Below are 49,141 nucleotides of genomic sequence, written 5' to 3' on the forward strand. Positions count from 1 at the left end.
TATGTGGGTTACTTTGAATAAACTGTTCGAGCGTTTCCATTGTCTGAGAGGGTAGAGTTTGAGGCACACCCTCAGCCTACCATTTGTTCACATCCTATTTAGGCTGCCTGTATTACCGATTTTGTTTTGAAGATAACTAGCCATAATCCGAGTATCGAAGCGCGAAGCCTAGTCGTTAACCTGCCTCAACGCTACTTTGTAGTGTTGGTTGCTTCTAATTTGGGTTGCGATCGCCCTTCCTTGAACTTCACCGCAGCCATGCGATCGCTTGCGAATCGACACAGGCTTTCCAGACGCAAAATTGTGGGTGAACCGACCGTCGCAAATGCGGCAAGATTTGGCGACAAGTCGAGATAAGATGTTTAGTTGACTTCGCGCCCATTAAGTCAACCCTCTGTGCATGAATTCTGATTCTTCTGTTCCCACACCGATATCAGCAATTTCCCCGACTCCAGAGGGAAACCCGAATTTGCAAATTCGCCTCAAAAGCGAAGGCGGACGGCTGCTGCTGCTGCTGCCCGCTGAAACCGAAGTGAGCAGTTCAATGGGCTGGTCAGACTTGTGGATGCAGTTTCGGCAGCGACTCAGCGGCGGCGATCGCTTCTGGCAGCCGAACACCGCCGTTCATTTGATTGCTCGCGATCGCCTGCTCGATTCCCGTCAGCTTCAGGCGATTTCGGATGCTCTCGCGGAATATCAGCTTCAGCTCAAGCGCATCTACACCAGCCGCCGCCAAACCGCAGTTGCCGCTGCAACGGGCGGCTTTTCGGTCGAGCAGCATTCACCGCTGGCGCATCTGAATCAGCCAGCCGAAACAGGGCAAGCTCTAGCCGAACCGCTGTATATTCAAACGACGGTGCGATCGGGCATGGAAGTGCGGCATCCCGGCACGGTCGTCATTTTGGGCGACGTGAATCCGGGTAGCGCCGTGATTGCCGATGGAGATGTGCTAGTTTGGGGCAATCTGCGTGGCGTCGTTCAGGCAGGCGCAGCCGGAAACTCGCGCTGCTACATTGCTGCACTTCGCATGGAGCCAACTCAGCTTCGCATTGCTGATGCCGTTGCTCGCGCTCCCGAAAAGCCGCCGCAGCAGTATGTGCCAGAAGTGGCTTACGTTACGCCTGAAGGGATTCGCATCGCCAAAGTGGTTGATTTCCACAAACTTCGCTCCTAGTTTTTCGGCTGTTGACCTGTCTCGGCTGTTGACCTGTAAAGTTGTTCATCTGTAATCCCTAGCCATGAGTCGCATCATCGTTGTTACCTCCGGCAAAGGCGGCGTCGGCAAAACCACGACCACCGCGAATTTAGGCATGGCGCTGGCTCAGCGTGGCCGCAGCGTGGTTGTGATCGATGCGGACTTTGGCTTGCGGAATTTAGATTTGCTGCTCGGTCTGGAAAATCGCATCGTCTACACGGCTGTCGAAGTGCTCGCGGGCGAATGCCGCCTAGAGCAAGCCTTGGTGAAAGATAAGCGACAGCCGAATTTGTCGCTGCTGCCTGCTGCACAAAATCGCACCAAAGATGCCGTCACGCCCGAACAGATGAAGCAGCTCGTCACAACGCTTGCGCCGACTTACGATTTTGTTTTAATCGATAGTCCAGCCGGAATTGAGACGGGCTTTCAAAATGCGATGATTGCCGCTCAAGAAGCGCTGATCGTGACGACACCGGAGATTGCGGCTGTGCGCGATGCCGATCGCATTGTCGGCCTGCTGGAAGCCAACGGCATCAAAACCATGAGCTTGATCGTCAATCGACTTCGACCGCGCATGGTTGAAGATGAAAAAATGATGTCGGTGAAAGATGTGCAGGAAATTTTGGCGATTCCGCTGATTGGCGTGGTTCCCGACGATGAGCGCGTGATTGTTTCGACCAATCGCGGTGAACCTTTGGTTCTGGCTCCTGCCGGATCGCAAGCGGGCGAGGCGTTTGGCAACATTGCCCGCCGACTGGAAGGCGAAAAAGTGCCGTTCATCGATTTGTCGCCTGCACCAGAAGATTTGTTTTCGCGCCTTCGCCGGATGTTTCGCGGTTCACCCCGCAAGTAGGGGAACAAGATGAACTCACTGTTGGACGGATGGAGAGTCGATCGAAATTTCGCTATTGTGAGATGACTTGAGAGCAACGCTATGATTTCCGAACTGCTAGAACGACTTTTTCCTCGCCATACCGAGGCCACCAGCCGCGCCAAAGTCAAAGAGCGGCTGCAATTCGTCCTAGCACACGATCGCGCCGACCTCACTCCAGAAATGGTCGAAAAGATGCGTCAGGAAATTCTTGAAGTCGTCTCGCGCTATGTGGAAATCGATGCGGAAGGCACAGAATTCTCGCTAGAAAACGATCAGCGCATGACTGCTTTAATCGCCAATCTTCCGATCCGGCGCGTTAAGGCGAAACTGGAAGCGATCGCGCCGCCTCCAGTTTCCGAAGACCCGCCCAAATCCGAAGATCTGTCCAAATCCGAAGATCCGTCCAAATTGGAAGACCGACCAAAAGTGGAAGGCGCGATCGACCAAGTGGGCAATCTGAAAGAGTAGCGCTGCAAGCAAAGTTAAATTTGCGATCGCACCTTTTCGCGAACTGAGCAACCGTTCGTGATGCGCTCTCTTTTACTAGACAGCAATGAACGACTTGCAATCGCCTGATGTCCCTTTAATTTTGCTGATCGAAGACCAAGCTTCGATGCGGCTTCAGTTGCGAACTTACCTCGAAGCGGCAGGATATCGAGTTGAGGAAGCGATCGACGGTCAGGCTGGAATCGAAGCTTATATTCGCCTGCTGCCAGACATCGTGCTGCTCGATGCCGTCATGCCGATTATGGATGGCTTTACCTGCTGTTCGCAGCTTTTGGCACTGCCAATCGCTCATCCTGCGCCAATTTTGATGATTACAGGGTTGGAAGATACCACCTCAGTCGATCGCGCATTTGCGGCAGGAGCGATCGATTTCATCACCAAGCCCATTCACTGGCCTGTGCTGCATCAGCGCATCCGCCGTTTGCTGCAACAGGTGCAGCTTCACCGCCAGCTTGAAGCAATGAACGCTGCGCTTGCCCAAACCAATCAGGAACTCGAATCTGCGAATGCTGCGCTTGCCAAACTCGCCGCGATCGACAGTTTGACAAATCTGGCGAACCGCCGCATCTTTGACGATCGCCTCAACTGGGAATGGCGGCGACTGACGCGCAAGCAGCTACCGCTCTCGCTGATTTTGGCAGACATCGATTTTTTCAAGCGCTACAACGACACCTACGGACATCAAGCTGGAGATGCTTGCCTCCAGCAGGTTGCCGGAGTGCTGCAATCGAGCCTGATGCGGCCTGCGGATCTGGCGGCTCGCTATGGCGGCGAAGAATTTGCGATCGTGCTGCCAAACACCAATTTGGCGGGAGCCGCGCGAGTCGCAGAACGAATCCGCCAGCAAATTCGCGCTTTAGCAATTCCTCACGCTCAAACGGATGGCGGCTATGTCAGCCTCAGCACGGGTGTGGCCTGCTTGATTCCTCAGCCGACGCTGCAACCGATCGCCCTGCTCCAAGCGGCTGACCAAGCGCTGTATGCGGCCAAAGCTGCCGGACGCGATCGCATTGTTACGGTTTCGCCAACCCAAAGTGCGATGGGCGGGGCGATGCCTACGACTGACCCGGAGATTGTCCGGTAGACATGGCGGCGATCACAGCCTGCTGACTCGCTTGCAAAGTGATCGAGCGCAAATAGTCCATCACTGCTTGCGAAGCGGCCAAATTCAAAGGCGAATCCGGCTTAATCGGAAAATTGCCCAGCACATCCAGCACGGTTTCGGTACTTGGCGGCGCAATCACGACCAGCGACGATTCAAGCTGCTCGTCATACTGCCAAAACTCGTGCAGATCGATCGCATCGGAAACCTGTTCCGGCTCGGCTGTTGCCGTTTGCTCGTCAGGATTCGCGCTTCTAAGCTGCCGCAGTTCATTGATGATTTGCTCTTTGCTGCGACCGCGCAGTTGAAATAGAACAAACGGATCTTCGCTGAAGCGATCGCCCAGCAGATAATAAACCGCGCCGATATGTTTACAGGGATTCGCCGGATCGGGGCACGAACATTTGCTGTGAATATCAAATTTCGTAAACGGAAACAAACTTAATCCATTTGCCGTAAATACTTCTTCGATGTTCTGCGGCATTTCTCCCGCTAACAGTTTGGCGGAAAAAATCGCCCGCTCTGAGAGCGATTCGATCACATATTGCCACTGCTCATCGCTGAATCGATCGAGCGACAAAGACACTTTATAAGGCTCTGGCGCAGTTCCCTGCACCAATGCCGACACCTTTTCACCTTTGTACTCGATGTTGAGAACATTCCCCTGCCGCGCATAGTTGCGGGCGCGTTCCAGCCTGCGTCGCCAGCCAAACGATTCGAGGACATCGACCCAGCGCTGTGCCCACCATTCGCGATTTGGTTGTGTGTCGTAGTTGGTCATCTTCAGTCATCAATGACGGCAGTTCGATCGAGCAGCAGCAAGTCACGCAGTTGCTCAGTGTCAAAGTCGGTCAGCCAGCTTTCGCCCGTGCCGACAATTTGTTCAGACAGCGCTTTTTTGCTTTCGATTAGTTCATGAATGCGCTCTTCAAGAGTGCCTGTGCAAACGAATTTGTGTACCTGTACATTGCGCGTTTGGCCGATGCGAAAAACGCGATCGGTCGCTTGATTTTCCACCGCCGGATTCCACCAGCGATCGAAGTGAAAGACGTGATTTGCACGAGTCAGGTTGAGGCCAACGCCGCCCGCTTTCAGCGAGAGAATAAAAATTCTTGGCCCCTGTGGATCGTTTTGGAAGCGATCGATCATTTCTTCACGCTGCTTTTTCGACGTGCCGCCGTACAGAAATAGCACTTCGCGGCCAAACTGCTGCTCTAGAAAAGGTTTGAGCAGTTTTCCCCATTCGGCAAACTGGGTGAAGATCAAGGCGCGATCGCGCAAAGCTCCGGGTGCAGTGTCGCCTTCGGACAAGAGTTCTTCGAGCATTTCGGTTAAGCGCTGAAGCTTGCCAGACTGTTTGGCAAAATCGGCATCGATCGCCGCCGATTCCCCATTCAAAGCCGGATGGTTGCAAATTTGCTTCAGCTTGACGAGTAGAGCCAAAATCATGCCGTGTCGCTGAATGCCTTCTGCCGATTCGATTTCGCGCAAGGATCGATCGACCGCAGCCTGATACAGCGCAGCCTGCTCGGTGGAAAGTCCGCAAAAGACCGACATTTCCTGCTTGTCCGGCAAATCTTGAATGATCGATCGATCGGTTTTGAGTCGCCGCAAAATGAAGGGCTGGACGAGCGATCGCAGCGTTTGTAAGGAAGCCGTATCGCCGTATCGCTCGATCGGAATGGCGAACCGACGCTGAAAGAAATTGCGCGGTCCTAGATAGCCCGGATTGAGAAAATCCAGAATTGACCAGAGTTCCGACAAGCGGTTTTCGACGGGCGTTCCGGTCAGGGCGATGCGAAACTGTGGCTGAAGCTGCCGGACGGCCTGAGACTGCTTCGACTCGGAATTTTTGATGTTCTGCGCTTCATCGAGAACGACGCCTTGCCAGTTGACGCTCTCAAAATCTTTGCTGTCTCGATAGGTAAGCGCGTAGCTCGTCACGACCAGATGATGTGCTTTGGCGGCTTTGGCGAAGGCTTTGCCCTGCGATCGCTTGTCGCCGTGATGCACCAGCACTTTGAGGCTCGGCGCAAACCGCTTCACCTCGCGCTCCCAGTTGCCCAAAACGGAAGTTGGACAAACCAGCAAGATCGGTTGCTCCAATGCGCCTTGCTCTTGCAAATGCAGCATTAGTGTGATGAACTGCACGGATTTCCCCAAGCCCATATCGTCCGCGAGACATGCGCCCAAGCCCCAGCGTTCCAGAAAGGCCAGCCAGGAAGCACCCCGAAGCTGATAGGGTCGCAGTTGACCCCGGAGATTTTTGGGGACGGGGATTGTCTCGATCGATTGATTGCCAGTTGTGAGCGCCTGAATCAATTCTTCCAAGGAACCGGATGCTTCAAAGTGAACGACCGGCAATTTTTCGATCGTCTGCGTATCTCCGGTACTCATCCGCAAGGCATCTTCCAGCGACAGCGAAAGCTGGTCTTTGCGGCTGGTGAAAAAGGCTTGCGCGGCGCGGACATCTTGCGATCGCAACTCTACCCATTCACCGTTTACCTGCACCAGCGGCGTATTTTGGGCAACGAGGCGATCGAACTCGCTTTTTGACAAGCGCTGGCCGCCGATCGTCAGTTCCCAGCGGAAATTCAACAGGCTTTGCAGTCCCAATCGCTGTTTGCCTGAAGGTGGCTCGGCACGGACGCTCAGCCCTAAGCGGCTTGCCCAGCCTTGTTCCGGCGAGAGTCCGGGGGGCAGAACTACGCCGAAACCACTGTCTTTTAAGCGCCAAGCGATCGTTTTGATGAAGTCATACACCAAACTCGGATTAAGCTGGCAAGACTGCGGCTGCGAAACTTGCAGGCTCGGCTCGATCACCGGATAGAGGCGCGAGGCGAGGCCAAGTCCGGCGAGTAAGGTTTCTTGCGGATGCTCGATCGATCGCCCCATATACGTGAAGCGATCGACCGGATTTTGCCAGATGGTGCGAGCGCTCACCAGAAAATCCGGGTCGTGCGTCGCTTGCAGAAAATATTCCAGTATCCAGTTTTGACCGTCTGCGGGCGGCGGCTGAAGGTAGAAACACGTGCGAAATAACGCGATCTGCTGGTTGAGCTGTGACTGAATGGGAGCCGTCCAGCTTGTCCAGCTTGAGCGGAGGCGATCGATCTTGCCACTTTCTGTCGCCACCGCATCTGTTCCCAGACTTTGCAGCCATTCACGCAGGGCAATTTCTTTCGGAAATTTGGCGGTTGGGACGGGGACAGTGGCCGCAACTGCTTTGACTTGGGCATCGGTGAGGCAGTTGAGGAAGTCAAGCAAAAGCGATCGCGCCATCACAAACTCATCCGCAGATGAAGCGTAGGTGCGGCAGGCAGGCGGCATGTGGCGAGCAAACTGCTCTAATCTTGCTTGGTCGTCTGCACTGTCGATTAAGGCTTGCCAAGTGGTTTGCACGGCGTCGCCTTCTTTAAGCATCGGCAGAAATTTCGATCGCGCCTGCAAGTCGAGATGCCAGCGGGCAATGTGCGACCAGAAGCGCAAATCGCTTCCCCAAAACGGTTCGCCCTCGGTGACAGAACTTAAGGGCAGCGAGTTCAACAGCGCGATCGCTTCAAGGGGCTTGAGAAAAAATCCTTCGACGCGCCAAGGCTGAAGCGAAATTTGATCGCTGGGTGGCTCGATCGCGGCAGTGGCCGATAGCTGTGGCAGCCAGCCGATCGAGCGCAGTTCGTAAGTCGGTTGCCAGTAGATTTGCGCTTGCCAGCGTTCTGCCACAATCGGGGATTTTTCAATCGTGGCAGTGGCTTTGCGGGTGCGCTTGGGTTCTTCCAGCCCGATCGCCAGCGGCCAGTGCATCTGCTGCGTTTGGTGGAGCGGACGCAAAAACGCGACAAGTTCGTCTGCGGTCAGCGCATACGGATGATTTTCTCCAGGAGTGACGGGCGGCGAGTCGATGCGTCGCCAGGTTTCGCCCCAGATGAAAAAACCGTGTCCAAGCTGCGCTTGGTTTTGCGCCTGCGACGGCTCAACGCACCAACTACCGTGTAAAATTGCCATGCGCGTAAGGGAGTTCTACAGTCTGCTGCAAGATGAAATTTGCTGTGTGCAAGTGCAGTGGTTTAGTGGCGATCGCAAAAGCAACCAAGTAAATCCACGATGCAGTTACCCGTTTTCAAGACACTAAAGAATGGCATGACGATCGCACTAGACGAGATGCTGCCCTCTGAACGTGAAATCGTCAGGTCGCTCTTGAATACTGTAGTAATGGAAGGGCAAACATATCCACACTTGCAGCCGCTAAGTGAAGCGGAATTTGCTGCATATTGGCTAGTTCAAGATGCGTTTGTGGTGCGGAAAGTGGAAGCATCGGATCGATCGCAAAGCATGACAGGTGAAATTCTGGGTGCTTTCTATCTCAAGCCAAATTTCCCAGGTCGGTGCAGTCATATCTGCAACGCTGGCTTTATTGTACAACCTGCCGCTAGGGGTCTGGGAATTGGGCGATTCATGGGCGAAGCGATGCTGGCGATCGCGCCGACGCGCAGCTACACAGCCGTAATGTTTAACTTGGTGTTTGCCAGCAATACAGCGTCTTTGAAGCTGTGGGAATCATTGGGGTTTACCGCGATCGGTCGCATTCCAAATGCAGTGCGGCTAGAAGGCGATCGCCATGTGGATGCCTGTATGCTCTATCGCTGTTTGGAGTCGCGATCGAATAATCTTGAGAAAACCTAAAGACTGACTTAAATTTAAGAGTTTCTTAACAAAATAAGCAGAGCTTCAATTTTGATTCCTGTGAGTGATTTGACAATTGTGAGTGTGGAAAAACGGGGGCGATTGAGCGATCGCTTTTTGCTTAGAAACGCCTGAAAACAAGTCAGCACAAGTGTATCAGTGCTACGATCGCAGAAGAAAGAGAAGAAGAAAGAAAGGAAAACCCGCTACATGGTGAGTGAAGTAGACAAGTCAATATCCTTTGATGGACGGGATATTCGACTTAAAGTAGGCTTGCTTGCACCGCAAGCAGGCGGTTCGGTGTTGGTGCAGTCGGAAGAAACAGCGGTTTTGGTGACGGCGACGCGCAACAACGCCAGAGAAGGCATCGACTTTTTGCCGCTAACGGTTGACTACGAAGAACGACTGTATGCCGCCGGACGCATTCCCGGCGGATTTTTACGGCGTGAAGGTCGCCCGCCCGAAAAAGCGATTTTGACCGGACGTTTGATCGATCGCCCGATGCGCCCTCTATTTCCATCCTGGCTGCGCGACGATCTGCAAATTGTCGCCACGACCATGTCGCTTGATGAGCGCGTGCCGCCAGACGTGTTGGCTGTGACGGGTGCATCGATCGCCACGCTCCTCGCGGGAATTCCGTTTAATGGCCCAATGGCCGCTGTGCGCGTCGGCTTGATTGGCGACGACTTCATCATCAACCCGACCTACCAGGAAATTGAAGCCGGAGATCTTGATTTGGTCGTGGCCGGATCGCCCGAAGGCGTGATCATGGTCGAAGCCGGAGCCAATCAGCTTCCGGAACAAGACATTATTGAAGCGATCGATTTTGGCTACGAAGTCGTGCGCGATCTGATTCAGGCGCAGCTTGATCTGCTGGCCGAACTCGGCATCGAGCGTCCGCAAATCACGCCGCCCGAAACCGATTCGACGCTGGAGAACTTCATTAGCGATCGCGCCAAAGAATCGATCCGCGAAATTCTTCACCACTTCGAGTACAGCAAAACCGAGCGCGATGCCGCTTTGGACGAAGTGAAAGAATCGGTGAACGCCGCGATTGCCGAACTGCCGGAAGAAGATGCGGTGCGCGTCGCGATCGCTGCCGACTCCAAAGCCTTTGGCAACACGTTCAAAAGCTTGACCAAAAAAATGATGCGCCAGCAGATCCTCAATGATGGCGTGCGCGTTGATGGTCGCAAGCTCGATGAAGTCCGCCCGATCTCGTGCCGAACCGGAGTGTTGCCCAATCGCGTTCACGGCAACGGCTTGTTTCAGCGCGGGCTGACGCAGGTGCTGTCGATCGCCACTTTGGGAACGCCCGGAGACGCGCAGGAAATGGACGACCTCCATCCCGACGAGCAAAAGCGCTACATGCACCACTACAACTTCCCGCCCTACTCGGTCGGAGAAACCAAGCCGATGCGATCGCCCGGTCGTCGCGAAATCGGTCACGGCGCTTTGGCCGAACGTGCGATCGTGCCCGTTTTGCCGCCGAAAGAACAGTTTCCCTACGTTCTGCGCGTCGTCTCGGAAGTCCTTTCTTCCAACGGCTCCACCTCAATGGGTTCGGTTTGCGGCTCAACCCTTGCCCTGATGGATGCAGGCGTCCCAATCACCAAGCCCGTCAGCGGTGCGGCAATGGGATTGATCAAAGAAGGCGATGAAGTTCGTATTCTCACGGATATTCAGGGCATCGAAGACTTCCTGGGCGATATGGACTTCAAGGTCGCCGGAACTGCGGACGGCATCACCGCCCTGCAAATGGACATGAAGCTGAACGGCTTACCGATCGCCGTGATTGCCGATGCCATTCGCCAAGCCAAGCCTGCCCGCATCCACATTTTGGAAAAAATGCTGGAAGCGATCGACAAGCCCCGTGAAGATCTTTCGCCCCACGCTCCGCGCCTGCTCACCATCAAGATTGACCCGGAATTCATCGGCATGGTGATCGGTCCCGGTGGAAAGAACATCAAGGGCATCACCGAGCAAACCGGAGCCAAAGTCGATATCGAAGACGATGGCACGGTGACGATCTCGGCGATCGAAGGCGAAAAGGCCAAGCAAGCCCGCGCCATCATCTTGGGCATGACGCGCAGGCTTGGAGTCGGCGATGTGTTTGCAGGCAAGGTGACGCGGATCATTCCGATCGGCGCGTTTGTCGAATTCCTGCCGGGCAAGGAAGGCATGATTCACATTTCGCAGCTTGCCGACTATCGCGTTGGTAAGGTGGAAGACGAAGTGGCCGTCGGTGACGAGGTAATCGTCAAGGTGCGCGAAATCGACGGACGCGGACGCATCAACCTGACGCGCTTGGGCATTCATCCCGACGAAGCAGCGGCGGCACGAGCAGCAGCGTCTGAATAGTTCGGCGCTGAAAGCTTCTGTTGAATGGTTCAGGGTGTGGCGAAAGCTTCACCCTGTTTTTTGCTGGATAAGACGAGGGAAAAGCTCATCTTATCCAGATGCTTCACCAGTCGCCAGCCAAGATTGAAGAATGTTAAAATTCGACTGACCAGACTCGGAAATAATCGCTATTTTTGGGGTATCCACCTGGCGTTTTGGCCGCATCGAAGCGCCGCCTTGTGTGGGGATTCTGCCTGATTCTCAGCATCCATTCATCTTTTTGCCGCTGCTTGTGCACCCTCAAAAACCTCACAAGATCGACTTAAATGGCGATTACCCCTGCCCCTGCCGCCGTCGGGGTCGCCTCGTTCCGATCGCGCTGACCGAAGCGTTCGGCTGTAACCGCTGTCAGCAAATCTTTGTTGTGCAAGAGAGCGGGCAGGCGATCGAGCAGCTATCCACCCACTATCCGTATAAACGCGCATGGCGATGGACAGGCCATCAGTGGGTGATGGTGCATCCCAACCTGAGTCGAGGCTATTTGCCGCTGACGCTGGTGATTTTAATCGGCCTCGTGTTTCTGCTGCTGATCACAATGTTGCAGTCGCCGCTCAGCAGCAACCTCACCTTCCGCGTCGTCGCTGCGCTGATTCTGTCGGTGATGCTGGCGTTTATGCTTTGGCTCGCCTGTCGGCGATCGTGATGGACACTGGATTTCCGGCCTCATGGCTGCTCAACACCGTTCAAGCTGCTCATCACGCTTCTGTGCAACTAGCCGCCTGCAAAGGAACCGATCGCAGCCGCGTTCTGCAAATGATGGCTGAAGCGCTGCACGACCAGCAGGACGCCATCCTCGAAGCCAACACGCTCGATTTGGAAGCGAGTCGCGAGATGGCCGTGCCGGAACTGGTGCTGGACTGGCTGAAGCTGACTCCCGAACGGTTGCAAGCCGCCGCCCGCCTGCTTCAGCGACTTTCGGAGCTGTCTGATCCGCTCCAGCAAGTGCTGAACACGCCCTATCAGGTCGAGCAGTGCCAAACCTACTCGCAACTGATGCCGCTGGGCGTGATTGCCTTGATCTTCGAGGCATTTCCGGAACTCGGCGCGATCGCAGCGGGCATGTGCATCCGCACGGGAAACAGCTTGATTCTCAAAGGCGGAACCGAAGCGAGTCACTCGAATCAGGCGATCGCGCAAACGCTTCAGCAGGCGATCGAAGACGCCGGACTGCCCAACTGCGTGCATCTGCTGCCCTCGGATCAAGGCGATCTAATTCGCGAACTCGTGGTGCAAGACCGCTACGTGAATTTGCTAATCCCCTATGGCCGATCGAGCCTCGTCCAGCAGGTAATTCGCCAGGCAACCGCTCCAGTTTTGAAAACGGCGATCGGCAACTGCTATCTGTACTGGTCGCCTTCGGCCAGCGTCGAAACCGTCCGCAACATGATTTTAGACAGCCACGCCAGCGAACCTGATCCGGTCAATGCGATCGAAAAAGTGATTATCAGCCGCTATCACAACTTTTCTTCCCTCACCTTGCTGTGGAATCACCTGAAGGAAAAAGGCTTTACGCTACGCGGCGATGCCGATTTGGTCGAAGAATTTCCGCATCTCAATTTGGTTGACATGACGGAGTGGCGACGAGCGGGACTTGATCGATCGATTTGCTTCAAAGTCGTCGATGGCCTAGATTCTGCCATCCACTGGATCAACAGCCACAGCAGCGGCCACGCCGACTGCATCGCCACCGAATCCTATTCCGAAAGTCGCCAGTTCGCGATGGGCATCACCAGCGCCACCACCTACATCAACGCTTCCCCGCGCTTTTGCCGCAATCCGAAGCGCGGCAGTCCGATCGCGCTGGGCATGTCCAACCAAAAAGGCCACCGTCGCGGCATCATCAGCCTGGAAACCCTAATGACCGTGAAGCATATCGTGCAGGGCAATAGTTTGTAGCGAAGCCAACACGAGGGACGCGGCGGGAAAGCCAATGCGAAGCGCCATATTGACACCCGCGAGTACGCCCTTGCGTAGGGTGCATGGGAGGACTCTCCCTGCTGGGGTTGGAGGTTTGGAGGCTAGGGGCGTTGCCCCTCCTCCACTGGCTCGAAAAATCGAGAATAATCTAACTTGCGATCGATTTTTAAACCACAATCAGTTAATCAGTTCTTCAAAAAGATGCAAGAAAATTAAAAAAGCAAGATTGTTATCAAAAGAAGTTTAGGCAAAAATCAAATGTTGACTGCAATCACTCGATCGCCCACTTCCAGCTTAATAAACTGCGAAATTACCTATCTCGATCGCCAGCCAATCAACTACGACCTCGCCTTAAAACAGCACAGTAGCTATTGCGAATACATTGCGAATTGGTGAAACGATTTTGATGCAGGCCGGATTTCCCCAAACGATCGAGCAGGTGCGATCGATCGGCTACAGCGTGGAAGCCGTAGACATCTCAGAATTTGCCAAAGCGGAAGCGGGTTTGACCTGTTTGAGCTTGATTTTTTAGCTCCACAGAACAGATACGATCGAAACGTTGTTTCTCGATCGTGCCTCGTGCTAGCAGCCCTCCTCTACGGCCAAGAAGACCTCCGCCTCGAAACCGTCCCCGACCCGACTCCCGCAGCCGGAGAGATCGTTTTGCAGGTGACAGCGGCAACCACCTGCGGCACAGACTTGAAAGTTTGGCGGCGCGGCGGTCACGCCAAAATGCTGAGTTTGCCGACGCTGTTTGGGCATGAGGCAGCGGGGCAAATTGTCGCGATCGGGTCAGGGGTGCGCGGCTGGCGCGTGGGCGATCGCGTCGTTGCCAACAATTCTGCCCCCTGCTTCGACTGTTTTTTCTGTCAGCGGCAGGAGTTCTCCCTCTGCACAAACTTAATTTTTAACAACGGCACATTTGCTCAGTATCTCAAGATTCCGGCTGCGATCGTCCAGCATAATCTACTACCCATTCCCTCAGATTTGCCGGATGCCGTCGCCGCAATGACCGAGCCGCTGGCCTGCGTTTTGCATGGCGTGGCGCGATCGAACGTGAAGCCAAACGATCGCGTGGTCGTATTGGGAGATGGCGCAATCGGCTTGACGTTCGTGGGCGCGTTGGCGCAGCAAGAAGCGCAGGTGATCGCGTTTGGCGGCAATGACGGACGCTTGGCGATCGCGCAGAAATTCGGAGCGGCTCAAACGTTCAACTACCGGCAGGTTGCAGATGTTCCGAGTTTGGTGAAGGAGCTAACGGACGGCTGGGGCGCGGATGTGGTGATCGAGGCGACGGGTGTGCCGAGCGTGTGGGAGCAGGCGATCGCCTGTGCGCGTCCGGGCGGAACGGTAAATTTGTTCGGTGGCTGTCCACGCAACACAACGATTACCGTCAATACTGAGCCGCTTCACTACAGTGAATTGACGTTGAAAGGCGTGTTTCACAATACGCCGCAGTTCGTTCGATCGGCATTAGAACTGTTAGCCAGTCGCGTTTTACCGTTCGAGCTTTTGATTAGCGAATCGCGATCGCTCATCGACCTAGAGCAGGTGTTTCAAGACATGAGAAATCGGCGCGTCATCAAGGTTGCGATCGAACCCTAGCTATTTCCAGAAAGTCTTGATTTTTTGCTGAATTTTGGCGAATGGCGATCGCTCTGGCATTCGCAAATCTGCGGGAATATGAGGCGACTGCTTTAGAACGGGCACATTCGATCGCGTCGTGAAAATCACAAACACCTCATTTGCAAAAACCGGATTCAACGTTTGCCGTAAAAAGTTTGGATCGATCGATTTTCGCTGTCCTTTGTGAATGACAATCCACTGCGCTTGGAGGTGCAGATCACCACTGTAGAACTGAATTTGCTGCGGATATTTCTCATAGAATTCGTTCGGTGCAACAATCGTTTCATGGGGCTGAATGTGAGCAGCTAGGAATCGATCAGCTTCGACCCAATTTGGTTCATCCAGCGGAAACAGCAGGTAGAGATAGTTTGGATCTTGAGGCGATCGATTCACAGGCTGAATTTGAATACGATGCAGCGCGATGCCAACCTGTCGCGAATCGGAACTGCTGCGCTTGACTTCGTTTAACGGCAAGGTGCGATCGACCGTAAATTTTAGGCGCGTAAATGGTTTTTCGCTTTGCAAAGCAGCCTGCGGAATTTTGCCTTGCCAAACGGTAATTTTGCCTTGCTGACTGAGTTTTTGCAGGGGAATCGATCGATCGTTGACAAATAGCTTTAGACTCGCCAAAACTTCAGGTGATGCCGCATCAGTAATTCGCAGTTTAATTGACAAATTCGCTTCGGTTGCGAGCGGAAAATCTAGAGTTGATTCGGTCGTTGAACCTGTCCAACGAACGGCTGTATTGCCCTTCAGTCCCTTGAAGCGTCCGTTGCGGTGATGCCATCCGCTGCCGGAAATGGCTTGACGAAAATCAAAATCGATCGAATCTATTCTGGGAATTTTCTGCTCTGCATATCGCTGCTCATAGTGTTTTTCTAGCAGATTAAAAATCAGTGGTGCATCTTTAGAAACAGATTGATCGTATTTTTGGCTAAGTGCAGCAAGCATTTGCGAAAAGCGATTGCAAAACAACTTTTCAGCATAATCATAGAGCGCTAAATCAAGCTGATTCGCTTCAATTACCACATCGAGAACAGACTGCGGTAGATCCTGCTTCGTTGATTTGTTAGAGGCGACTCTTAAGCTGGAGTAAGAAGTGGATGGATACCAGCCGAAAATATAGAACAAAAGAAAAACGGAATCTTGGAAGCGTTCGGTTAATCCCACAAAGATAAACTTTTCTAAATTGGCTTTGGCGATCGCCAATACTTCCGCATCCGATCGATCGCCCTGTGGTTCAATTCCCAACAGGCGCGTTTGGGGATTAGAGATTCGCATCTTGACGATCGGATGCGGATTTGCCATGAACCCTTCTAAACCGTGATCGGTAGCATCGCGCAGCAGCTTGGTGAATTCGTTGTATTCGGGTTCGCCTTTTTCTTTGGCGCGTTTGAGAAAGTTGTAGAGCGAAATGGTGCGATCGATCGGATTGCGTAGAATCGTCAAATAAAGCGGTTTTTTTGACAGGAATTGATCGATCGGATGGTAGCTAAAATGTCCGCGCAAGAAGCGATATTTCGCAAGCTGTTCGGGCGTAATTTCAGCTTGAGAATATTGCGGATCGATCTCCGACAGATATTCAAGTTCCGGGCAGATTTGATCGACATGAAACTTCTGGTCAATGATCGCGGTGAGCGTGGTTCCTGCCGTTTTGGGAATGTGGATAAAGCAAAGCTGATCTTCCGCTTTCAGACGATATTCCAAATCTGAATTCATCTTGCTTTCCTGCCCGATCGCCCGCAACTTTACCTGCAACTTCAACAGATTACACCAGCCAATTCGATCGCGTGAAGCCACCGTCTGTGTGGCAAAATGGGAAGCAGCGTTTTGTTCAAGGTAGCTCGATTCCCGTGACTGCACCCGCCCTGCCCCGCCGCGCCGTCTTTCCCTTCACGGCGATCGTCGGTCAAGAAGAAATGAAGCTGGCTCTGCTGCTCAACGTCATCGATCCCAAGGTCGGCGGCGTCATGATTATGGGCGATCGCGGAACCGGAAAATCCACCACGATTCGCGCGTTGGCCGATTTGCTGCCGGAAATTGAAGTCGTGGCCGATGACCCGTTCAACAGCCACCCGACCGACCCGGAGCTGATGAGCGATGCGATCAAACAGCAGATCGAGCAGCAAACCAAACTGCCGATCGCCCGAAAGAAAGTGCAGATGGTCGATTTGCCGCTGGGTGCAACCGAAGATCGCGTCTGCGGCACGATCGACATTGAAAAAGCTTTGTCTGAGGGCGTCAAGGCGTTTGAACCCGGACTGCTCGCCAAGGCCAATCGCGGCATTCTCTATGTCGATGAAGTCAATCTGCTAGACGATCACCTGGTCGATGTGCTGCTCGATTCGGCGGCGTCCGGCTGGAATACCGTTGAGCGCGAAGGCATTTCGATTCGTCATCCGGCTCGTTTTGTCCTGGTCGGGTCGGGCAACCCCGAAGAAGGCGAACTGCGCCCGCAACTGCTCGATCGCTTCGGAATGCACGCCGAAATTCGCACGGTCAAAGACCCGGAACTGCGAGTGCAAATTGTCGATCAGCGATCGCAATTCGACCAAAATCCGCAAGCTTTTCTGGAAGCCCACCAAGCGCAGCAAGACGAACTTCAGCAGCGCTTGCTGAATGCTCAAGCCTTGCTGCCGACTGTTTCGATCGATCACGATTTGCGCGTCAAAATTTCTCAGGTCTGCTCGGATCTCGACGTGGACGGACTGCGCGGCGATATCGTCACCAACCGCGCTGCCAAAGCGATCGCCGCTTTTGAAGGCCGGACAGACGTGACGATCGACGATATTCGGCGCGTCATCGGTCTGTGTCTGCGTCACCGCTTGCGGAAAGACCCGCTCGAATCGATCGATTCTGGCTACAAGGTCGATAAAGTGTTCGCGCAGGTGTTTGGCTTGGCGGAACCGGAAACCGCAGCGGCAAATGGAGCGATGCGGCGCTAGGGCAATTGCAGCTTGACGGCGAACCGCGCTTTGAACCCTTGATACTTGCTGGATTTCGGCCAAAAGGCAGACCAGGATTGCGCTGACCCCTCTCTAAGGTAGAAAGGGTGTTTGGAGATTGAGGTCTGTCTAGGTTGGAGTGCTAATGCATCGCGATCGACTAATTCGCCTGGGAATTGCGCCGCTGAGTGTAGCGATCGCCACGCTGCTGACGCATCTGCTGCTGCCCTATCTTGCACCTGCAAATATGGCGTTTTTTTATGCAGCCGTCACGCTCAGCGCCTATCTGGGCGGATTGCGGACGGGGTTGCTGGCAAGCGGATTGTCCTTGCTGGCGATCGCCTATCTGTTTGTGCTGCCGCTGGAGTCGGTTGCGGAGCTAGAGCAGTTGATTTTTCCGCTGGCGGTGTTCGGCTTTGTCACCTTTTTGATGAGCCTGCTGCACTGGCAGCGCCGACAGGCACAGCGACGCGCAGACCTGCATTTGCAGGCGTTGCAAGATAGCGAATCGCGCTATCGCACCTTGACCGAAGCTCTGCCGCAGCTTGTTTGGGTGACATCTGCCAGCGGCGAAACGCAATACTGCAATCAGCGCTGGTATGACTACACCGGATTGACCGCTGCCGAATCGCTGGGCTGGGGCTGGCAAACCGTTTTGCATCCGGACGATCGAAATGCCGCGATCGCCGCTTGGCAAGCCGCTTTGACCGAAGGGCGATCGCTTGAAACGCAATATCGCCTGCGCCGTGCCGATGGCGCATACCGCTGGTTTCTTGCTCGCGCCATGCCCCAGCGCAACGCTGACGGATCGATCGCCGCTTGGATCGGCTCTTGTACCGACATTCACGACCAAAAGCAAGCCGAGCAAGAACGTCTAGCGCTGATGGGCGAATTGGAAGCGAAGCAGAATTTGTTGGAAGCCGTCTTGCAGCAAATGCCCGCCGCGCTGGTTGTAGCCGAAGCGCCTTCTGGCCGTATTGTGCTAACCAATAAGCAGATCAAGCAGGTTTTGCGCGGGGCGGCTCCCACATCCGGCAGCGTAGATGAATATGACCAGTATCCCTGCTACTACCTGAACGGCGAACCCTACCCGCTGACCGAAACGCCTGTGGCGCGATCGATCCGCACGGGCGAAATCATTCGCGATGAAGAACTGCTAGTGCGCTGTGGCGACGGGACACGGCGCAGAGTCGTCAGCAGTTCTTCCCCGATTCGCGATGCAGATGGACAAATTGTTGCCGCTGTCGGCACGTTTTACGACATCACCGATCGCCAGCAGATGGAAGCAGCTTTGCGCGAAAGTGAAGCGCTGTTTCGACAACTCGCAGATAACATTGATGACGCTTTTTGGATGGTCGATTTGGATTATCAGCTCATCTATACGAGCGCTGCCTATGAACAAATTTGGGGACGATCGCGCCCCGATTCGAGCAGCTTTGTGTACGATACTTGGCTAGAAACGTTACACCCAGACGATCAAGAACGCATCAACGCTTTCTATGCCGACAATAGCCAGGGTCGCTATGAAATTGACTACCGCATTGTACGACCAAATGGTGAAGTTCGCTGGATACGCGATCGCGGTTTTCCCATCAGCAACGAAGCAGGCGAAGTTTATCGAATTGCTGGAATTGCCGAAGATATTACCGTTGCGAAGCACCTCGAAGAGGGTCGCAAAAACACCGAAGAAGCGCTTAACTCTGCACTACAAAAGCTGAATTTCCATGTTGAAAACACGCCGCTGGCCGTCATTGAATTAAATCGAGAGTTGCAGGTAATTCGCTGGTCAAAAACGGCTGAGCGTGTGTTTGGCTGGAGCGCAGCAGAAGTCACTGGTCGCAATTTGGGTGAGTTTCGCTTTGTGTATGAAGACGATGCGGAAATTGTGCAGCGTGTCCTCAATCGAATTTTCATCGATCGCGAAGTTCAAACGGTTGAACAAAACCGCAACTACACCAAAACCGGAAGCATTCTCACTTGTGAATGGTACAATTCCGCTCTGCTTGATGATGACGGCAATCTCGTTTCTATTCTCTCTTTGGTTCTCGACATCACCGATCGCAAAAACGCCGAACGCGATCGCGAACAGTTGTTGCAGCGCGAGCAAAAAGCACGGGAAGAAGCCGAACGCGCCAACTGTCTCAAAGACGAATTCTTAGCCGTGCTCTCCCATGAATTGCGATCGCCCCTCAACCCGATTTTGGGCTGGACGCGCCTCTTGCAAACTCGCAAATTCGATCAGGCCGGACTCGATCGCGCCTTGGAAATCATCGAGCGCAACGCCAAACTGCAAACGCAACTGATCGAAGATCTGCTTGATGTCTCGCGGATTCTGCGCGGCAAAATGATCTTGAACGTGCAGCCCGTCAACCTTGCGCTCACGATTCAAGCGGCGATCGAAACGGTTCGCCTTGCCGCCGAAGCTAAATCGATCGATTTGCGCTTCGAGAAATCCAACGAGAAGCTGATCGTCTCTGGCGACAGCGGACGCCTTCAGCAGATTGCCTGGAATTTGCTTTCCAACGCGATTAAATTCACGCCCAACGGTGGACGAGTAGAAGTGAAAGTGGAAAGGATGAGGGATGAGGGCGGCAGGATGAAAGCCAATCCTCAGGCCTTCGCCCGCCTAATTGTTTCCGACACGGGCAAAGGCATCTCTGCCGACTTTCTGCCGCACGTGTTCGAGCGATTTCGGCAGGCCGATAGCTCCACGACACGATCGTTTGGCGGATTGGGCTTGGGACTGGCGATCGTCCGCAACTTAGTCGAACTGCACGGCGGGTCGATCGAAGTCAGCAGCGCAGGTGAAAACCAAGGCGCAACCTTTACGGTCGAACTGCCCCTGATGCCCGCTGCCGATACCCGTGCCCCATCCGACACTCAGTCCCCAACTTCCGATCGCCTCCTCAGCGGAGTGCAAGTTCTGGTCGTTGACGACGAAACGGACATGCGCGACTATCTCGCATTCGTGTTGGAACAAGCCGGAGCGAACGTTTCGATCGCCGATTCTGCTGCAACCGCGATCGCCCTGCTTGCCAAGTCGCGCCCCGACCTGCTGATTAGTGATATCGGAATGCCGCAGGTGGACGGCTACGAACTGTTGCAGCAAGTCCGTCAGCTTCGTCCAGATGACGGCGGCCAAACACCTGCGATCGCTCTGACTGCCTATGCGGGAGAAATCAATCAGCAGCGAGCGATCGCAGTTGGATTTCAGCGGCATTTATCCAAGCCGATCGATCCCGATACGCTGATTGCAGCCATTCGTGAAGTTTTGGAAATTCGCTGAATGATGGGGTGCAAATCATCTCGAAAGCTGCTTGGTTTCCTGATGATTTCTCCACAGCCAATGTCGATCGAATGGCGGCTAAAACTCTCGTCAAACCAAGACATTCCGTACCTCAACACCGCGCCATTGATCTGAATACAGCTATAGAATGTAAATAGGTGAAACGGGTCAACCAATGCGTTTGGTAATTTGCGATCGCTCCGTTGAAGAGTGGGCAGCGACTTATATTCAGCAACGAATTCAAGTATTTTCTCCGACTAGCGATCGCCCGTTTGTGCTTGGTTTGCCGACAGGCAGCACACCGCTAGGAATGTATCGATCGCTGATTCAAAAATATGAAAGCGGCGAACTTAGTTTTCAAAATATCGTGACCTTCAATATGGATGAGTATGTAGGTTTGCCAGAAAACCACTCGCAAAGCTATCACTCATACATGTACGAAAACTTCTTTAATCACATTGATATTCTTGACAAGAATATTCATATTCTCGATGGCAATGCCCCTGATCTCGATCGCGAATGTCAAGCCTATGAACAGAAAATTGAAGCGATCGGCGGCGTTGAACTTTTTGTCGGTGGCGTGGGTGAAGATGGTCACATTGCTTTTAATGAACCGGGATCATCGCTGCAATCTCGCACTCGGATCAAAACCTTGACGCACAGCACTCGCATCGCTAACGCTCGCTTTTTTAATGACGACCTTGAACAAGTTCCTAAACTTGCATTAACTGTTGGCGTTGGCACAATTCTAGCGGCGCGAGAAGTCATGATTTTAGCAAAAGGATATGCGAAAGCGATCGCCGTCGCCCAAGCGATCGAGCAGGGCATCAATCACATGTGGCCGATTTCCGCATTGCAGCTTCATCCACACGCGATCGTCGTTTGCGATGACGCAGCCACTTCAGAATTGAAGGTGAAAACAGTCCGCTATTTCAAAGAAATGCACGATCATTTAAGCGAAATTGAAACTCAAGCATCCGTGAACTTAAGTTCTAGCTGAAAGCTCAAACTCATTAAAATGAGTTGCGGCGATCGCTTGCAGTCAGGAAATTGATTTCCTGGTTTAAGGGCATAGCTTCAATGCCAAAATGCTCAGTCCGCGCTTTTCTCCATCTAAGACTGCAACCTCTGGTAAATGGCCTTGCTGCTGAAATCCAAAACGTTCAAAGAGGCGGATGCTGCTGAAATTATGATCGAAACAAAAGGCGAGTAGTGTTGTGATTTGCAGGCGATCGCACTCCTGAATGACGTGCTTCAACAACAGCGAACCATATCCCTGACGCTGATGGCTTGGAGCAATATAAATGCTAACTTCTGCGGTTGCATTGTAAGCCGCACGTCCGCCATAAAATGAATTGAGCGCAATCCAAGCGGCAATTTCTTCATTGATTTCGAGTACCCAGATCGGACGAAAATCCGGTGAATGTTCGGCAAACCAGGCGCGGCGATCGTCCACTGAAATTGGCTCTAAATCCGCTGTTGCTAATCGAGTTGGAATCGACGAATTGTAAATTTCCACGATCGCAGGTAAGTCGTTTTCGATCGCATCTCGAATCTTGATATTTTCCATCGCGATTGTCATCAAATGCTGTCATTAAACCAAATCAAAATCGATCGAAAAGTTCACTGCTAGCAGACGATCGCCCCGCTTTCGCTAAAATAGCGATTGCCAATTTTTTGCCTGCAATGAAAACCAACGCCGCCCGCATCCTCGATAACTTGGGCATCCCTTACGAACTGCGATCCTACGAAGTCGATCCCGACGATCTGGCAGCGGAATCGGTTGCGGCGAAAATCGGCTTTCCGCCAGAGCAGGTGTTTAAGACGTTGGTGGCGCGGGGCGATACCGTTCCGGGACGCCACGATCGCAACGGCATCTGCCTCGCCGTGATCCCCGGAAATATGCAGCTTGACCTGAAGGCGTTGGCGCAGTTGGCGGGTTTTCGTAAAGCTGAAACCGTTTCCCTGAAAGAAGTTCAGCCTTTGACAGGCTACATTCGCGGCGGCGTGACGGCGTTGGGCTGCAAGAAGGACTATCCGGTTTACGTGGATGAACTGATCGCGCTCTTTGACGTGATTTCGATTTCGGCAGGCGTGCGCGGAACGCAGATTTTAATCGCGCCGGATGACTATGTGCGGGCAGTACGGGCAAAAGTGGGGGAGATTGCGAAAGAAAAAGATTAAATTGCCCGACATGGGCGATCGACAACCCGCTAAGATAGAATTATTGCGGCTTCTTTACAAGCACAGAAATAATCTTCAGAAAGTCTTAACGACCGCTTAACGTTCAGAAGTCGTCACGCTCCATTCGCTTAACTATCATCGGAACTTCCTTATGACGCTGCCTATTCGCAATGTCGCCATCATTGCTCACGTTGATCACGGCAAAACGACGCTGGTTGATGCACTGCTCAAACAGTCCGGCACATTTCGCGAGGGCGAGGAAGTTCCAGACTGCGTGATGGACTCCAACACGCTAGAGCGCGAGCGTGGCATCACTATTCTTGCTAAAAATACTGCCGTCCACTACGGCGAAACGCTGATTAATATTGTGGACACACCCGGACACGCGGATTTCGGCGGCGAAGTCGAGCGCGTCTTGGGCATGGTTGACGGCTGCATCCTGATCGTGGATGCGAACGAAGGTCCGATGCCGCAAACCCGATTTGTGCTGAAAAAAGCGCTGGAAAAAGGCTTACGTCCGATCGTCGTCGTCAACAAGATCGATCGCCCTGCCGCCGATCCGTTTGGCGCGATCGATAAAGTCTTGGATCTGTTCCTCGAACTGGGTGCAGACGATGACCAGTGCGACTTCCCCTATCTGTTCGCGTCCGGCTTGGCAGGCTATGCCAAAGACGATTTGGACGATGAAGGCACGGACATGAAGCCGATGTTTGAAGCGATCTTGCGTCACGTTCCCGCTCCGGTGGGTGATGCGACTAAGCCGCTTCAGCTTCAGGTGACGACGCTCGACTATTCGGAATATCTGGGTCGAATTGTGATTGGTCGGATTCACAACGGCACGATCGCAATGGGTCAACAGGCCGCACTCGTGACGGAAACGGGCGCGATCGTTAAGGGCAAAATCTCGAAGCTGATGGGCTTTGAAGGACTCAAGCGCATCGATCTGACCGAAGCAACCGCAGGCAATATCGTCGCCGTCGCCGGATTCGCGAATGCCAACATCGGTGAAACGATCACCTGTCCGAACGAGCCACAAGCCTTGCCGCTGATTAAGGTCGATGAGCCGACCTTGCAGATGACTTTTTCGGTGAACGATTCGCCGTTTGCGGGACAGGAAGGCAAATTGGTTACGTCTCGGCAGGTGCGCGATCGCCTCTTCCGCGAACTCGAAACTAACGTCGCCCTCCGCGTCGAAGAAACCGACTCAGCCGAAAAATTCGCCGTATCCGGTCGTGGCGAACTTCACTTGGGCATCTTGATCGAAACGATGCGGCGCGAAGGCTACGAATTCCAAGTCTCGCAGCCACAAGTCATCTACCGCGAAGTCAACGGCCAACCTTGCGAACCGTTTGAACTGCTTGTCCTCGACGTGCCTGAAGATGCGGTTGGCGGCTGCATCGAGCGTCTGGGACAGCGGCGCGGCGAAATGCAAGATATGCGCGTCGGCGGCAACGGTCGCACCCAGCTTGAATTCGTGATTCCGGCTCGCGGCTTGATCGGCTTCCGAGGCGAATTCATGCGCCTAACTCGCGGTGACGGCATCATGAATCACAGCTTCCTCGACTACCGCGCCTTGTCCGGTGAAGTGGAAGCCCGTCGCAACGGCGTTTTAATCTCGTTTGAGGAAGGCGTTGCCACGTTCTACGCGATGAAGAACGCGGAAGATCGAGGCGTCTTCTTCATCACGCCTGGAACCAAAGTGTACAAAGGCATGATCGTCGGCGAACACAATCGCCCGCAAGATCTCGAACTCAACGTCTGCAAAACCAAGCAGTTAACCAATCACCGCGCATCGGGCGGCGAAGAACTGGTGCAGCTTCAAGCCCCGATCGATATGAGCTTAGAACGCGCCCTCGAATATGTCGGTCCCGATGAACTGCTCGAAGTCACCCCCCAATCGATTCGCCTCCGCAAAATGACCAAGAAGCTCGCGAAGCGTTAGAGGGCGATCGAATTAACGAAACATCAGGAGTGCGGTTCGTCCGTACTCCTTTTTATTTGCTTGGAATCGATCGAGCCGACTACTCTTCTACAAATCGCTCACCATCAAACTGATAGCGACCGATGAGCGTTCGCTGATTATTTTCATCGAGGTGAGAAACTTCGATCGTGCGGCCAATCTGGGGCAGCTTCACTTCAACGATGTAGCTCGCATTAGAACTAGGCGAGAGATCGACCGGAAGAACAGTTGCAGTCACATCTCTCCAGTTTTGATCGGGGTCAAGAATTTTAGTCGTGTCGCCTGAAGTGCAAGTAAGACTCACCGCGACGAGTGGGCTTGCAGACGGACGAGAGAAAATGGCGATCGTGACAGTCGGGCAGCTATCACCTCCAGAAGTGACTTGGAGGTAGCCATTGTTCGGGTCATAAATGTTGCCGCCTTGTCCCTGTTCTGCTGCACTTAAGAGTTCTTGGCGCTGTTGTGTTGAAAGTCGAATTGGTTGGAAATATTGCTCTGGAATTTCTAAGAAGTAGTCTGCTACAGTTTTGCGGCGGGCAGTCTGCTCAGTTTTCGGCGTTGCTTGGACTGTCGAAACTGGGGAAGGAGATTCAATTGCCTGTGTGGTTGCCTGTGCATGAACAGTTGGTTCAGGCGATCGAGCCGTCGTTCCACAACTGGCTAGAAGAAAGCTCAAACTGATGAGCAAACCGCCAACAATGTTGAACTGTTTCACTAACATGCACTTATTCTTCCTTTTGCATAAATCAGAAATATCTTCACAGCGGTCTTGCTATAGTCCTGAAGTCTTTGTGCGAAAAAGTTGAATTGTGCAATCAGCAAAGTTCACTCGTTAACTACTTTTACCTTCTAGTTTGACTTCGCACAATTGCAAATATAAAAAGAACTCCAGCAGGTATCAACAGAACTCTAAAGATGATGAAAAGAATTGCTTTGTATCCTGCAATAAATGATGTGTAAAGACGAGGAGAAGAAAAACAGAGAATCACATCCTGGCTGCCGCAAATTAGCTGCTTCAAAGAATTGTATCCAAAAAAAGAGCATATCAATGAAAACAAAGCAACACCTATCCATCCAAAAATTTCAGACAACACAACACCTCTTCGATCGCGATCGATCTCATTCAGTGATGTACTATTAGGCAAAGTATTTTTGGCTGTTTGTTCTTGCTGGCTCCTATGGTGTCTTTGTACGATGCCTGTGTACCATCGAGAGATATTTTGACCTGCTAGTGCTCCTGCACACCCAGCAACTAGAGACGCAAGAACAGAATTAAATCCGATAAAAACTGCTGTAGTAGGTGTCATCCGCCTGGAAGAAAAGAGCCATAGTCCGAAGACTGCTGTTCCTCCTCCCGCTGTAGAAGCGCTAATCAACTCGACTAATATTCTGTAGAAAAAAACAGATCTCAGTGGATGAAAAAACTGGCAAGTTATTATGCTCAGCAATAGCCCATTAACTAGTCCCAGTACTAAACCTAATCCAGCCCCAAGCCATAGCGTGAAGATAGAATAAGTGAAATAGCCGACACCAAAAAACGCACCCATAATACACCCGGATATTAGCCCTATTGCTGCATTCCTTACAACAATAAGCAATGCTATTTTCGATTTTGAAAAGATAGTCCGGCTATTCAAATTTAACTTATTATTGATAGCCATATCTTTTGCCTGAGTAGATGCGCTTCCACTTTGTCTTTCTGCGTAAAATTCCTGTGTTTCCGCATCGTAAACTATTCCAGGCAAACAGGCAGGAATCTTTATTTTTCAGTTTTGAGTGCGACAAAAATCGATCGCCCCCACCCCAAACTACCCTATTGACATCCCCAAACAAATCCGCTAAGGTTTCTCTCTAATGCCGCTTCCCGGTGGCAGGTGTTTCGGTTCCTAGACCCAAAGTCTAGCCACGCGACTCGAAGCTGTTCCCGCAGACATCGAGCCGCTGACCCGTCAAACTGATCACGCCAGTCGAGCGGGCTACGGAGATCTTACCCTCCTAGCCGCCCCGATTTGTCTTGGTTTGACATTCTGGGGTGGCTAGATTTTTGGGTTTTCCTCGACTACTCAAACAAGGAAAACTCATGAATGACTTCGATTCTTCGTCCACTGGAGGCGAATCAGCTTCGCCTACGCCGGAAATTCGATCGACTCCCAAAATCAAGGGCGATAATCGCACCCCAATCAAGCACATCTTGATCGGCACGCCGCAAGTTGTCGAATTCACGATGCGACGGCTCGATCAGCTTGGCTATGTGGATGCGATCGAGTGGGCGCAACCGCTCAACCTGAATGAACCGCTCAACATCGTGCCTGAACCGGGTGACGTGATTAGCTTGCTGGTGCGCTATTTGCGATTCCAGTAGATCAGCGGGGCGATCGGCCAAAAATTGCAGAGCGATCGCCCCTTACTGAAGATTGATGTTCTTTTCGCAACCAGCCTTCATCTTGGAGAAAGCTCGATCGCTTCTTCCTCCATGCCTCGTCAATCCAAACCCAAAGATCTGCAAAAAATCGCCCAAGAGCGCTTCGGTTATGACGGTCTTCGCCCCGGTCAAATCGCCGCCCTGCAATCGATCCTCGACGGACACGACACGCTTGCCGTCATGCCCACAGGTTCCGGAAAATCCGCAATCTATCAGATGGCCGCGTATCTGATGCCCGGAGCAACCGTGATCGTTTCGCCGCTGGTTGCCCTTCAGCAAGATCAGGTGGACTCGATCGCTCATCACGACGTTGGGGAAGCCGCCTTGGTCAACTCCACGTTAAACACGGCTGAACGCGAAGCCGCCTTTAGCGAACTCGAAGCCGGAGACCTGGAATTTCTTTTCCTCGCGCCTGAACAGTTTAGCAATCCCGAAACGCTCGATCGCCTCCAAGCCGTTTCCCCGTCGCTGTTTGTGATTGACGAAGCGCACTGCATCAGCGAATGGGGACACGACTTTCGACCCGACTATTTGCGGTTGAACTCGGTGATTCACGCGCTCGGACAGCCGCGCATCCTCGCGCTCACTGCTACTGCCGCGCCGCCCGTCCGTACAGAGATCATCGATCGCCTGGAGATGCAAAATCCCAAAACGATCGTGCAGGGCTTCGATCGCCCCAACATTTGCCTCGGTGTGATGCGGTTTGAAGACGACGCTGAGAAGCAAGACAGCCTGCTCCGCTGGGTGTCGCAAGCGGAAAAACCCGGAATCGTTTATGTCGCCACGCGCAAACGCGCCGAATCGATCGCCCAAGCGCTTCAAGAAGCAGGCGTCAACGCAATTTTCTATCACGGCGGCATGAAGGGAGACGATCGCCACCAAGCCCAAACGCAGTTTATGGAAGACCAAGCCGAGGTGATTGTTGCCACAACCGCTTTCGGCATGGGTGTCGATAAAGCGAATGTCCGGTTTGTGACGCACTACGACATCAGCAGTTCGATCGATTCCTACTATCAGGAAATTGGCCGTGCCGGACGCGATGGCGAACCTGCCAAAGCGCTGCTGTTTTATAATCCCGCTGATCTCAACATCCGCCGATTTTTTGCCAGCGGCGGACAGGTGGATGCCGAAGCCGTCGCCACTGTAATCGATCTGGTACAGCAGGACGAGGACGGATCGATCGATCCCAAAGAACTCGCGGAAGAAACCGACCTTTCCAAATCAAAAATTAAAGCTGCGCTGAATCGACTCAGCGATGTGGGCGTGGTGGAAGCTTTGCCGACCGGGGAATTTGCGCCTGCTGAACAGCCACCAGAGAAGGGGGAAGCGATCGCAGCCGCCCTAGAAGCCCAAGAACGACAACAAAAGTTTGAGCGATCGCGACTGGAAATGATGCGTGGATATGCGGAAGTTCGCAACTGTCGCCGCCAATATTTGCTGAACTATTTTGGTGAAGAATATCCGCAACTGTGCGAAAACTGCGACAACTGCAAAGCCGGAATTAGCCACGAAAATACATCCGACTATCAGCCTTTTCCGATTGGCAATCGCGTCACGCATAAAGAATGGGGCGAAGGTTTAGTGATGCGATACGAAGATGACAAAGTGGTGGTTTTATTTGATCAGGTTGGATACAAAACGCTGGAGGTGAAGCGAGCCGTGCTGTTTCGATTGCTGACGCGAGTGGATCAGTAAAATGCCCGATGCGAACTTTAACTGAAGCTGAATATCAAATAGAAGCAGAGCCGCATCTACGCAAAATTTTTATCCACGATGATGCGTTTCAACAGCCGTTTGCATTTGGTATTTCCGATCGATTAATCATCTTTCCCTACAAATACTCGATCGAGCCACCTTTGACTGAAGCGATCGTGGCAGCCGCCGCCAGTTTAGGAGAAAAAAATTGCTATTTTTCGATTCTTTGGAGATGGCAAGATCCGCAGCAAACAAAGGCGATCGAGCCGTCTCACTGGCAAATTTCCCTCACAGAATTTCATGCTGCTTATGTCGGTGATGAGAACTGCTTGCCTTTAATTGCAAGCCGACAAAGCAGTTTTAATCTGTTGGAGGGTGCGATCTATTCCGGTCGGGGAACCTGGGGAATCATGGTCACGCATGAATCTTTTGGTTTGCTGGGTGGCACATCTGAATTTATGCAGGCCGTTCGATCGTTTATGCCGAATATTGATCAGCAAGTTCTTGATTTTCTCAGCTACATCAAAGAATGCAAACAAGGTTATGGCAAAGACGGCTCTTTTGCATGGGTTCGCTCGCTTCTAACCCACGTTTACGGAGCAGAAAACGTCAATTTGCTGCTACTCAATTCAGGTTTAGTTCAGTTCAAAAAGAAAGGAATAAAGTTTTTAAATTAGGCAGGACGCGATCGACTTAGCCTGAACCTAAAACTTCACTAACGGCAATCTCAACATCGGCAAACGCTTGAATCGAAAAGCTTTGCTGACCTGTAAACCGCTCCACTTGCTGATAGCCTTTTGCCGTTGGCTGACGATACACTTCAATACAGTTTGCCTTGAGATCGATCAGCCAAACTTCCGCAATTCCGTCTTCGGCATAAAGTGGAATTTTTACAGTTCGATCGAGCCTTAGCGTAGAATCTGCCACCTCTACTAATAGCAACACATCTTCCGGCAGCGGATGACCTGCTTCGTAGCAATCATCGCGAGGACGTAGCAAAGCAATATCCGGTTGAGGCTCTGAGTAATCGTCAAGCTCGACCGGATTTTGAATGCTGGGCAAGGCTCGATCGCCAAACTTTCGGAAGAATAAGCGATTGATTCGGTTTACTGTTGCGGCGTGTCTACTTCCGATCGGGGACATCTGAACAATTTCTCCGCGCAGCAGTTCGAGGCGATCGTCCTCACGCAGAATTCCCGCCTCCGCCATGCGGTGATATTCCTGGACGGTAAACAATCGCCTGAGTAGCTGCGTCATGGCCTCAAGCTTGATCAACAACCGCAACCGCACTAGCAGCGGCTTGACTCGGTGCTTTCGATCGCTTTTTGCTGAAGGTGAGCTTGTGGTCTTTCACGTCGATGAAGATCGTGTCGCCTTCGACAAAGGCGTTTTCGAGGATTTTGGTGGCGATCGGATTTTCCAGTTGCTTCTGAATCGCTCGCTTCAAGGGACGTGCACCATAGACCGGATCGAACCCCGCATCTGCAATAAAGTTTTGCGCGGCTGTCGTCAGTTCCAGCGAGATTTTCTGATCGGCCAGCAAACGGTGAATCCGCTGCATTTGAATTCCGACGATTTGCCGCAGTTCCTTGAGCGTCAGCGGGTGGAAGAGAATGATGTCATCGACGCGGTTGAGGAATTCTGGGCGGAAGTGCGATCGCAATGCCTGCGTCACTCGCCGCTGCATTTCCTCATATTTCGATTCGTCACCGGAAACATCGAGGATGTGTTCGCTGCCGATGTTGCTGGTCATGACCACGATCGTATTGCGAAAATCCACTGTCCGCCCTTGCGAGTCGGTGATCCGGCCATCATCGAGGACTTGCAGCAGAATGTTGAACACATCCGGGTGTGCCTTTTCGACTTCATCGAGCAGCAGGACGGAATAGGGATGACGGCGGATTGCTTCGGTCAATTGTCCGCCTTCCTCGTAGCCGACATAGCCCGGAGGTGCGCCGACCAGACGCGAAACCGAATGCTTCTCCATGTACTCCGACATATCGATCCGCACCAGGGCGTCGCCTGTGTCGAAGAGCGATTCAGCCAGAGCGCGAGCGAGTTCAGTTTTGCCGACGCCCGTTGGCCCCATGAACATGAACGAGCCGATCGGTCTGCCCAAATCTTTCATTCCGGCTCTTGCCCGCCGAATCGCTGCCGCCACCGCTGCAACCGCTTCATCCTGACCGATGACGCGCTGATGCAAGAAGCTTTCCAGTTGCAAGAGCTTTTGTCGCTCGGTTTCCATCAGGCGCGTGACGGGAATGCCTGTCCACTTGGCGACGATTTCGGCAATGTCCGCCTCGGTGACTTGCTGACGCAGAAGCGCTGTGCCTCCGGTTTGCATTTCGAGCAGGCTGGCTTCTTTGGCTTCGAGGTCGCGATGGACGGCTTCGAGGCGTCCGTATTTTAGCTGGGCAGCGGTATTCAGGTCGTAGTCGCGTTCGGCTTTTTCGATTTGGCGATGCAATTGTTCTTCTTCCGATCGCAGCGCATTGATCTGGTCAAGCATCTGCTTTTCGGTGTCCCACTGCGAATTCAAGCGGGTTTGCTCTTCCTTGAGGTCGTTAATTTCGCGGTTGATCCGCTCCAGCTTTTCCTGCGAGGGTCGATAGCTGCTGGAAATTCCCAGGCGCGAGCCTTCGCCTTCGAGTGAGAGCTTTTCCATCTCAAGCTGAATCACGCGCCGATCGATCGACTCTAGTTCGGTCGGCTTCGAGGTTGTTTCCATCCGCAGTTTGGCGGCGGCTTCGTCTACCAGATCGATCGCTTTGTCGGGGAGAAATCGATCGGAGATGTAGCGATCGCTCAGCACGGCAGCGGCAACCAGGGCAGAATCCGCGATGTTGACGTTGTGGTGAACCTGATAGCGCTCTTTCAATCCGCGCAGAATTGAGATCGTATCTTCGACGCTCGGCTGACCGACATAAACCTGCTGGAAGCGGCGTTCCAAGGCAGCATCTTTTTCGATGTGCTTGCGGTATTCGTCCAGCGTGGTTGCGCCGATGCAGCGCAGTTCGCCTCGTGCCAGCATCGGCTTGAGCAAGTTGCCAGCGTCCATCGTGCCCTGAGCGGAACCCGCGCCGACAACCGTGTGCAGTTCGTCGATGAACAGGACGATTTGACCGTCCGAGCTGGTGACTTCTTTGAGGACGGCGCGGAGACGATCTTCAAATTCGCCGCGATATTTCGCTCCGGCGATCAGCGACCCCATGTCGAGCGTGATCAGGCGGCGGTCTTTCAGCGATTCGGGCACGTCGCCGTTGATGATGCGCTGGGCGAGTCCTTCCGCGATCGCCGTCTTCCCGACTCCCGGTTCGCCAATCAAAACCGGATTATTTTTCGTCCGACGGGACAAAACCTGCACGACACGGCGGATTTCGTCATCGCGACCAATGACGGGATCGAGCTTTCCGGCTTTGGCTTGCTCCGTGAGATCGCGGCCAAACTTTTCCAAAGCATCATATTTGCCTTCGGGATTTTGGTCAGTGACTTTTTGACTGCCGCGAACGGATTTGATTGTGGTTTCGATTTGCTTTTGGTCGATGTTGGCAGCTTTGAACAAACGGCGACCGATGCGATCGTCCTCACACAAAGCGAGCAGCATATGCTCAACCGAAATATATTCGTCTTGAAAATTCGTGCGGGCGGCTTCGGCTTTGTCCAGCATCAAATCAAGCGATCGCCCCAGATAAAGCTGCGCCGTCTCAGACACCTTCGGCTGACGCTGGGCAAAGCTTTCAAGCTGCTGCTTCAGCTTGGCAGGTTCAAACCCGACTTTGTTCAAAATGGTGTTGGCAAGTCCTTCCTGTTCAAGCAGGGCGATCGCCAAATGTTCAACTTCTAGCTGCTGCTGCTTAAAGCGGCGCGTGACATCTTGCGATTTAACGATCGCTTCCCAGGCTTTATCAGTAAACTTGCTCGGATCAGTCGGCTGCATGGATTTTCAACTATCGGCCTCGATCGAGGCGTTTGCGTCAGTATAGCAATCGCTCTGCCTCGGCTGATCACAATCGAGACACAAAGCGTTCATTTCCTATTATTTCAGCTATTTTAAAATCCGGTATTTACCGTCAGGCAGGATCTTTGGCAGCAAGCGGTTTAATCTCCGTAGCATCACTGAGGCCGTGAGGCGATCGCTCAAAAATTCATTCAATCTTGACTGAATCTCTACACTGGTTCACCGGAAGCTGCGGAATACTATAGAAGGTGAATTCACTTTTATGTTCTACTTTTATAGTCGATGTAGCGGTTGCGCTGGTCGCCCCAAGTTCTTAATTGCCAACTGCGGTTTATTCAGTTGCCATATGCCCTGTTGCTCTGCTGCTTGAGTTCACGGAAGTTTAGCAGCCCTTAAGCTGTATCTACCCTATGCTTGGTCAAGTCCTTGGTGGTCGCTATCTCATCATTCGACATCTCGGCGGCGGCGGTTTCGGCCAAACCTACCTGGCGCAAGACCAGCACCTGCCGGGAAATCCTGTTTGCGTCGTCAAGCAGCTTAAACCCAAAATTCGCGATCCGCAGGCGTTGCAAACTGCACGGCGATTGTTCGATCGCGAGGCCGAAGCGCTCTACACCCTCGGCTGTCACGACCAAATTCCTCGCCTCTATGCTCACTTTGAGGAAAATCAAGAGTTCTACCTCGTTCAAGAATTCATCGAAGGCCACATCTTGAGCAAAGAACTCAAGCGCGGTAGACCGTTTGAAGAAGCGGAAGTGATCGGCCTGTTGCAAGACATCCTCGCGACGCTGGAATTTGTCCACCAGCAGCAGGTGATTCACCGCGACATCAAGCCGTCGAACTTAATTCGCCGCCGCAGCGATCAAAAAATTGTGCTGATCGATTTCGGTTCAGTCAAACAAATCAACCAGTCGATCGAACTGTTTGATGAAAGTTTGGCGCTCGAAACCGAAGAAACCTGCGAACTGTCTTCCAGTGACGAAGACGCGCCCACAACAATCACAGTGGCGATCGGCTCTTATGGCTACATGCCCAACGAACAGATCGCCGGAAAGCCAAGGTTTAGCAGCGATGTCTATGCAGTCGGCATGGTTGGCATTCGTGCCCTGACGGGAATGCGCCCCACCGAATTGCGCGAAGATCCTCGCACTGGCGAGATTATTTGGCGCGACGAAGCCAACGTTAGCACGGCACTGGCAGACATTCTCGACACAATGGTGTCCTACGATTTCCGCCAGCGCTATCCATCTGCCGTCGAAGCGATCGCCGCCCTCAATCAGCTTGCGGCGGCTGCGATCGAAGCTGGAGTTCTCCATCCGCCCACCACACCGCTGAGTGAAAGCCATCAGGTTTGGCTAGAGCGAGCCGACGAACTGTTTGCCCAGCAGCGCTATCAGGACGCCGTTTCTTACTACGGCAAAGTTCTCGATGCCTGCCCGAACGACTACACCGTTTGGTTTAAGCAGGGTATGGCGCTGGAAAATTTGCACCGCTACGAAGCCGCGATCGCCGCTTACGATCGCGTCATCGAAATTCAGCCAAACGACTATCTTGTTTGGTTTAAGCGTGCCAGAGCACTCGAAAACCTGCGACAGCATACCGAAGCCGTCACTGCTTACGATCGCGTCATCGAAATTCAGCCAGACAACTACTGGGCATGGCACGATCGCGGGCGCGTCCTCGAACTGCTAGAGCGATACGAAGACGCTGCCGCCTCATACGATCGTGCCGTCAATCTCAAGCCAAAGTTTGAACTGGCGATCGAAAGCCGTAAGCGCGTCTTGAGTCAGCTTAAGCGGGTCGATCGCCTGTATGACTTGCAGCACTACGAAGAAGCGATCGAATCGTGCAACAAAGCGATTCGCACCAATCCCGACGATGCACTGGCCTGGCTGATGCGCGGCATGGCGCTGGAAAATGCAGAGCAATATGAAGAAGCCGCTGCCTCTTACAATCGCGTCGTCAAGCTTCAGCCCACCGACCATCTAGCCTGGTTCAAGCGCGGCGGCGTTTTGGAGAAGCTAGAGCGCTATAAGGAAGCGGCGATCGCCTACAACCAAGTTGTCAAGCTTCAGCGCGAAAACTGCTGGGCATGGCACGATCGCGGGCGCGTCCTTGAAAAACTGCAATGGTACGAAGAAGCCTTGGTTTCCTACGAAAAAGCGCTGCGCGTCCAGCCCGATTTTCCGGAAGCCCAAGCCGGACGACAGCGAATGATGCTCCACCTGCTCCGCAGCCGCAGCGAAACCACGACAAGTTAGCGATTTAGGCGGTTTCGCTCAATTAGAACTCAAAGCGACCCATATAGCGGACAGCTTTGAGCCGCCTCTCAGGTGACATTATGCCAGTCCACTTGATTTGAAATTGTGCACGTGTTAATATGCATAACGCATACATAAAAACTAAGAATGAATGGACACCGATCGATCGCTGAACCTCTTGGGCGCATTCGCGCTCAGCCTCACCGATGCTGTCAACTCGGCGATCGCTGCCGAAACCGGACAGGGCGGCGAAACCTGCGCGGCGATCGTCTCGCTGGGAACCGAACCGGGAATTTCGATTAATCGGCTCAGGCAAATCCTCAACCTGTCGCATCCGGGAACCGTGCGCCTGGTCGATCGCCTCGTCGCACAAAACTTGGTCGAGCGGCGATCGGGCACAGATGGCCGCACGGTCGCTTTATTTCTGACAGCAGCGGGGATCGATCGCCGTCAAGTCATTCTTGACCAGCGGCGATCGCACCTCCAGCTTGCGATGAATTCGCTCACGTTTGATGAACAGCAGCAGCTTACAATTTTGCTTGAAAAAATGTTGACTCAGCTTACCACTAGCGAATCGCGAGGCGATGCAATTTGCCGATTATGTGAGGAAGAAGTTTGTCCAGGCGATCGCTGTCCGGTCGAACAACAATGCCGTCAAATGGTGAACCCATGAATACAATTTTGATTGCCTTGAGCTACGCTTTTTGTTGGGGCGTGGGCACAACGCTAACGAAACTTGCACTTGCAGAAATTTCAGCAACGACGCTATTAGTCATCCAGCTTATTTCCAGCGTTTTGTTTCTGGCGATCGCCTGCTACATCAAAATGCAAAAGCTGCCGTTTTCTCTAGCGGCTCTCAAACAAGGCAGTGCTGGAATTTTTGAACCTGCTTTGGCATACATGGTTGGCATTTTTGGAGTCAAATTGACCACTGCCAGTAATGCGGTTTTGATTGGTTCAAGCGAAGTAATTCTAACAATTTTGATGGCAGCAGTATTTTTGGGTGAGCGATTGACGCGATCGAAACTACTGCTGGCAGTCATCAGCTTTTTAGGTGTCGCTCTGCTGGTGTGGAACGATGAAGAAGGCGCGATCGATTCTTCTTTAATTGGAAATATATTGGTCTTGCTGGGAACCGTATTTGCGGTTTGCTATGTGCTGATGAGCAAAAAGCAAATTGGAGGTGCTGACCCGCTACAGCTCACTGCATCTCAGCAGTTCGTTGGTTTGATTGTGACTGTTTTTTGCTTTGGAGTGCTATCAACAATTAATCCATCTTATGAGGTGAACGCGATCGATATTTCGCTTCCCTTCTGGCTGCTGGCGATCGGTTCTGGCATCATGCAGTATGCGATCGCGTACCTACTTTACCTCACAGCTTTACAAAATGTGCCTGCCAGTCAAGCCGCCTTTTTTATTGCCTTAATTCCCATCTTTGGCGTTGGCAGCGCAGTTTTGCTTTTGGGTGAAACGCCTAGTCTTGCTCAGTGGATTGGCGGCGCATTTGTGATTGTGTCATCCTACTGGGCAAATCGCCTTCAGCCTGCTTGAATCAAATAGTTTCTTCCACCTAACTATCGAGTTGAGCCGCAACGCCGACATGCTGTCTTCGTGCGGCTAACCGTTGGCGTTGTCGGCTCCAACGAGGTTGTTTTACGGAACTGATAGTTGTTATAGTGTTCTCAACAAGTAACATTTAATACCAGTTCAGTGGAACAATTTATTCTACAGATTCAATCTGTCTAATCACCTGCTACGGGGAGTTATGCAGCAAAGTTCAGTATATTTTCCGTTTTTGTGCTAGCAGTATTTTCGTACTATATTGTTAGTTTTGTTACATGATTGTGGGGTGTTGAGGCGATGGATTCTTCTCGTCCTCGAAAGCTGCTGGATCAGGTGCGTGATGTGCTGCGAGTGAAGCATTACTCCTACCGCACTGAGCAAAATTACGTTTACTGGATTCGTCGCTTCATTTTTCACGACAAGCGCCATCCGATCGAAATGGGTGCAGCAGAAGTGACGGGGTTCTTGACGCATTTAGCGGTTGATGAACAGGTCGCGGCAGCAACGCAGAACCAAGCTTTGAGCGCGATCGCATTTCTCTACCGCTTTGTATTGCAGCAGAACTGCGAAGTCCGATCGATGATTGAAAAAACTGCTTGACTTTGCCGAATAATTCCGTTAGTGTTGCTTGCTAATGCTGCTAAATGACAGCAAAGACCGATCGCTTAGACCCAAGGTCTAGCCACGCGACCCGAAGCTGGTAACGACAGACTTCGAGCCGCTGACCCACCAAACTGATACTGGCAGTTGATAGGCTAACTGGGATCATACCCTTCTAGCCGTCTCGATTGCTGCGTCTTGCGTCGGGGCGGCTAGACTTTTGGGTTTTCCTACTCACTCAAACAAGGAAAACCATGAACAACTTTGATGACTCCGCCTCAGAGCGGAACGATTCCCCCACGCCGCAAATTCAGTCAATCCCCAAAATTCCGGGCGATAACCGCACCCCAATCAAGCACATTCTGATCGGCACTCCGCAAATTGTCGAATTCACGACCAGGCGGCTCGAACAGGCCGGATACGCGCAGGCGATCGAGTGGGCAATGCCGCTGGAACTCGATGCGCCGCTCAACATCGTGCCCGATCCGGGTGACGTGATTAGTTTGCTGGTGCGCTATTTGCGATTCGAGTAGACCAGTGGGGGCGATCGATCGTGACGATCGATCGCCCTTTTTCGCTCAAAATTCGGCGCTCAGCGGGGTGCGCGGGAACGGAATCACATCGCGAATGTTGGTCATTCCGGTCATGAACTGCACCAAGCGTTCAAAGCCAAGGCCAAATCCGGCATGGGGAACGGTTCCGTAGCGTCGCAAATCGAGATACCACCACAAATCTTCGATCGCCATGCCCTGCGCCTGAATGCGTTTTTCCAGCACGTCGAGTCGTTCTTCCCGCTGGGAACCGCCGACAATTTCGCCGATATTCGGTGCAAGAATATCCATTGCGCGGACGGTTTTTTCGTCATCATTTAAGCGCATATAAAAGGCTTTGATTTCAACTGGATAGTCGGTAACAATGACGGGTTTTTTGAATTTTTCTTCAGCCAGATAGCGCTCATGTTCCGACTGCAAATCGAGTCCCCAGGAAACCGGAAATTCAAATTGGCGATCGGCTTTTTCCAGCAGCGAAACTGCCTCAGTATAGCTAATCCGTTCAAACTGACTGTTGATGATATTTTCTGCGGTTGCAAGAACGGTTTTATCAATCCGCTCGTTGAAGAATTCCATGTCTTCAGGGCAAGCTTCGAGAACCGATCGAAACACAGATTTCAAGAATTCTTCGGCCAGATCCATGTTGCCTTCTAAATCACAGAAAGCCATTTCCGGTTCGACCATCCAAAACTCGGCCAAATGGCGCGACGTGTTAGAATTTTCCGCTCGAAATGTGGGGCCAAAGGTGTAAACATTGCTGAACGCCATCGCCATAATTTCCGCTTCAAGCTGACCGCTGACTGTTAGGAAAGCAGGCTTGCCAAAAAATTCGCCGTCTTCCGCTTTTTCTGCCAGCGCGGTGCGGTTGAGCGCTTTGACGCCAAACAGTTCGCCCGCCCCTTCGCAATCATTTGTCGTGATGATTGGCGTGTGAACCCACAGAAAACCGCGCTCCTGGAAAAACTGGTGGATGGCGTTGGCGCAGGCGTTGCGGACGCGAAAAACCGCGCTGAGCGTGTTGGTGCGCGATCGCAAATGGCCGATCGTCCGTAGAAACTCGAACGAGTGCCGCTTTTTCTGCAACGGGTAGGTTTCGGGATCGGCTTCACCGTAGACCTTGACTTCACTGGCCTGTAGCTCGATGCGCTGATTTTTGCCCTGTGAGGGCACGAGTTTTCCCGACATTTCAACGGACGCACCTGTGTTGATGCGGCTCATCACCGTTTCGTAGTCCGGCAGCGATTGATTCACAACCGCTTGCAGTCCGGTCAGCGAGGAGCCGTCGTTGACTTCGACAAAGCTGAAGCCTTTCAGGTCGCGTTTGGTGCGTACCCAGCCTTGAATCGTCACGGATTCATCGGGCTGTCCGGTTTTGAGCAGTTCAGCAATGCGGCGCGTCGTCATAAGTTCCAGCGAAATAGCGAAAGGTCAAGGGAATTGCGATCGATCCCTTCATTAAAAATAGCGACTTCGATCGAGTTCGGGGAATTTGTTGGGGGTGTCGGGTGTCGGCGATCGGGTGTCGGGTACAGACGCGAGATCTCGCGTCTGTACGTTAGCCATAAGATCTCGCGTCTGTACGGGATGGGAATTAGCCGTGAACGATCGCCCGCAGCAGCCAGCCAATCACAATTCCTAAGCCCAAAAATCGCACCGCCTGCCAAAACGCTTCTTTCAGTCCGCTCCAGGAAAATAAATGACTTTCGAGGGCGAGTTCGAGGGCATCAAGCTGTTCGCGGACGCGCTTCAGTTCCGCTTGCGTTTGGGGTGATTGGCGTCTGCGCTGCAATTCGATCGATCGCTGCCTCAGTTCTTGCTGCCGCTGCTGGTCGGTTTTCACCTGCTCAAAGCGCGATCGCAACTCGACGACGGACTGTTCGAGTTCTTGCAGCGATCGCTCAAATTCTTGCGGATCAAATGGCGATTCAGAAGCGGGCATAGGGCGCATCAAAAAATAAGGTGAACCGTTTCAAGCCGAACGGTTCATTACTCAACATTCTCCTTTACACTCAAGCTTTTTCAAATCATTTTCAACCGCAAAGAGCGCTAGAGTTTTCACACGCTTTAATTTTGTGCTTGTTTATGCCGATGCAATTGTTCGATCGCGTCAGTCGCGCTTCATTGCGATCGATCGCGCTGCTAATTGGTGCGCTGATTGGGTTTGAACTGGTGGCGGCACTGGTGGCGGAGCGATCGTGGTTTGTCGAAGTCGGCTATCTGCAAGTGTTTCAGGTGCGGCTGGCAATGCAGGCAGGTTTGGCACTGCTGGGCTTTGGGCTGGGAGCCGTTTTGCTGGGCGGCAATTTGGCGATCGCGAAGCGCTCCGGGAACCGTATCGCCCGTCGCTGCATTGCGCCCGCTGACGCGACTTTGCCGGGACGATTGCCGTTTCGACGCTTGCTGCTAGCAACGATCGCGCTGAGCGTGGCGATCGCGGGCTTGGTGATTTTCTACGGCCAAACGGCCTTGCAAGCTTGGCATTCGCGTCCCTCTGTTGCCCTGCCGATCACGCTGAGCGGCGTGGGGATCGCGATCGCGGTTGTGCTGCTGCTGTTTGGGGAACCTGCGCTGTGGGCGATCGCGCTGCTGCTGAGTTTGGCTTGCGCTCTGGTGCTGTCAGACCAGTGGCAAACGGTTTTGCTCGGATTTCACCGCAGCGCGTTTGGGCGAACTGAGCCGCTGTTTGGCCGCGATTTGGGCGACTACATTTTTCAGTTGCCGCTGTGGGAACTGATTACGTTTTGGCTGGTCGGCCTGCTGGCGATCGCGCTGGCTTCGGTTTTGCTGGTGTATTTGCGATCGAACGACAGCATCAGCCAAGGGGAATTTCTTGGTTTTGCCTCGGTTCAGCGACGCCACCTGAGCGCGATCGGTGGCGGACTGATGCTGACAGTTGCGCTCAACGACTGGCTCGATCGCTACCGTCTTTTGTACGATCCGGGCAACGCCAGCTACGGTGCGAGCTATGTGGACGTAACGATTCAGCTTCCGGTTGAAACGGGGTTGAGCTTTTTGGCCTTGGCGATCGCGCTGTTTCTGCTGGGTCGCGCGATTGCTTGGCCGCGCCTGACCGTGAGCGATCGCGTCTGGTCAACCCGCCAGCCGTTGCCTGTCACCACTGCGCCTCGCCAAGCGACCAGCGCGATCGCCACTCGCGAGGCGGCGCGTCCAATCTTGCGATCGCTTCAAACTACCGCGCCACCGAAGCCAAAGCTGCGATTTAATCCTTACATTTCGCTGTTTAGTGCGCTGCTGCTGTATGCGCTGATTGCAATTTTGTTTCGTGGCTTGCTGCCGCTAGCCGTACAGCGTCTCGTTGTGCAGCCAAACGAACTGTTGCGCGAACAGCCGTTTATTGAGCGGACGATCGCCGCCACGCGCAACGCCTTTGAACTGGACGAAATCGATACGCAAAATTTTGACGTGCAGGACAACCTGACGCTGGAAGCGATCGATCGCAACGACCTGACGATCCGCAATATCCGCCTCTGGGATACGCGACCACTTCTGCAAACGAATCGCCAGCTTCAGCGCTTTCGTCCCTACTACGAATTTCCCGGTGCGGATATCGATCGCTACACGCTTTCCACGCCCGCAGGCGGCGAACAGCAGCAGGTACTAATCGCCGCTCGCGAACTCGACTACACCGCCGTCCCCAGCGATGCCCAAACTTGGGTGAACGAGCATTTGGTTTACACGCACGGCTTCGGCTTCACGCTCAGTCCGGTCAACGTGGCAGCGGAAGGCGGACTGCCCGACTATCTGATTCAAGGCATCGAGCATCGATCGAGCAGCGATCGCGTCCGCAACAGCATTCCCGTCGGCATTCCGCGCATCTACTACGGCGAAATCACCAATACGCACATCTACGCGCCGACTCGCGTCCGCGAACTCGATTTTCCCAGCGGCAGCGACAACGTTTACAACACCTACGACGGACAGGGCGGCATCCCGATCGCGCCATTTTGGAAACGCTTGATCTTCGCCAACTATTTGCGCGACTGGCAGCTTTTATTCAACCAGGATTTCACTCCGGCCACCCGCGTTCTGTTTCGCCGCAACATTGTCGATCGCGTCCGGGCGATCGCTCCGTTCTTGCAGCTCGATGGCGATCCCTATCTGGTCGCGGCAAATGCCGAGTTTCGAGAATCGCCGCCCGACGCAACGCCAAACACCCTGTACTGGATTATTGATGCGTACACAACCAGCGATCGCTACCCCTACTCGGCTCCGGGCGAGAATGCTTTCAACTACATTCGCAACTCGGTCAAAGTCGTGGTCGATGCCTATCACGGCACGGTGCGGTTTTTCGTGGCAGATGAGCAAGACCCGATCGTGCAGTCGTGGAGCCGAATTTTTCCCGGCATGATGCAGCCTTTAGCAGAACTGCCGGATTCGCTGCGGGCACATCTGCGCTATCCCCAAGACTTCTATCGCATCCAGTCGGATCAACTGATGCTCTATCACATGATTGACCCGCAGGTGTTCTACAACCGCGAAGATTTGTGGAGAGCGCCGAACGAAATCTACGGCAGCGAACCGCAAGTCGTGCAGCCCTACTATCTGATCATGAAGCTGCCCGATACCGTTCCGGGAGCGCTTCGCGATCGAGAGACCGAAGAATTTTTGCTGTTTCGCCCGTTCACGCCTGCCCAGCGCACCAACTTGATCGCATGGCTAGCGGCGCGATCGGACATTAGCAGGAGCGATCGCGGCGATCGTCCCGGTCGGCTGATTTTGTACCGCTTCTCCAAGCAAGAACTCGTGTTTGGAACCGAACAGCTTGAAGCGCGAATCAATCAAGATCCGGTGATTTCGCAGCAAATTTCGCTGTGGAATCGGCAAGGCTCGCGCGTGGTTCAAGGCAACTTGCTCGTGATTCCGATCGAAAATTCGCTGCTCTACGTTGAACCGCTCTACCTGGAAGCCGAACAGAACGAACTGCCAACTCTGGTGCGCGTGATTGTGGCCTATGGCAATCGCATCGTCATGGCCGAAACGCTTCAGCAGGCGATTCAATCCGTCTTTCGATCGCCCACGACAGAAGCTCCAGCGATCGTGCGTCCCGTCGAGGAAGGCGTCAGCAACTAGCCGAGGCGTCGATCGCGCCGCTTGGGTGGCGGCTCAGATGGTAAAATCAAGAGCTTGCATATTCACTACCTCGACTGCGGGACGGAGAAATTTTATGGCTCGGATGTACTACGACGCGGACGCCAATCTCGATTTACTCAACGGCAAAACGATCGCCATCATCGGCTACGGTTCGCAAGGTCACGCTCACGCCCTCAACCTCAAAGACAGCGGCCTGAACGTGATTGTCGGCTTATATCCCGGTAGCAAATCCGCAGCCAAAGCCGAAGCCGCTGGCCTAACGGTAAAATCCGTCGCGGATGCGTCTGCCGCTGCCGATTTCATTATGATTTTGCTGCCCGACGAAGTACAACGAACCGTTTATCAAGCCGAAATTGAACCGAACCTCAAGCCTGGAAAAGTTTTGGCCTTCGCGCACGGCTTTAACATCCACTTCGCGCAGGTCGTGCCTCCTCCCGATGTCGATGTCGTCATGATCGCACCCAAAGGTCCCGGCCACCTCGTCCGTCGCACTTATGAGCAGGGTCAAGGCGTCCCCTGTCTATTTGCCGTGTATCAAGATGCAACGGGGCAGGCTCGCGATCGCGCAATGGCCTATGCCAAAGGCGTTGGCGGCACTCGCGCCGGAATCCTGGAAACCAGCTTCCGCGAAGAAACCGAAACCGATTTGTTTGGCGAACAGGTCGTCTTGTGCGGCGGCCTCAGCGCGTTGATCAAAGCCGGATTTGAAACGCTGGTCGAAGCAGGCTATCAGCCAGAAGTTGCCTATTTCGAGTGTCTGCACGAAGTCAAGCTGATCGTTGATCTCGTTGTGGAAGGTGGACTTGCCCAAATGCGCGACAGCATTTCCAACACGGCAGAGTATGGCGACTACACGCGCGGACCGCGCATCGTCACCGACCAAACTCGCGCAGAAATGCGTAAAGTCCTGACCGAAATTCAAACCGGACAGTTTGCCCGCGAATTCGTCCTGGAAAATCAATCGGGCAAAGCCGGATTTACGGCCATGCGTCGCCGCGAAGCTGAACATGCGATCGAAGAAGTCGGAAAGGATCTGCGGGCGATGTTTAGCTGGTTGAAGAAGTAGGAATCTGGAGGTCGGGGATCGAATGTCAGCAAACAGCCGATCCTCGATCGCTCAAACCTTCTTGACTTCTTCCAGCAGCCCGCGACAGGCATCCATCAGCAAATCGATCACGTAGGTAAATCCCGATTGGCCACCATAGTAGGGATCGGGCACTTCTCTGTCGGAATGCGATCGGCAAAAGTCGCACATCAGGCGCACTTTGTCGCGATATTTTCCAGTGCGATCGATCGCCAAAATGTCTTCGTAGTTCGCCTTGTCCATCGCCAGAATCAAATCAAAGTTCTCGAAGTCAGCAGCAACGAATTGGCGAGCGCTGCCCGTCATGGTGATACCCTGCTGGGCGGCGGCCATTGTCATGCGTCGATCGGGCGGACTGCCGATGTGATAGTTGGAGGTTCCGGCAGAATCACAGATGATTTGGTCGCTCAAGCCTGCTTCGGCAATCAAATGATTCATGATGTTTTCGGCAGAGGGTGATCGACAGATGTTGCCGAGACAGACAAACAGCAGCTTGTAGGGCATGGGCGGAAAAATGTTATGATTGCGAAAGCTAACTGCGATCGTAACTCAGTCGCGGTTTGGCTAAGGGCATGTAGCTCAGTGGATAGAGCACCAGGTTCCGGTCCTGGGTGTCGGGGGTTCGAGTCCCTCCATGCTCGTAATTGATGTGATAGAAATGAAGCTACTGAGGTAGCACCGCAACATCACCGATGTTATGAAGACTAGGTGAGAGGATGGCAACTTAGCCCTTGGTCGCCGTAGTCTGATATGTCAGCTTCGATCGATTTTCAGCCGTATTTGACTGCACTCGCAACCGCTTATAAAAAGTGGTGGAAGCTTTACACCTTGACTGACGTTGAAGGGAAGCAACGGCACTTAAAGGATGCGCCACCGATTTTTGACTTTGGGTTGATGGCGCAGACAGTGAAGGAGGAGCGAGAACAGCAGCAGGAAGCGAAAGTTGAGCGTTTCCCCGTGCTGGAGGGAATTCGTAACCATACCAATCAGCATGACAAGTATACCGATCGCCATGTGTTGTTAGTTGGGCGACCGGGATCGGGAAAATCTACGACACTGGCACGATTGCTTTTTGAAGAGGCAACGACAAATCAGGCAAGAATTCCGATACTGATAGAACTGCGCTACTGGCAAGGGTTGATCGAACAATTGATTCTCAATTCGTTTGCTCGATATGGCCTACGATTGACGGCAAATCAATTGGAAACGGTGCTTTCGCGATCGCTCATTCTCTTCGATGGTGTAAATGAGTTGCCGTCAGAGGAAGCAAAATTTCAGCTTTCTAGCTTTCGTCGCAACCATCTGAAATTGCCAATGATCTTCACCACACGAGATTTAAGTTTGGGTGGAGATCTGGGAATTGAGCAGAAATTAGAAATGCTGCCGCTCAATGAAACGCAAATGCAGGCGTTTATTCGAGTCTATGTGCCGGAGCAAGCGGAAGTAATGCTGCGGCAATTACGTGACCGACTGCGCGAGTTTGGAAAAACGCCATTGCTGCTGTTCATGCTATGCGAAGTATTTCAGCAATCTCCTGAGAATCAATTGCCTTCTAACCTAGCAGGAGTTTTTCAGGCTTTTACGAATATGTATGAAGTTAGCAGTATTCGTAAGCACGAAGTCGCGCTGCTGAAAGGCGATGTAAGACCGCTGAGCGATCGAAGGCTGTGGAAGAAAGCTTTGACAACTTTAGCCGCAGCTATGATGCAGGGAAAAACACCTGTTGAATTTCGATTGGTGGTAGAACGAGAAGAAGCGGAACGATAACTAGGCAAAGTTTTTCCAACCGAGCAGTTTCCAGTTCGAGACATTCTAGACGATTTACTAAAGTATCATCTGCTGCAAAATCATAGTGCAAACAAAATTGAGTTTTGCCATCAACTCATCCAAGAATATTATGCGGCTGAACATCTGCGTCAACTATTGCCAAATTTGACGGACGAGCAACTGCAACGAAATTACCTCAACTATTTGAAGTGGACAGAATCGATCGCTTTAATGTTGGCACTAGAAGATCGAAAAGTACAAGTGCTGCGCGTAGTAGAATTGGCTGTGGAAGTCGATCGAAGGTTAGGGGCAAGGCTATCAGGCGAAGTGCAGCCGGAGTTTCAGGCAGAAACAGTTGATTGGATCAAACAATTGCTAATTTCTGAATTGCTCAAGGTGGAGCTTCTGGGTATTACGAGATCTACTGAAGCTGTGCCCGATTTGCTAAGGGCAATTCAAAATTCAGATTCATCTATCCGATGGAGCACAGCGACGGCGTTAGGTCAAATCGGTGGGCAAGAATCAGTGCAAGCACTTTTGACAGCCTCGAAAGACTCAGCGTATTTCGTCCGTCTAGCAGCAGTTTCAGCATTAGGAACTATAGGCAGTAGTGCAGCAAGCAAGGCACTGTTAAAAGTTTTAGAGGGCGCAGCAGATAATGATGTTCATCTTAGAGCAGCTTATGAGCTTGGAAGTCTAGGCAACAACATAGGAATCCAAACGCTAAGTGAAGCTCTGAACCGTCAAGAAAAGTCTGTTGTTCAAAGAGCAATTTTGAATCTAAAGCTATTAAATAGTAAAGTTTCAAACTTAGTTCTACTAAAAGCTTTGCATCACCCTAAGTATTACGTATGCAGGCTAGCAGTTCAAGCATTGGGCGAAACTGGTAATGGGGCATGGATTTCAGATTTATTGCAAGTTCTAGAACATGAAGATTCTCGTTCATCTGAAATCATTAGCTTGGATGAGAGCGTGATTTTTGCTCTAGGAAAAATAGGCAATAACAAAGCAATTGCGGCCTTGCTAAGGCTTGCAAAACATTCAAGCTTTATAATCCGAAGCAAGGTGTTAGAAGTGTTCGGAAATCTGCATTGTAAGTTAGCAGTACCAACGCTGAGAGAAGCCCTTAAAGATGAAGATGCCGTTATCCGGAGAATTGCAGCTACTTCATTAGGAAAAATAGATGATAGTTTGGCTGTGCCAGACCTGATAAAAGCCCTAGATGATCCTGAGGTCTGCGTGAGTGCAGCTAGGGTAATAGGGGAACTTCGCAGCAAAGAAGCTGTCCCAAAGCTTCTAAAGCTGTTAAAAGATGAAAATCACCACACTCGTCAGGCTGCATCTGATGCGCTAGGAGAAATTGGCGGAGGGAAAGCCATTAAAGAACTATTGAAACTCTTAAAGCATCCGACTTTCCAAACTCAGCAAATAGCAGCTAAAACACTTGGTCTAATTGGTGATAAAACAGCTATTCAAGGACTCAGCGAGGCATTAGAAAAACAAGAAAAGCTTATTGTAGCTAAAACACTTGAGCTAACAGCTAAAGAACAGATTCGAGAAACTACAGAAGATCTAGAGGAGTTGGAAGGAGTTGCAGCGGATTTAGCAGTTGCACTTATGCGCTTAAACTGCTGTATAGGAACTTTACTGCTGACCCAGAAGCTTGAAAATCTAACTTCTCATGGAGCATTGTGGGGCTATTTCAGCTTTGACTTGCCGATGGATTTGGCAATTGAAGCAGCAGTTCCCTTGTTGCTGAAAGCGCTGGAACATCAAAGTATCGAGATTCGATGTAGAGCAGCTTCCGTACTAAATTCTAGTTTACATAAAACAAAGAAATTCAGCGTAGTTTTACTTCCAATCATACGGAAAGCCTTGCAGAGCTTAGATGAACTTGTTTCTACTAATGCAATGTCAATACTTTGTAGAATTGAGCATAAAGAAGCAATTGAAGAAATATTAAAGAACTTAGAGCACTCGAATTTACTTGTCCAAATACAAGCAGCTTCCGTATTAGTAAAGTTGGACAATAGGTCTGCGGTTCCAATACTGTTAGAAGGCCTTAAGAGTGAAGATGTTTTTGTACGAAGTAATTCAGCTTTAGCCTTGGCAAATTCTACTAGCGAAGAAGTGGTTTCTGCTCTTTCTTTTTTGCTAGCTGATCAAGACTTTAAAGCTCAAAATGAGGTAATTAGAGCCTTAGAGAAAATTGGGAATCCAAAAGCTCTAGCAACGTTGTGTGAATTAGAAACGAAGTCCTATGATTATGAAGTTGTAATGGCGATCGCCGCCATCCAAAACCGATGCAAGTTCTACAACTACGAAATTTGGCAGGAAGCTACTCAAGATGCAGCATTAAAAATGCAAGATGGAGGACGGTCGCTACAACTCCCATCTGTTGATCTCCTTGTTAAAATCGACCAGACTACGCAACAAATCGATCGACGGACACAGCAAATGGCAGCCGAACCCAAATATGATTTCAGCGATGCAAACTTTCATGCTCCAGTTAACTTTGGTGACAACCCTACGGGCGATTTTATTGGCACTCAAAACAACTACGCTACCGATCCAGAAGTACAAAGCGCGATCGCCGATCTGCGAACTCTTCTAACGCAGCTTCAAACTCAACATCCCCAGGTCAACACCGAAATCGAAGCCCTCGCTATTCTCGACGCCGAATTCACCGAAATCAAACAATCTAACCGCTGGAATTTGGCAACCCTCCGCAAACAACTGCTCAATCCTGAACGCCATCTTCAAGCCACCAAAGCTGCTTTAGGAGAAGTTGCGAAACACTATCTAGAAGAAAGCGTTTGGGCAAAAGCCGGACTCACCTATCTTGATAAGCTCAGCGAAGACCCGAATTACGGAGCATAGTTTTATGCAAATCACGATCGATCTACCCGACGATATTCAATTAAGTGAAGCCGATCTGCGTACTGAATTGGCGATCGCCCTTTTCCAACAGCACCGTATTACGCTTGGAACAGCCAGCCAGCTTGCCAGACTTCATCAAATCGAATTCCAAAGACTAATTGCCAATCGCGGCATTTGCATCCACTATGACGTGGAAGATTTAGAGCAAGACCTCGCTAGCCTGCGTCAAGATGGATGGTGATGCGAATTGTCAGCAATACTTCGCCCTTGAGCAATCTAGCAGTGATTGGCGAAATCAAACTGCTACAACAGATCTATTCAAAAATTCTAATCCCGCCCGCTGTTCACGATGAACTCATGCGCCTTCCTGAAATTCAGGCCACGATCGCTTCTGGAATTGGTGCAGGTTGGCTTGAGATTCAAATTCCCAACAATCTTCAACTCATTCAAAATCTTAGAGGACGTTTGAAAAGGTGAGAGGTGTAAGCTTTATACCAAGCGCCTTAGCATCAGGCGAATCATGGCAATGTAGATCAACATCTCGGATGTTTGCGGTAATAACTCATAGT

At 52.3% G+C, this 49,141-nt stretch carries 41 protein-coding genes and 1 tRNA gene; 31 read left to right on the forward strand and 11 right to left on the reverse strand.

Annotation, left to right across the window (positions count from 1 at the left end; all coding sequences use genetic code 11):
• Positions 1-400: 400 nt before the first annotated feature.
• From minC to H6F67_RS19840, 4 genes are all read left to right on the forward strand, one after another.
• On the forward strand, positions 401-1,174 hold the full coding sequence (gene minC, locus H6F67_RS19825) for a septum site-determining protein MinC (protein WP_190768371.1): 774 nt from the start codon (positions 401-403) through the stop codon (positions 1,172-1,174).
• A gap of 64 nt (positions 1,175-1,238) precedes the next feature.
• A complete protein-coding gene (minD, locus tag H6F67_RS19830) occupies positions 1,239-2,048 on the forward strand; it encodes a septum site-determining protein MinD (RefSeq protein WP_190768372.1) in 810 nt (269 codons plus the stop codon).
• Positions 2,049-2,129: 81 nt separating this feature from the next.
• Positions 2,130-2,537, forward strand: a complete 408-nt coding sequence (gene minE / locus H6F67_RS19835) for a cell division topological specificity factor MinE (RefSeq protein WP_190768373.1) — start codon at positions 2,130-2,132, stop codon at positions 2,535-2,537.
• A gap of 85 nt (positions 2,538-2,622) precedes the next feature.
• Positions 2,623-3,660: a PleD family two-component system response regulator gene (locus H6F67_RS19840; RefSeq protein WP_190768374.1), complete on the forward strand. Its 1,038-nt coding sequence runs from the start codon at positions 2,623-2,625 to the stop codon at positions 3,658-3,660.
• Here the strand turns inward: H6F67_RS19840 and H6F67_RS19845 are convergent.
• Both H6F67_RS19845 and H6F67_RS19850 read right to left on the reverse strand, forming a co-directional pair.
• Positions 3,632-4,459, reverse strand: coding sequence for an SWIM zinc finger family protein (locus H6F67_RS19845; protein ID WP_190768375.1), 828 nt, complete (start codon positions 4,457-4,459; stop codon positions 3,632-3,634). The genes H6F67_RS19840 and H6F67_RS19845 overlap by 29 nt on opposite strands.
• Positions 4,460-4,461: 2 nt before the next feature.
• Positions 4,462-7,683: a DEAD/DEAH box helicase gene (locus H6F67_RS19850; protein WP_190768376.1), complete on the reverse strand. Its 3,222-nt coding sequence runs from the start codon at positions 7,681-7,683 to the stop codon at positions 4,462-4,464.
• Positions 7,684-7,782: 99 nt separating this feature from the next.
• Here H6F67_RS19850 and H6F67_RS19855 point away from each other — a divergent pair, with 99 nt between their 5' ends.
• From H6F67_RS19855 to H6F67_RS19885, 7 genes are all read left to right on the forward strand, one after another.
• Positions 7,783-8,361, forward strand: a complete 579-nt coding sequence (locus tag H6F67_RS19855; protein WP_190768377.1) for a GNAT family N-acetyltransferase — start codon at positions 7,783-7,785, stop codon at positions 8,359-8,361.
• A gap of 213 nt (positions 8,362-8,574) precedes the next feature.
• A complete protein-coding gene (locus tag H6F67_RS19860; RefSeq protein WP_190768408.1) occupies positions 8,575-10,722 on the forward strand; it encodes a polyribonucleotide nucleotidyltransferase in 2,148 nt (715 codons plus the stop codon).
• 271 nt (positions 10,723-10,993) lie between these two features.
• Positions 10,994-11,404 (forward strand): hypothetical protein, encoded by a 411-nt coding sequence (locus H6F67_RS19865; protein ID WP_190768378.1) that lies wholly within the window; start codon positions 10,994-10,996, stop codon positions 11,402-11,404.
• Positions 11,404-12,657 (forward strand): glutamate-5-semialdehyde dehydrogenase, encoded by a 1,254-nt coding sequence (locus tag H6F67_RS19870; RefSeq protein ID WP_190768409.1) that lies wholly within the window; start codon positions 11,404-11,406, stop codon positions 12,655-12,657. The genes H6F67_RS19865 and H6F67_RS19870 overlap by 1 nt, the downstream gene beginning before the upstream one ends.
• Positions 12,658-12,936: 279 nt before the next feature.
• The gene (locus tag H6F67_RS19875; RefSeq protein ID WP_190768379.1) at positions 12,937-13,074 is read left to right on the forward strand and encodes a hypothetical protein; all 138 of its coding nucleotides are present in this window, start codon (positions 12,937-12,939) and stop codon (positions 13,072-13,074) included.
• Positions 13,061-13,210 (forward strand): hypothetical protein, encoded by a 150-nt coding sequence (locus H6F67_RS19880; RefSeq protein ID WP_190768380.1) that lies wholly within the window; start codon positions 13,061-13,063, stop codon positions 13,208-13,210. Before H6F67_RS19875 ends, H6F67_RS19880 begins: the two co-directional genes overlap by 14 nt.
• A gap of 47 nt (positions 13,211-13,257) precedes the next feature.
• Entirely contained in the window at positions 13,258-14,283 is a 1,026-nt protein-coding gene (locus tag H6F67_RS19885) for a zinc-binding dehydrogenase (protein WP_190768381.1), read from the forward strand.
• Here the strand turns inward: H6F67_RS19885 and H6F67_RS19890 are convergent, their stop codons facing one another.
• Positions 14,284-16,104: a sulfotransferase family 2 domain-containing protein gene (locus tag H6F67_RS19890; protein ID WP_190768382.1), complete on the reverse strand. Its 1,821-nt coding sequence runs from the start codon at positions 16,102-16,104 to the stop codon at positions 14,284-14,286. It abuts the gene before it with no gap.
• 47 nt (positions 16,105-16,151) lie between these two features.
• Between H6F67_RS19890 and bchI the strand changes: the two genes are divergently transcribed.
• The 3 genes from bchI (at position 16,152) to nagB (ending at position 21,535) form a co-directional block, all read left to right on the forward strand.
• Positions 16,152-17,249: a magnesium chelatase ATPase subunit I gene (gene bchI / locus H6F67_RS19895; RefSeq protein ID WP_313926869.1), complete on the forward strand. Its 1,098-nt coding sequence runs from the start codon at positions 16,152-16,154 to the stop codon at positions 17,247-17,249.
• A 145-nt stretch (positions 17,250-17,394) separates the two neighbouring features.
• A complete protein-coding gene (locus tag H6F67_RS19900; protein WP_190768383.1) occupies positions 17,395-20,535 on the forward strand; it encodes a PAS domain S-box protein in 3,141 nt (1,046 codons plus the stop codon).
• A gap of 175 nt (positions 20,536-20,710) precedes the next feature.
• A complete protein-coding gene (gene nagB, locus H6F67_RS19905) occupies positions 20,711-21,535 on the forward strand; it encodes a glucosamine-6-phosphate deaminase (protein ID WP_190768384.1) in 825 nt (274 codons plus the stop codon).
• A gap of 63 nt (positions 21,536-21,598) precedes the next feature.
• Here the strand turns inward: nagB and H6F67_RS19910 are convergent, their stop codons facing one another.
• Positions 21,599-22,105, reverse strand: a complete 507-nt coding sequence (locus H6F67_RS19910) for a GNAT family N-acetyltransferase (protein ID WP_190768385.1) — start codon at positions 22,103-22,105, stop codon at positions 21,599-21,601.
• Positions 22,106-22,221: 116 nt separating this feature from the next.
• Between H6F67_RS19910 and ybaK the strand changes: the two genes are divergently transcribed.
• Together ybaK and typA are read left to right on the forward strand one after the other, a co-directional pair.
• Entirely contained in the window at positions 22,222-22,719 is a 498-nt protein-coding gene (ybaK, locus tag H6F67_RS19915) for a Cys-tRNA(Pro) deacylase (protein ID WP_190768386.1), read from the forward strand.
• 151 nt (positions 22,720-22,870) lie between these two features.
• Positions 22,871-24,661 (forward strand): translational GTPase TypA, encoded by a 1,791-nt coding sequence (gene typA / locus H6F67_RS19920; RefSeq protein ID WP_190768387.1) that lies wholly within the window; start codon positions 22,871-22,873, stop codon positions 24,659-24,661.
• 79 nt (positions 24,662-24,740) lie between these two features.
• Here typA and H6F67_RS19925 read toward each other — a convergent pair whose 3' ends face one another.
• Positions 24,741-25,400: a hypothetical protein gene (locus H6F67_RS19925; RefSeq protein WP_190768388.1), complete on the reverse strand. Its 660-nt coding sequence runs from the start codon at positions 25,398-25,400 to the stop codon at positions 24,741-24,743.
• 121 nt (positions 25,401-25,521) lie between these two features.
• Positions 25,522-26,340: a hypothetical protein gene (locus tag H6F67_RS19930; protein WP_190768389.1), complete on the reverse strand. Its 819-nt coding sequence runs from the start codon at positions 26,338-26,340 to the stop codon at positions 25,522-25,524.
• Between the two features lie 419 nt (positions 26,341-26,759).
• On the opposite strand from H6F67_RS19930, the gene H6F67_RS19935 reads away from it, so the two are divergent.
• The 3 genes from H6F67_RS19935 (at position 26,760) to H6F67_RS19945 (ending at position 29,473) form a co-directional block, all read left to right on the forward strand.
• Positions 26,760-27,041, forward strand: coding sequence for a hypothetical protein (locus tag H6F67_RS19935; RefSeq protein WP_190768390.1), 282 nt, complete (start codon positions 26,760-26,762; stop codon positions 27,039-27,041).
• Between the two features lie 111 nt (positions 27,042-27,152).
• On the forward strand, positions 27,153-28,796 hold the full coding sequence (locus H6F67_RS19940; protein ID WP_190768391.1) for a RecQ family ATP-dependent DNA helicase: 1,644 nt from the start codon (positions 27,153-27,155) through the stop codon (positions 28,794-28,796).
• Positions 28,797-28,804: 8 nt separating this feature from the next.
• Positions 28,805-29,473 (forward strand): hypothetical protein, encoded by a 669-nt coding sequence (locus tag H6F67_RS19945; protein WP_190768392.1) that lies wholly within the window; start codon positions 28,805-28,807, stop codon positions 29,471-29,473.
• 16 nt (positions 29,474-29,489) lie between these two features.
• Here H6F67_RS19945 and H6F67_RS19950 read toward each other — a convergent pair whose 3' ends face one another.
• A complete protein-coding gene (locus tag H6F67_RS19950; RefSeq protein ID WP_190768393.1) occupies positions 29,490-30,053 on the reverse strand; it encodes a Uma2 family endonuclease in 564 nt (187 codons plus the stop codon).
• Between the two features lie 4 nt (positions 30,054-30,057).
• Positions 30,058-32,733 (reverse strand): ATP-dependent chaperone ClpB, encoded by a 2,676-nt coding sequence (clpB, locus tag H6F67_RS19955; RefSeq protein WP_190768394.1) that lies wholly within the window; start codon positions 32,731-32,733, stop codon positions 30,058-30,060.
• A 431-nt stretch (positions 32,734-33,164) separates the two neighbouring features.
• Here clpB and H6F67_RS19960 point away from each other — a divergent pair, with 431 nt between their 5' ends.
• The 5 genes from H6F67_RS19960 to H6F67_RS19980 all read left to right on the forward strand — a co-directional run bounded on the left by H6F67_RS19960 (position 33,165) and on the right by H6F67_RS19980 (position 37,711).
• On the forward strand, positions 33,165-35,015 hold the full coding sequence (locus H6F67_RS19960; RefSeq protein WP_190768395.1) for a tetratricopeptide repeat protein: 1,851 nt from the start codon (positions 33,165-33,167) through the stop codon (positions 35,013-35,015).
• Between the two features lie 151 nt (positions 35,016-35,166).
• Positions 35,167-35,688: a MarR family winged helix-turn-helix transcriptional regulator gene (locus H6F67_RS19965; RefSeq protein WP_190768396.1), complete on the forward strand. Its 522-nt coding sequence runs from the start codon at positions 35,167-35,169 to the stop codon at positions 35,686-35,688.
• Positions 35,685-36,566 carry a DMT family transporter gene (locus tag H6F67_RS19970; protein WP_190768397.1) on the forward strand — a complete coding sequence of 294 codons (882 nt, stop codon included), beginning with the start codon at positions 35,685-35,687 and terminating at the stop codon, positions 36,564-36,566. Before H6F67_RS19965 ends, H6F67_RS19970 begins: the two co-directional genes overlap by 4 nt.
• A gap of 309 nt (positions 36,567-36,875) precedes the next feature.
• Positions 36,876-37,178, forward strand: coding sequence for a phage integrase N-terminal SAM-like domain-containing protein (locus H6F67_RS19975; RefSeq protein ID WP_190768398.1), 303 nt, complete (start codon positions 36,876-36,878; stop codon positions 37,176-37,178).
• A gap of 254 nt (positions 37,179-37,432) precedes the next feature.
• Positions 37,433-37,711, forward strand: a complete 279-nt coding sequence (locus H6F67_RS19980) for a hypothetical protein (RefSeq protein WP_190768399.1) — start codon at positions 37,433-37,435, stop codon at positions 37,709-37,711.
• A gap of 45 nt (positions 37,712-37,756) precedes the next feature.
• On the opposite strand, the gene asnS is transcribed toward H6F67_RS19980, so the two are convergent.
• On the reverse strand, positions 37,757-39,133 hold the full coding sequence (gene asnS / locus H6F67_RS19985) for an asparagine--tRNA ligase (protein WP_190768400.1): 1,377 nt from the start codon (positions 39,131-39,133) through the stop codon (positions 37,757-37,759).
• Between the two features lie 187 nt (positions 39,134-39,320).
• Complete coding sequence (locus H6F67_RS19990) at positions 39,321-39,668, reverse strand: hypothetical protein (RefSeq protein ID WP_190768401.1); 348 nt, start codon at positions 39,666-39,668, stop codon at positions 39,321-39,323.
• A 143-nt stretch (positions 39,669-39,811) separates the two neighbouring features.
• Here H6F67_RS19990 and H6F67_RS19995 point away from each other — a divergent pair, with 143 nt between their 5' ends.
• Together H6F67_RS19995 and ilvC are read left to right on the forward strand one after the other, a co-directional pair.
• Positions 39,812-42,820: a UPF0182 family protein gene (locus tag H6F67_RS19995; RefSeq protein WP_242020732.1), complete on the forward strand. Its 3,009-nt coding sequence runs from the start codon at positions 39,812-39,814 to the stop codon at positions 42,818-42,820.
• Positions 42,821-42,914: 94 nt separating this feature from the next.
• Positions 42,915-43,907, forward strand: a complete 993-nt coding sequence (ilvC, locus tag H6F67_RS20000; RefSeq protein WP_190768402.1) for a ketol-acid reductoisomerase — start codon at positions 42,915-42,917, stop codon at positions 43,905-43,907.
• Positions 43,908-43,958: 51 nt separating this feature from the next.
• On the opposite strand, the gene H6F67_RS20005 is transcribed toward ilvC, so the two are convergent.
• Complete coding sequence (locus H6F67_RS20005) at positions 43,959-44,429, reverse strand: low molecular weight protein-tyrosine-phosphatase (RefSeq protein WP_190768403.1); 471 nt, start codon at positions 44,427-44,429, stop codon at positions 43,959-43,961.
• Positions 44,430-44,493: 64 nt separating this feature from the next.
• Between H6F67_RS20005 and H6F67_RS20010 the strand changes: the two genes are divergently transcribed.
• The 5 genes from H6F67_RS20010 (at position 44,494) to H6F67_RS20030 (ending at position 49,049) form a co-directional block, all read left to right on the forward strand.
• Positions 44,494-44,566: transfer RNA gene (locus tag H6F67_RS20010), tRNA-Arg, on the forward strand.
• Between the two features lie 109 nt (positions 44,567-44,675).
• Positions 44,676-45,692: an NACHT domain-containing NTPase gene (locus H6F67_RS20015; RefSeq protein WP_190768404.1), complete on the forward strand. Its 1,017-nt coding sequence runs from the start codon at positions 44,676-44,678 to the stop codon at positions 45,690-45,692.
• 165 nt (positions 45,693-45,857) lie between these two features.
• On the forward strand, positions 45,858-48,572 hold the full coding sequence (locus tag H6F67_RS20020) for a HEAT repeat domain-containing protein (protein ID WP_190768405.1): 2,715 nt from the start codon (positions 45,858-45,860) through the stop codon (positions 48,570-48,572).
• A 4-nt stretch (positions 48,573-48,576) separates the two neighbouring features.
• On the forward strand, positions 48,577-48,813 hold the full coding sequence (locus H6F67_RS20025; protein ID WP_190768406.1) for a UPF0175 family protein: 237 nt from the start codon (positions 48,577-48,579) through the stop codon (positions 48,811-48,813).
• Positions 48,814-48,854: 41 nt separating this feature from the next.
• Complete coding sequence (locus tag H6F67_RS20030; RefSeq protein ID WP_190768407.1) at positions 48,855-49,049, forward strand: hypothetical protein; 195 nt, start codon at positions 48,855-48,857, stop codon at positions 49,047-49,049.
• Positions 49,050-49,141: the final 92 nt, after the last annotated feature.

It is taken from the genome of Microcoleus sp. FACHB-1515 (assembly GCF_014696105.1).
In the GTDB taxonomy this organism is placed as follows: domain Bacteria; phylum Cyanobacteriota; class Cyanobacteriia; order Elainellales; family Elainellaceae; genus JAAUTJ01.

Coding starts and splice junctions, on each gene's coding strand:
- H6F67_RS19900 (WP_190768383.1), top strand. CDS start 17,395: ATGCATCGCGATCGACTAATTCGCCTGGGAATTGCGCCGCTGAGTGTA.
- H6F67_RS19950 (WP_190768393.1), bottom strand. CDS start 30,053: ATGACGCAGCTACTCAGGCGATTGTTTACCGTCCAGGAATATCACCGC.
- ilvC (WP_190768402.1), top strand. CDS start 42,915: ATGGCTCGGATGTACTACGACGCGGACGCCAATCTCGATTTACTCAAC.
- H6F67_RS19840 (WP_190768374.1), top strand. CDS start 2,623: ATGAACGACTTGCAATCGCCTGATGTCCCTTTAATTTTGCTGATCGAA.
- H6F67_RS19960 (WP_190768395.1), top strand. CDS start 33,165: ATGCTTGGTCAAGTCCTTGGTGGTCGCTATCTCATCATTCGACATCTC.
- H6F67_RS19935 (WP_190768390.1), top strand. CDS start 26,760: ATGAATGACTTCGATTCTTCGTCCACTGGAGGCGAATCAGCTTCGCCT.
- H6F67_RS19980 (WP_190768399.1), top strand. CDS start 37,433: ATGAACAACTTTGATGACTCCGCCTCAGAGCGGAACGATTCCCCCACG.
- minC (WP_190768371.1), top strand. CDS start 401: ATGAATTCTGATTCTTCTGTTCCCACACCGATATCAGCAATTTCCCCG.
- H6F67_RS19940 (WP_190768391.1), top strand. CDS start 27,153: ATGCCTCGTCAATCCAAACCCAAAGATCTGCAAAAAATCGCCCAAGAG.
- H6F67_RS19945 (WP_190768392.1), top strand. CDS start 28,805: ATGCGAACTTTAACTGAAGCTGAATATCAAATAGAAGCAGAGCCGCAT.
- H6F67_RS19970 (WP_190768397.1), top strand. CDS start 35,685: ATGAATACAATTTTGATTGCCTTGAGCTACGCTTTTTGTTGGGGCGTG.
- H6F67_RS20025 (WP_190768406.1), top strand. CDS start 48,577: ATGCAAATCACGATCGATCTACCCGACGATATTCAATTAAGTGAAGCC.
- H6F67_RS19850 (WP_190768376.1), bottom strand. CDS start 7,683: ATGGCAATTTTACACGGTAGTTGGTGCGTTGAGCCGTCGCAGGCGCAA.
- minD (WP_190768372.1), top strand. CDS start 1,239: ATGAGTCGCATCATCGTTGTTACCTCCGGCAAAGGCGGCGTCGGCAAA.
- H6F67_RS20015 (WP_190768404.1), top strand. CDS start 44,676: ATGTCAGCTTCGATCGATTTTCAGCCGTATTTGACTGCACTCGCAACC.
- H6F67_RS19875 (WP_190768379.1), top strand. CDS start 12,937: ATGTTGACTGCAATCACTCGATCGCCCACTTCCAGCTTAATAAACTGC.
- H6F67_RS19910 (WP_190768385.1), bottom strand. CDS start 22,105: ATGGAAAATATCAAGATTCGAGATGCGATCGAAAACGACTTACCTGCG.
- H6F67_RS19845 (WP_190768375.1), bottom strand. CDS start 4,459: ATGACCAACTACGACACACAACCAAATCGCGAATGGTGGGCACAGCGC.
- H6F67_RS19965 (WP_190768396.1), top strand. CDS start 35,167: ATGGACACCGATCGATCGCTGAACCTCTTGGGCGCATTCGCGCTCAGC.
- asnS (WP_190768400.1), bottom strand. CDS start 39,133: ATGACGACGCGCCGCATTGCTGAACTGCTCAAAACCGGACAGCCCGAT.
- H6F67_RS19930 (WP_190768389.1), bottom strand. CDS start 26,340: ATGGCTATCAATAATAAGTTAAATTTGAATAGCCGGACTATCTTTTCA.
- ybaK (WP_190768386.1), top strand. CDS start 22,222: ATGAAAACCAACGCCGCCCGCATCCTCGATAACTTGGGCATCCCTTAC.
- nagB (WP_190768384.1), top strand. CDS start 20,711: ATGCGTTTGGTAATTTGCGATCGCTCCGTTGAAGAGTGGGCAGCGACT.
- H6F67_RS19975 (WP_190768398.1), top strand. CDS start 36,876: ATGGATTCTTCTCGTCCTCGAAAGCTGCTGGATCAGGTGCGTGATGTG.
- H6F67_RS19855 (WP_190768377.1), top strand. CDS start 7,783: ATGCAGTTACCCGTTTTCAAGACACTAAAGAATGGCATGACGATCGCA.
- H6F67_RS19995 (WP_242020732.1), top strand. CDS start 39,812: ATGCCGATGCAATTGTTCGATCGCGTCAGTCGCGCTTCATTGCGATCG.
- H6F67_RS19925 (WP_190768388.1), bottom strand. CDS start 25,400: ATGTTAGTGAAACAGTTCAACATTGTTGGCGGTTTGCTCATCAGTTTG.
- H6F67_RS20005 (WP_190768403.1), bottom strand. CDS start 44,429: ATGCCCTACAAGCTGCTGTTTGTCTGTCTCGGCAACATCTGTCGATCA.
- minE (WP_190768373.1), top strand. CDS start 2,130: ATGATTTCCGAACTGCTAGAACGACTTTTTCCTCGCCATACCGAGGCC.
- typA (WP_190768387.1), top strand. CDS start 22,871: ATGACGCTGCCTATTCGCAATGTCGCCATCATTGCTCACGTTGATCAC.
- H6F67_RS19990 (WP_190768401.1), bottom strand. CDS start 39,668: ATGCCCGCTTCTGAATCGCCATTTGATCCGCAAGAATTTGAGCGATCG.
- H6F67_RS19870 (WP_190768409.1), top strand. CDS start 11,404: ATGGACACTGGATTTCCGGCCTCATGGCTGCTCAACACCGTTCAAGCT.
- clpB (WP_190768394.1), bottom strand. CDS start 32,733: ATGCAGCCGACTGATCCGAGCAAGTTTACTGATAAAGCCTGGGAAGCG.